We start from the raw sequence: 57,671 nt of genomic DNA on the forward strand, positions 1-57,671 counted from the left end.
TCAGTTTCTGTTTTTTCATCAAAACTTGGAGCCCCCCATCGTGTGTCAATTGAAACAGCTCCAATACCATTGATATCCCATCCTTCTCCCATCCATCCATTGGATTTATTACTATCATAAGAAACATTTATACCTGGCTGTATCCCTCTTCTTCCTGATGGAATCACAATAGGATATGACACATTTGCACCTCCTTTCTGATTAGCACCTGGTGGAGAAATAAAATTCCTTGCTGCAGCCGCATCACCTGCTTTTAATCCACTTATTCCTGTAGGATTGGATGCACTGAGTTGTGGTGATTCCGGAACTGAAATAACACCATTAATATAATCATTATTATCACCACTACTTTCTACGGTTATTGTTTTAGTTTCTGTATTTACTACAGAAGTCGGGTCTGCAACCCATTTTTTTATGTTATAGTCAAAATAGAATGCTTTAATTTCTTTTGCAGATCTGTTTCCAAGCTTTTTCTCATCATAAGGAAATGATAATTTCACTTTTTTGGTAAAATTCCCTGCTTTGATATTTACACGATATGCAGCAGCATTTACAGATAGATTTTTAATCTCTCCCGTAACAGAAGGGTAATCCTTTTTTCTCAATTTTAATATTTCAACCTGCCCGGACTCTGCTACTGAATTCTTTTCAATACTTACAGTAGCATTCTCATACTTTTCATTGTATTCTGAATCTTTTAATACCGTGACAATGAAAGGTGTAAACCTGGCTTCATTTACAACTTTAAAAGAAGACACACTTTGAGAAATCGGATATTGTTTTGTTCCTGCAGAAGAAGAAACAGATATAAATCCTTTTTTCTTATCTTCATCTGAGAGTTTAACAAGTGCTTCAAATTCTCCTTTGGAAGATTCCACCGTCTTTCCATTGATTTTTACAGCCTGAGATCCCCAATGACTACCTGAACCTTTTACATATAAATGGTCTTCGGAAAGAAGTGTAGAAATCCCGTTTTGTGGATTCAGATTTTTTTCTAATACTATTTTTACATTCTTTACCCGATACTTTATTCCATTTAATGAAGTAGTAAAGAGAATAGTATTTCTTCCCTGATGTAATGAATTTAAACTGATCTCTTCTTTTTGTGCGCTCCATTTATTTCCGGGAACAATAATATTTCCTCCAAGTGAAAGATTTCTGTTAATGGATCGGGAAACAGACTGGTAAGAGCTAAGCCCAAACAGATCATACTCCAAATATGCCATAACAGTCTGATCCTTAATCTCAGGAAGAGTTATAGTGAAGAAATTATCTGTAGCATCATCAGATTCATCATCTGAAAACTCACCGATAATACCTTGTTTTTCTATTGATTCAAACACATTAGCAGGTTTTTCAATACGTGTGGATACTATTTCATGGAATCCTTTATTCTGAGCCTTAAGCCCTTCAGCGGGAGAACCAGCTGCCGATATTTTATTCAGCAGAGAAGTCGAATGTGTAATATGATCAGATAAGGAGGATGTTGTAGTACTATCATTTTGATGATAGACATACTTTTTCATGAGCTGAAGTTTAAAAGCCCTCACCTTCTGTCTGTCCTCTTTCGTAAAACTTGCAAAAGTAAATACTGAGGCAAAGAATACTAAGATGAGAAGATGTTTTCTTCTCAACCTAACGGGTAATTTAGTTTTCATATTTTAAGGGAAATAGTATTAATTAATCAACGACCACTTTAAAAGCCTTAATCAGTTTCTTATTTTGAGTAAGTACAACCAGGTATACCCCTTGTATTTTGAGGCTATTCTGATATATTGTAATTTTTGAATCTATTTTTTCAACGGAAAGCATTCTTCCTCCTCCATCATAAATTGAAATCTCCCATCCTTCTGTAGGTGGGAATTTTACAGTAAAATTATTATTCATTTTTACAGGGTTCGGATACAGCATATATTGGAAATCTGAAGTGGCATCGCCTGCCCCTTTTGTATAAGCCGGGTCATGAATATTATTTTTATCCGGTTGCTTTTCTTCAATAATATTGGTGGCAAAAGTAAAAACAGCTGAGTTTTTATCTTCAGGGAATTCTACACCTGAATATTCTACTATTTCATCGTTAGCTTTTCCTTCTATTTTTTTTAAACTACCGTCCTCATTCTTAATAACCATCCAGTAGTTCAGACGTAAATTTTCAGGATTCATCAGCTTTTTGGCGATCTGCAGCACATATCCTTTTTTAGGGATGGTCTTTCCGATAAAATTGATTTCCCAGTTTCTCTTCAGTACCCTTAAACTTTCTTTCTCTTCAAACCCGAGATCGTTATTATCGTCAGACCATATCGCAAATGTATAATTATCTAACGAAGCATTATTTTCAAAGTTAGTTCTTGAAATTTTTTCTCTACCAATACTGATAATCTTATCTTCCTGATTGCTGGACTGTTTCTGATAAAGCTCGTTAGCATCATCCCTGCCAATTCCTGTAGGCCTGTTCTTAAAATCTTTGTGCTTTTCAGGATCCCAGATAACATCTCCTTTACTGTTGAAATATTTTACTCCCTCCAGTGAGATTCCGTATTTGATAGACAAATAGGTATGAACCTTTTCCAGGTCTTTTTTTGAAAGCTTTTTGGGAATAAAAATAGCCTCATAAAGATTTTTATCTTCAAGGCCTATATTCAGATGGTCTTTAGGGCTGGAAATTTGTTTAGGTCCCAGATAAGAAAAAATACTGGGCTTCTTTTTCAGTTCAATAAGCTTATCATTTCCACTGCTTTTGAAAGAGGTATTGCTAAGCTCGGCAATAATATCCTTATTATACCAGATATTTTCATCTTCATCGGAACTGTGAACAACGACAAGAGATTGAGCTTCATTTTTATTATATGTAATGGGCTTTACAAAGTGCTGCCTTATATTACAGTTATAATTAAGCAGCCTGTCATACTCGCATTTTGTGGTCTCCCGCAAAGATTCAGGTTTTGCTTTTTCCCAGATTTTATTTTTCTGATCAACAATTTGTGCTTTACCATAGAAGACACTTAAGTACAATACAAGGCAACAGCACATACTTAAACGGTACTGAGTTTTCATGCTTTCGATTATTAGTTACAGCCAAATTAGTAAAAAAATTAAAACAAGCAGGAAAAAATTTACAAAATTCAATTAATTTAACATAATAATTAAATTAATATCAATAAAAATGGAATTTTATTAACACTAAGAAACCTTACAAACAACTTATAACAGGAGATTTTTAAAATAAAATACCCCGGCTGAATTGCCGGGGTAATCATTATTTCAATTTTAAAATTATTTCACAGGTTTAATAGAAACAGCGAAACCACCACTTCTCACCATTTTAAAATTAATTTTTGATTTGCTTGTAATCTCTTTTTTATAGATATTATAGCTTTGAGGGTTATCAATATAATCTGCATCTTTTCCGTCTTCATAAATTGTTGCCTCATATTTTCTACCTTTATCAAGGAATGAGAAGTCTACGGTATATTCACGTCTGTTTTCGTCAGTAATTCCTCCTACAAACCAGTTTTCCGTTCCTTTGGCTTTTCTGGCTGTAATCACATAGTCTCCAGGTTCTGCTGATAAAATTTTAGTATCATCCCAATCTGCTGCCACATCTTTGATAAACTGGAATGCATCCATATGTTTTTTGTAATTCTCCGGAAGATCGGCTGCCATCTGAAGAGGCATATACATAGTTACATATAAAGCCAGCTGTTTCGCTAATGTGGTTTTTACAAAACGTTTGTCCCCAGGAAAATAGTAATCCAGCTTAGTCTGGAAGATTCCCGGTGTATAATCCATAGAGCCACCCATCCATCTTGTAAACGGAAGAACGGTCTGATGATCCGGCTTGTTTCCTCCAAATGCTTCATACTCAGTTCCACGCGCTGCTTCAGCAGAAATATAGTTCGGGTAGGTACGGCTTTCTCCTGTAGGGCGAACAGATTCGTGAGAGTTCACCATAATCTTATATTCATTTGCTTTTTCTGCAATTCTGTAATAATGATTAATTGTCCATTGAGAATAATGATGTTCTCCTCTTGGAATAATATCACCTACATATCCTGTTTTCACAGCATCATACCCATATTTATTCATGGTCTGGAATGCTTTGTCTGCCCATCTTTCATAATTCGTTGCAGACCCTGATGTTTCATGGTGCATAATCAGCTTAATTCCTTTAGAATGTGCATAGTCATTCAGCATTTTGATGTCAAAATCCGGGTAAGGAGTAATAAAATCGAAAACATATTCTTTGGAATGTCCAAACCAGTCTTCCCAACCAATATTCCAACCTTCGATCAATAACCCCTGAAATCCGTTTTCTGCAGCAAAGTCAATATATTCTTTCACTTTAGTATTGTTAGCAGCATGTTTTCCATTCGGGGTCAGTTTTGTGAAGTCTGTTTTTCCTAAATGAACATTTTCTGCTGTAGAATACGCCCATTGTGATTTACCGATGATCATCTCCCACCATACTCCCATATATTTTGTAGGATGGATATAAGAAGTATCAGTATATTTTGTAGGTTCATTAAGGTTGAAAATCATTTTAGAATCCATCACCTGTTCTGCTTTCGGTGCCACAATAATAGTTCTCCAAGGAGTTACGGACGGAGTCTGAATATATCCTTTTGCACCCTGTCTGTCTGCAGTCAAATGTGTTTTAAACTTAAAATTCTGAGCATCAACTTCTAAATGAGAAGCAGGATAATCCAATACCGCTGCCTCAGCAACGTTAATATATAATGGCTCTTTTCCTTCCCTTTTAAGCATTAAAGGAGATTGTACCGCATTTTTCACCAGGGTCTGTGAAGCATTGGCATCAAATGCCTTATCCCATCTTGCCGGAATTTCAGAAACTTTTGTTTCCTGGTATTGATACTCCTGGGAATCATAGTCTGCTACCATCCACCAGGCTTTCATATCCGTAGGAAAATCGATTTCAGAATCTTCTTCTCTGATTACAAAATAATTAAGATTTTTCTGTTGTGGAAACTCATATCGGAATCCCAACCCATCATTGAACAATCTGAATTTCACTACAATACTTCTGTCTGTAGAAGCCTGGTTTAATGTAATTGCTAATTCATTGTAATGATTAATATAATTTTTCTTTTCTCCAAGAACCGGCTGCCAGGTTTCATTTTTGGAGTCTCTTTTTTCATCTGTCTTTGCAAAGCCATTGTTCAGATCAAATTTTGCATCTTCCGGTTTGGCAATCTCAGAAGCAAATTTTATGGCTGTATCTTTAAATAATCTTAATCCCAATTTAGAATCTTCAACCACTACCGCACCATTATACTTCAGGTTATAGTAAGGTACTCCTTCTTTCAGCTGAAAATTCATTTCAAACTTCCCGTCCGGAGATTTCAGGGATTGTGCATTTACGCCTGCAAACATCATTGAGAGCAGAAGTGCTCCAACTGTAATTTTCTTCATAATGACTATTTAATATCTTTAAAAAATAAATAAGGTGCTGCGCCTGAGCAGCACCTTATCAAATTGTGGGTTTATTTACAACTTTGTAATGGTTAATTTATAATATGCTGAATTATGTAAATCCAGTTCTATTTTATAGTTTCCTGTTTCAGACACCTTGTAGCCCGGATCACCATCTACAGTATCTTCAGCATTAAAATAAGCCTGTACACTTTTTCCTGAAATCAGGGTTTCATCAGTCTTTTTAGGCTGGAATTTCAATGTCCAGCCATCATTTGCCCTGAATTTGAAGAAACCTGAACTGTTCAGCATAATGGAATTAATGACAAAGGTTTTAGTAGCTGGATTATACACAAAATCTGTATCTGAGTTCCATCCTGTAGGTGTAGCATCTCCTATGATACCGAAGTTTGCCGGCACAGAAGAATAGGTGTTTGCAGCCCAGTCAACCTTAATATAATAGGTACCTGCTGCAGGGGCTTTTATGTCTGCTCCATCCAGTTTTAATTTTCCTGAATTGGTACCATCATCTCCTTTATTCCCTGCCCAGTCCTGATTAATAGAAAACTTATATTTTCCATCTTCTGGTCCGCTAACCGTATTGATCCATATGAATCCTCTGTATTTATCATTTTTTTCCGGAGAAAACAAATTCGGTGAATTGGCAGGTGTCCAGTTTGCATATCCAGCTGCTCCTGCATAGCTGCCCGGAACATTAATCTTAGGATACACCAGATCAGGATTGGGTGTATATGGAGTTACTTTAAGCGCTATCACATTGGAATAAAAAGCTGCTGACCCAACGGATGTTTTCAGTCTCGCTTCAATTTCATTCACAACATCTGGTGTTGCTCCAATGCTAAACATCGCAGCATTCATTGCGGCATGCGTAACAGGCCCTGACGTTACATCATTCGGAAAATCAACAGATGCGCTTTTTTTAAAACCGTCTCCTTTAATACCGAATTCGATTTCCTGACTGGGAACCACAGCAATATTGAATGTTGGTTTTGTCCATGTAAAATTAATTACAGCATCGTTAGCCGTAAGTTCATTAAGAACTAGTACTGTTTTATCGGAAGAAATTTTACCTGCAGCAGTTTCATTAATGATTGCCTGATCTTCATCTTTTTCACAAGAAACCATTACCCCCCCGATAAAAGCCATGGTTAGTATTTTAATTAAATTTTTCATTTTCAACAGTATTAAAAGTTAATAACCAGGGTTTTGAATCAGGTTAGGATTAGCTATAATATCTTTATTCGGGATCGGGAAAAGATTTCTGTAACTTTCTACAGCTTTACCATCTTTAATGTTACCTTTCCATGGCCATAGGTAATCTCCTGTAGTATATTTATTAAAACGTATCAGATCACTTCTTCTGGTTGCTTCCCAGGATAATTCCCTCGCTCTTTCGTCCAGAATAAAATTCAGATTTATTGAAGATACATTTCCATTTGTATTACCATATGCACGCTGTCTCAATTGGTTAATGTAACCTATTGCTGTTGCCTGATCACCACCTGCTCCACCTCTCAATACAGCTTCTGCATACATCAGATAAATATCTGCTAAACGATATAAAGGAATATCTGCCTCTACCCAATTGTCATGTGCCCCCGCAGATCCATTACTTTTTATATTCTTATATTTTATGAAAGCATAGCCATCTGTGAAGGAACCCAGGTCATTAATTTCTAAATTTTGTCCGGCAGTATAAAATCTACCTCTATGATCACTCCCGTTGGCAGGGAACAGATTAACAAATGATTTCGTTGTTCTTAATCCGCTCCAGCCACCATTGATTCCAAAATCAGAAGCTGTCATACTTCCTCCTACCGCAGCATGTACCAGATAAGTAGTTCCACCATTGGTCTGTGTATTAATCCCATCAAAATTAACACTAAGAATTTGCTCCGGATTATTAATGTTATTATCTGCAAGAAACAGATCATCATACTTCGGTTTTAAAGAATAACCGGCTGCAATTACTTTATTACAATATGTAATACAATCCGTATTTCTCTGTGTTCCTGTGTATACCTCTGCATTTAGGTATAATTTTGCCAATAATGACCATGCAGCTGCTTTGTCAGCTCTTCCGTATTCATTGGTTTTAGGATCTTTTAATTCTCCTGCTACTGCAAGCAATTCAGATTCAATAAAATTAAATAATGCTTTTCTTTCTATTCTTTGCGGCGGATTTGCAGACCCTGGCATATATGTTTCATCTACAAATGGAACATTTCCAAACATATCTATCGCATGATAATATGACTGGGCCCTTAAAAAACGTGCCTCTGCCCTCATTAATTTTGCCTGGGTAAGGTTATCTCCCGTAATATTATTAGCTGCTAATTTTTCATCTGTTACATTTCTAAGAAACTCGTTGCAAAAAGCGATTTCTGTGTACACTCTATAATACATGGCTGCAATAAATTCATTGGAAGAGTCCCAGGTCATTTTATGAAGGGTATGAAGATTTCCATCATTCCATCCTATGACCGCTTCATCAGTTGTAATTACATTCAAGGTATATAATAATCTTGTATATTGGGAGAACCCTCCATTAATACCATTGATATCACTATCAGGCTGATCTCCGTCACCACTTACCTGTCCTCCCATAGCAAGACCGCCATAGAGCTTTGCTAAAATATTTTTATAATTAGAAAAGTCTTTGTAAATGCTGGCTGAAGTAACATCAGTAATAGGTTCTCTTTCAAGGTCACCCACACATGACGCCGTAGTCAGTAAAAAAGCAGCAGAAAGAGGCAGTACTATATTTTTAAGTTTGATTTTATTAAGTTTCATCGTAATAATTATTTAAAATTGAAAATTAAATCCTAAAGAATATATTTTAGGCATTTGATAATATCCGTTATCTATTCCTCCAAATACTTCAGGGTCTACCCCTGTATATTTTGTGATTACGAAAACGTTTTGTGCCATACCATATATTTTCAGGTTACTTCCTTTAGAGAAAACCTCACCGAAATTATATCCAATGTTGATATTATCCAATCTTAAGAACGATGCGTTTTCAACATAAATATCTGATTTATATTGAGGTACGGAAAATTTATATTCCGGAGCTGTATTGAATACATTTTGAAGATACTCATTGGTAGAGGCAGATTGCAGTGAGCTGTTGGAGGCCATATTGTTATAGACATAGTTTCCTAATACAGCTCTTGCACTAAGAGCAAAATCCCAATTTTTATGTGAAACTTTTGTTGAGAACCCTAAGATAGCATCCGGAGTAGTAGACTTATAGTAATACATATCTTTAGGAGTAATCATTCCATCTCCATTCCGGTCAACAAATGCTCCATCTACAGGTTTTCCGTTATTATCATATACTTGCTGATATACCCAGAAAGAGTTTGGTGCATACCCTACAGCATGTGCCTGAATTCTGTTTCCGGAACCACCTTCAATTCCTCCGACTTCCATATTGAATGATTCATCAGCCCTGTCTTTTAATTTGGTTACAATTGGCTTATAGTGTGTTGCATTAAAGCTTAGTTCCCAGGTAGTCTTTTCATTCTTAACTGGAACTACTGTAATACTTCCTTCAATACCTTCATTCTTCATATCTCCCACATTCTGCCAGCTTGCATTACTTAATCCTCCGGCAGGTTCATCAGCATATACCAACAGATCTTTTGTATCTTTTCTGAAAAGATCGATGGATCCGGTAATCCTATTGGTAGCAAAACCAAAATCCAATCCTATATTTTTTGTCGTTGTAGTCTCCCAGGTAAGGTTTGGATTGTAATTAGCAGGTCTGAACATATAATAATATTCATTTCCAAATTGATAATTAGCACCCGGATAACTTGGATTATACGCAGCAAATGCCGGATAATTGTTAGGTTTATTCCCGTTTAAAGCCGGCAACTCCTGCTGTCCTGTTTTCCCCCATCCGGCTCTCAGCTTCAAAGTACTGATTGAGGATATATTTTTAATAAAATTTTCTTCATTCAGCTTCCATGCCAAAGAAACTCCCGGGAAAACACCCCATACATTATCTCTTGTACCATTAAAAAATCTTGAAGAACCATCTTTACGTACTGAACCGGAAATGATATACTTATTGGCTACAGTAAAAATAGCCCTTCCGTAAAATGATATCAATGTATTTTGGGTTTCAAAATCAAGATCCGGAGGTAATGTCGTTCCATTTCCTCTGTATGTAACAGCTCCGGGGATGATTGTACGGAAATCCTGATAAGCATATCCTGCAGTCACGTCTACCCCTGTATTGATAGCTGTTATATTTTTAACATAGTTAAAGTAGGTTTCAAGAAGTTTATTTTTCTTTTCCATCGAATACAAATTCGAACTTCCTTTATCACCATATCCAGGTCTGTAAATGGCATCCTTAAACTTGTGTCCTTCACTTTTGGTATAATCATATCCGGCATTTACATTAAAATGCAAGTCAGGAAGAAAATGAAACTTATAATCCAACTGAATATTCCCCAATCCTCTTGTTACAGACGAAATATCACGTATTCCGTCAATCATTCCAAGTGGATTTGAATTTGCATTTACGTTATATCCTGTTGCCGATCCTGCATCCAACCATTCATAATAACCGCCATATTTGGTATTTCCTGAATACACCGGCTGGGTGGGATCGAAATAGGTAGCAGCTTTAATTACTCCACCATCCACAAATCGATTATCTGTAAAAGTTCCTTTTGCATTTACATTTACCGATAAATGATTGTCAAAGAATTTTGGATTCAAGTTCAACCCTACTGAAGTTCTCCGGAAAGAATTGGACCTTACAATCCCATTTTGTTCATTATAACCTAAAGACAAGCGGTAAGGAAGCCCTTTAATTCCTCCTGAAAGAGCCACATTATTATCTGTACCCCATGCTGTCTGATAGATAAGGTCTTGCCAGTTAGTATCAGCATTACCTAGCTTGGTTTTATAATTTGCTGGTGCATAGGTATTGACAAAGTCTCTAAATTCCTGGGCATTCAATACATCCACATTTCCCATTTTTGTAGACAATGAAGTTACTGTTGAGAAATTGATTTTAAATTTTCCGGCACTCCCTTTTTTGGTTGTAATCAATATAACCCCATTTGAAGCTCTGTTTCCGTAAATTGCTGTAGCAGAAGCATCTTTCAGTATATCGAATGTTTCAATGTCATTCGGGTTTATTAAAGATAAAGGATCTGATGCCCCGTTAACTCCCACAAAATCCTGAGGAACCCCGTCAATAACAATAAGCGGCGAGTTTTCACCACTTAAAGATGATGTTCCTCTGATTCTGATCTTTGTTCCTGATCCAGGGGCTCCACTGTTATTGGTAATCTGTACTCCGGGGGTTTTACCTTGGATCAGCTGACCCGCAGATGTGGCACCTCCGTTAAAATCTTTCGCTGTAACAGAAGTGATAGATCCTGTAAGATCAGACTTTTTCTGCTTTCCATATCCGATCAGAACAACCTCTTCGATTTTCTTTTCCTGCGGAATAGAGTCTTTGGTCTGTGCATGCACTATTGAGCTGGCCAATAAAAAAGCAGGCGCAATTTTTAATACTGTTGTAAAATTCTTCACAATCTTATTTTTATAGTTTCGTTTATTCGTTTTTGGCATGAAGCCAGTTTTGCAATTTATAAAAAAAATAGAATTATTATAAAATTAATATAATTTAGGATAAAATTATGTATATTACGATACTTATATAAATTAATTATCTAAAATCCAATAATTTAAATGATACTATGTTAAGCATAACACACGTATTTCTTTAACATAAAGTTAAACAATTGTTTAACTTTATTTCATGTTTAGCATGAAAAAAAACTCTACTGAGCCGGAATAACTCCACAAATAAGGGCTATTCAACAGATAATCCTTATCTTTGCATCCAAAACTTTACTATAAATGTCAAACAGAAAGATGATTACGGCAGCTTTGCCTTATGCAAACGGACCGGTTCATATAGGGCATTTGGCAGGTGTTTATATTCCTGCGGATGTTTACGCAAGATTTCAGAGAAGATTAGGAAAGGATGTAGCGTTTATCTGTGGTTCGGATGAGCACGGTATTCCTATTACCATAAGAGCTAAAAAAGAAGGAGTCACTCCACAGGATATCGTGGACAAGTATCACGAAATCATCAAAAAGTCTTTTTCGGATCTGGGAATTTCATTTGATGAGTATTCAAGAACCACCTCTAAAAAGCATTATGAAACCAGCCAGGATTTCTTTAAGGTTTTATATGAGAAAGGAAAATTCACAGAAGAAATTTCGGAACAATATTTTGATGAACAGGCAGAAGAATTCCTTGCAGACCGTTATATTGTAGGAACATGCCCGAACTGTGGTAATGAAAATGCTTATGGAGACCAGTGCGAGAAATGTGGTTCTACCCTTTCTCCTTCTGAACTCATCAATCCAAAATCAATGCTTAGCGGAAATGTCCCGGTACTTAAAGAAACCAAGAACTGGTATCTTCCTTTGAATGAATACGAAGATTTCCTGAATGACTGGATCATTGAAGGCCATAAAGATGATTGGAAACCCAATGTATACGGACAGGTTAAATCATGGCTGAATGATGGTCTTAAACCTCGTGCAATGACCAGAGATCTGAACTGGGGTGTTCCTGTTCCGCTTCCAAATGCAGAAGGAAAAGTACTGTACGTATGGTTTGATGCACCAATCGGGTATATCTCTTTCACCAAAGAATGGGCAGAAAAAAACGGAAAAGACTGGAAAGATTACTGGCAAAGTGAAAACAGTGATCTGATACACTTTATCGGAAAAGATAATATTGTATTCCACTGTATTATTTTTCCTTCGATGATGAAAGCTCACGGAGATTACATTATGCCGGCCAATGTTCCTGCTTTTGAATTCCTGAACCTTGAGAACGATAAGATTTCCACTTCAAGAAACTGGGCAGTATGGGCGCATGAATATGTGGAAGATTTCCCCGGACAACAGGATGTTTTAAGATATGCTCTGCTTTCATCTGCTCCGGAAACAAAGGATAACAACTTTACCTGGAAGGATTTCCAGACTAAGAATAATTCTGAATTGGTAGGGATCTTCGGAAACTTTATCAACAGAGTTGCTGTTCTTATTCATAAATATTACGATGGTGTTGTTCCACAAGGTGATGTAAACAGTCCTGAATTGCAGGAAATAAGTAAATCGGCAAAAGAAATTGCAGGATTCCTTGAAAATTATGAATTCAGAAATTCTTTAACTGCTTTAATGAACCTTGCCCGTTTCGGGAACCAGTATCTTCAGACCGAAGAACCGTGGAAAACCATTAAAGATAATCCGGAAAAAACGGCTCAGTCCTTATTCATTGGAGCACAGATTGCAGTGGCTTTAGCTCAGTTATGTGAACCTTTCATGCCTTTCAGTTCTGAAAAGCTGTTGAATATGTTCAATGTTGAAAAGAAAGACTGGAGTACTGTTGAAAATCAGTCAGTGCTAATTGAAACGGGACATAAAATCAATGAAGCATCTCTTCTTTTCTCAAAAATTGAAGATGATGTCATCGAAGCTCAGATTCAAAAGCTGGAAGACACAAAACAAAACAATAAAAAAACAAATCCTAACGCAAACCCAATGAAAGAAGAGATCACATTTGATGATTTTGCTAAAATAGACCTTAGAACAGCTACTATTTTAGAAGCTGAAAAAGTAGAAAAAGCAGATAAATTATTAAAACTTACTGTAGATACAGGGGTAGATGTAAGAACTGTTGTTTCTGGTATAGCAGAGAGCTTTACTCCTGAAGAAGTAATCGGAAAGCAGGTTATGATTCTTCTGAACCTTGCTCCTAGAAAGATCAGAGGAATTGAATCTCAGGGAATGTTATTGTTAACAACAAAACCAGACGGAAAATTATCTTTCGTAACACCGGATGACAGCAATGTTGAAAACGGTATTGAGATCGGATAATTAAAATCCTTATAAAGATAACAGGCTGTTTCACCAGAAGCAGCCTTTCTTTTTATATACAGTATATGGTTAGTAAAAGTATTTTAAGAAAGCTCTCCAACCGGGAACTGGAGACTTATTTACAGGAAGGCAACCATTTTGTTCCGGAAGCCGTTCAGTTCGCTTTTGAAATTCTGGAAGAAAGAGGACGCGTTTTCAGTGAACAGGAAAAAACAGCTGTTCAGCAATTGATTCAGCATAAAAAAGAGGAAGAGGAAGCAAAACATACAGAAGAGATAGAATTCTGGAAAGATCATATTACGGAAGACCAGGTGGCCATCAGGCTCTATTCACAAATAACTATTTTTATCAGCAGTATTTTCTTCAGCACGATTCCCGGAGCTATACTACTTTCCCTTAATTTAATCAAACTCAGAAAATATCCTGCGGCCGTTTTTACATTGGCATTTGGCTTTATTTTCTTTTTGGTTCAAAGGTACGTTCTGATTTCCCATTTCGGTACAACTTCCAGATATAGCCCGGAAATAGGGGTTATTGCTGTGGGAGCATTGGGGTTAATTGTAATCAGTGTTTTAGCATCACCCCAAAAGCTTCCTTATCGTGCGGCATCCTATGTCTTTCCCGCAATTCTATGCATCATAACCACAATTCTGATGGCTTTTTACTTCCCTGAGTGGTTTTCTTATTATCCATTTGCAAGGAGCATTCATCTGTTGAGGCAATAATAAGGAGCTGATTCCCGCTATCCACTCTTACTCCTCGCCCCAATTTTCCCATTACTAAGGCCTCGATCCCCAGACGCATGCTGTGGGGTAACCGTTTCTATCGGGGCTAGAAAATGGAACAAAAAAGTCATCCCGGTTTACAGAATGACAATATACCAATTGATAAGATTATTGTAATTATTTTTTAGTCAGTTTCGCAAGGTAAGAATCTTCATCCTTCAAAACTCTTTCTATTTTGAAGCCATTATTTGTGGCAGCATTTTCCAAAGTATTAAAATCAAGGTAAAGCCAGGTAATCGGTTCTTCGGATTCTCCTTTATAATGAACCACATAATCCAACTCGCCATAATATCCGCCCGCAGGAATGTATACTCCTCCATCTTTATCCCGGTCAAACATATAAAGAATATCTGTACTGTCGATCAGGATCTGCCCTTTATCACTTAATAAGGTATGCAACTTCTCAAGATACGTATCAATTTTGGCCAGGCTTTCAAAAACTCCGGTACCGTTCATCAACAGTAAGATCGTATCAAAAGTCTCTCCTGAAAAGTCACGCATATTCTCACAAATAGCCTTTTTAATTCCTCTGAGCTTACAAACTTTCACAGATTTAGGTGAAATATCCAATGCTGTTACATCAAGATTTCTTTCATTCTGAAGATATAAAGAATGAGATCCTGCACCCGCTCCGATATCCAGAACTTTTCCATTGGATAACTGCAGTGCTTTCTGCTCTATATCATTCATTTCCTCAAAGTCTCTGAATAAATAATCCACCGGAAGTTCATCCAGCTCAGAAATTGAGGTTTCAGTCTGCAGATCTTCAGGATTGTCATTGTGATAATAATCCCAGATTGCTCTGCCCATTAAATCTTTCATAGATGCAAAGATAAGGCTTCAGGATACAAAGTTCAAAGTTTTTAGTGTAGCAAGAATTTCCTTAATTTCTGATTTCTACCCGTCATTTACTCCATCGAATCCTTCTCCTTATGTCTGTCAGCCTGTGATTCACTTTCTGCAACACCTGCTTTCCAGTAAGAATAAGCATATAATTCCTGAGAAGTCCAGTTTTTTTCTTTTCTCAGATAAGCCCTGATTTCTTTTACACTTGAGAATTCACATGCCACATAACCAAATTTGCCAGTCTCGGGAAGATCAATATTTTTTACAGCTTTGGCAATTTCACTGCTGATGTGGGGGCGGGTATTATACAGCCATTTAAAATCAATTTGCGCTTTGGTTTCAAGCATCTGCTCATCTTCCTTTCCATGAACTTCAATAATACATACTCCTTTTGCTGTTTCAGGCAGAGTTTCCAGAATAGCACTGATCACCGGAATAGCCGTAGCATCACCTACCAAAAGATACCAATCTGCAGCAGGATATAGTTCTTTTCCTTCCAGACGCATCATTATCCCAAGCTTTGAACCCGCTTCGGCTTCTCTTACCCATCTGGAAGCAGGACCACCGTCTCCATGATCTACAAAATCGATGATCAGTTCATTTTTCACCAGATCTATTCCTCTGTGGGTATAGGTTCTGATGGATGGTGCCACCTCTTTCGGAGGGTAAATCCACTGATGACTTTCATCCAGTGTCGGGAAATGAATCTCATTCAGCCCAGCCGGAGGAACTGCAATTTTATTATTGTCTCCCACCATGGTATTTTTGAACAAATGAACCTCCGGTGAGTATAAATACACTCTGATAAAATGGTCAGTAATGTATTCTTTTCTGGTTACTTCGGCAACAATCTGCCCTGTTGAAACTTTAGCCATAACTGATTTTTTTAAAGTTAAAATCCGGTTTCCGATTAATTCAGAAACCGGATTTGAAATACAATAAATTTTCAGATCAAGGCATTTTTACCTTCATCTTATTTTAAAATTCAAAAGTGTAGGACAAGTTGAAAGTCCTTCCTCTTCCCTTATAATTAAACAATTCCGGAAGTCCGTAAGTAGAATATAGAACCTGAGAACGCTTACTCCATATTGTCTGATAATCGGTATTAAATATATTCTGGATTCCTACGTTGAATTTTCCCCAGTTGAATCGGTATCCTATCATCAGGTCTGAAGTATTATAACCTTCCACAACATTATTAAGCTCGTCTTTCTGCTTGAAATTCTGCAAAGACTGGAATCTGAATGACCAGCTTTTAATATTATAACCGATGTATGTCACCAATTTTGAAGGAGAAGCATTATAAATCTCCTGTTTCTGCCATTCCCCTTTATTGTCTACCTCCGATTTTATCAAGAGCCCGCTTGCCCCAAAATAAACCCCATTGGTTAAAGCATAAGAAACCTCAGCTTCAATTCCCATGTTTCTTAGTTTCAGATCATTTACAAGAATCTGGAAAGTCTTTTTATCTACGGTAACCGTTTTATCAGAATTACTCAGAAATCCGGCAACCTGTGCTCTTAAACCACCTTTGTTAACACGGTATCCTACTTCAAACTGGTTTGTTTTGATGGCCTGCAAAGGCTGTTCTTTTACATTAATACTGGATATCACATCCCAGTTTGTCCCAACAAGTTTATACTGGCCAATTCCATAAAACTTGGCAGGATCTGCTAAACTTGCCCCTTGAGAAAATGTTCCCCAAACCTGGTGTTGTTCATTGAATTTATACAATAACCCAGCGTTGACCAACGTAACGTTATAAGAACTTTCACCTCCCGGAATTGCTGAGGCTGAACTTCCGTAGCCCATTGCAATCTGTGTTTGCTGTTCTGAACCTACAAAGTCATCCATTTTTACGTTGATATGCTGATAACGAACGCCCGCATTCAACTGCAGTTTTGGAAAAATATTATATTTTGCCTGAACATACCCTGCATAACTCTGTGAATGATTGGTTGGGTATCTTCCAAGGCTGTATTTTGTTTCGTTGACTAAACCTCCGCTGGACATTGTCTTCGCAATATCATAAACAGATTGTGATCCTTCAAATTTTTCAAAATCGAAATCTGCCCCATAAGTCACGTTCAGCCCCCGCCATGATTTCGATAGTAAAGCTTTAATTCCCGAATAATAAGTATCCTGCTGTGAAGAGGACATATAAGGTACCTTTCCTGTCTGAAGAGTAACATTGCCCGGGAACGGATAAAATCCTAATTTTTCACCCCGGGTGGCCAGCTGTACGTATAAATCCTGTCCTCCTAAAATCCCGTTCCCATTATAGGCTACTGTTGCCATATAGCGCTCTGTTCCTACATTTTTATCGGATGAAAAACCATCTCTCATTTCGAGCAATGAAGCGTTTTTTGTAGTGAAAGCACTCAGGTTTTGACCAAGAAACAAACTCCTGTCCCCGTTAAATTTAGAGTTGTAATACTGAACAGAGGCCGTTATTTTATGTTTATTGTTAAACTGATATCCTCCTGTAGCCAAGATGTCAATCGACTGGTTATATTGTAAGTCTGTCTGAGTAATATCCGTAAAAAGCTGTTTCTGATCTGCACCATACACCCCGCCGTTCTGCTGATAGGCTACTCCCAGTCTTCCGAAAAACTTGTCCCCTTTAGCTGCAATAGACTGGGCAGCGCGGAAATCATGGTCATCTTTTCCCATAAAACCTGTACGCACTCCAAGTTCTGTCTCTCCGCTGATCCCTTTTTTGGAAGGTATCTTGGTAATAATATTGATAATACCACCGGTAGCATTACCTCCATAAATGGAACTTGCCCCTGAAAGTACTTCAATTCTTTCAATATTAAAAGGATCAATCGCATCAAGCTGACGGCTTATGGCACGGATACTGTTCAGAGAAACCCCGTCAATCATCACAAGTGCGGAACGTCCTCTCATATTCTGTCCGTAATTGGTTCTTCCCTGTGGACCGATATCCATAGAAGGAATCAGAATTGACAGCATTTCTTTAATAGGAACCCCGTTTTTAGCCTGTTCCTGAATCTTTTCTTTCTGTACCACCCAAACTGTACCCGGAACTTCAGAGATTTTTGTAGGTTTTCTGGAAGCTACAATTACTACATCTTCAATACCTTTAGAGGCAATAGAATCTTTAACTGTCTGGGAAAATAGAATCCCCGAAGCTAAAAGACCTATGAACGCATACTGCTTTTTCATTCTTTCTATTCAACGTTTTATAATCCACAAAGGTAATTCTTATTTAGAAAGAATAAAAATAATAAGATATGAGATTTTCCCTATATTTCCTAAAACTTGCTTTTAGAAATCAGAGATTACAAAAAGTGTAGAATCCCGGCCTTTACAGATCCGGGATTCTACTGGTGAAAAACAAGGTATTTTTTTTATACTGCAGGACCTGCAGCATCTTTTATTTCTTCCAATAATTTTTTCCTTTCGCGAAGTCTTCTTCTTGCGATGACAGATTTTCCTCCAAGAACTCTCACAAATCTGAAATACTGAAACCGTTTTGCTCCGAAATGATGGGTAGCAATATAAATTAACACCCCAAATCCGACTAAAATAATATATCCGAAAATCTTTTTGGTGGCTATGATAATGGCATTAAGCTGAATAGTTTTCATATTAGCAGCTACATTCTGAGGGCTGACGGTCATTCCATCCATATAAACAGCGAGATCTCCTATTGCCATAACCTGAAAACGATACTGAAACCAGGCATAAAGTGTTGAAAAAATTCCTACGGCCAGGAAAGTTCTCCAAACCAATACAAGTCCGATGGCGGCCAGCATTTCATCCATTTCAAGCTTATCCAGCGTGTAAAACCAGACGGAAATAAACAGTGAACACATTCCATAACCTTTTAAAAACATAGGCAGATACCAGTTGTCATAACTGAACTCCAATACCATCGAAAAATACATGATAATGGCATATCCGACCATTGCCGCAAAACCGGAAAAAATATACATTTTCAAAGGTTTTTCTTTCTTAAACCAGAAAATGGCAATGGCTCCGGCCAGAACAATTCCGGGGATCATCAGTAAACTCAGCCTTGTATTTGTCAATTGATCATACCCCAATACTCCCACTGCAAAAGTATTCTGAATAGAAGCTGTTCCTAAAAACATTCCTAACCAGAAAAGCATAAACAATCCGTGCTGTACATTATTTTTTGTGAAAATTTTAAATGATAGATAAGGACGTTTTAAAGTTAACTGACGGATGGAAAGCAATGCAAAACTCACAAAGGCTGTAATACTTGCATATATAATATTCTTCGAATTGAACCAGTCCTGCTGTCTTCCAAATGAGTAAACATAAGCAGAAAACATAAAAGTTGAAATGAAAAGCAAAATGCTTAACCAGTCAATATAATGTAAAGGAACTTTTAACGCAAAATATTTATCATGCATAAAAATCCAGTGTATCAAACCTAAAATAAAGCACAAAACTGCTGTAAACAGGTAAAACTGCTGCCAGTTATAAAGAAGAGCGAACTCTGCTGCATAATATGTAGCTACCTGGTTCATTACAAGAACAAATGTATAGAAAGCTCCATAAAATATACCACGGTTCCCTATCATAACCATTAATGGCAGGAACAACTCTATGGTGACCATCATCTTCATAAAGCCTATCAATAAAGAAGTAAATATGAAGATCATTGGCTGTAAAGTAGTCCCGTTCACATAACTCAGCAGTCCTAAAAGGATCAAAAGTAAAACCATCTTGTCTCTTACTTTGAATCTCATTTTAATTCTGAGAACCACAGGCATACAGGCTCCCATTCCTATGGTTGTCGCGTAGTTTGCCCACATAAAATATTCTGTCATGGCACCGGTACCGCTTACCAGAGAACTGATATTTCCCGTGTATACCCCACCAATAGGCATTACCACGGCAAGCAGTAATACAATCAGCAGCAGCTGTACGGGTTTCGGTACCCAGTCGCTATATAATCCTTTGTTGTACATGATTTTTTTTAGATAACAGATTTCAGATATCAGCCCCAGCAGACCTCGAACATTTAGCCTTAGCTTTCCATACACATAATGTCTGGTGTCTGATATCTTCCATCTTTAGTCTTTATTAATATTCACATTCATGTTCATTCCTGCACTGAGCTTTTCCAGATCTTCTTTTTTGTTAGAAGCTGTAAACTCAATTCTTACAGGAATTCTCTGCTGTACTTTGATGAAATTTCCTGTAGAGTTATCAGTAGGTACGCTGGAATATTTCGATCCTGTAGCTGCTGAAACAGCTGTAACAACACCTTCAAATTTCTGTCCTCCTAAAGCATCAGCAGTCATTATCATTTTTTCCCCGATTTTAATGTTCGGCATCTGGCTTTCCAGGAAGTTGGCTGTTACCCATTTTTGCCCGTTCAGTACAATAGTAGCCACCTGCTGCCCGGGTTGGATCAATTGTCCCTCAGAAATTGTTCTTCGTCCCATCACTCCATCATACGGAGCTGTAATTACAGTATAAGAAAGATTAATCCTTGCCATATCCAGCGCAGATTTTGTTCTTTTAATCTCTGCATCATTGATGCCTAATCTGCTTTTTACTTCCGTAGTGGAAAGGCTGGCAGACTGTTTTTGATTCACCAGGGTTTCATAAGCTGCTTTTTGAGCGTCATATTCAGTTTTTACCTGATCATACTGTTGTCTGGTAACGGCCTCAGCAGCCAAAAGATTTTTGTATCGGTTTAAATTCTGCTCGGCATTCCATAGTCTTGCTTTTGCTCCTGCAATATTAGACTGCATAACATTAATATTGTTGGAAACCGTATTCACAGAAGAACCTGTTGCCGCTTTTTGCGCCACCGCATTCTGGTAAGCAGCTTCTGCCTGTCCAAGCTGTGTAAGAATTTCACGGTCATCCAGAATAACCAGCGTATCGCCTTTTTTTACGTGCTGATGTTCAATGAACTTAATTTCCTTGATATATGCCGAAACCCTTGTATTGATAGGATTGATAAATTCCTCTACCTGTGCTGCTTCCGTATAGGTTTTGTTTCCGATATGGAAATATTCACGGATTAACCAGAATAATCCGAAACCGATTACCAGAAAAACGATGATATTGGAAATGATGGCTCTTACCTTATTCGTTTTATTTTTCTTTTTCTTATTTTCCGCAGCAGAAGTTGCAGGAGTTGGTGTTGTATTTTGAGTAGTTTGTTCCTTGTTTTCCATTGTGTTATTTTCAGTTTTAAAGATTAAAGTGTTCCTGTAGATTTCAAAAGGTTGTAATACTGATACAAAACATTGATTTCAGCATTGGCATAATCAAGTTCTGACTGCAGTTTCTGGTTCTGGGCATCAATCATTTCTGCCTGCACAGCCAGTTGATTCAGATATTTAGCTTCTGTAATCTTATAGTTTTCTTCCGCCAGTCTTTTAGAATCGTTCAGGATATCAGCTTGTTGAATTGCTTCCTGATATTTTGTATAGGCTGCATTTACTCCCATATCCACATTCTGCTGCACCAGAATCATCGCATCATTCGCCTGATTCTTTTGCAACTCTCCTAATTTTACTTTCTCTTTCGTTTTATAAAGGGTATCAATATTGTAACTCAAAGAAATTCCGGTCTGCCAGCCTCCTGAATACATATCCAGCACAGGATTTCTTGTCGTGATTGGTCTTTGCAGTGTATATCCACCGAATCCGGCGACAGTGGGTGCATTATCCGTTTTGATGATCTCAATATTCTTATCTGCCACAGCGATGTTCTTTTGAGCCGATTTCAGCAGCGGGTGGCTTTCATGAGCAAGATCTGTATAATAATCTATCCCTATTCCGGATTCTTTGTTTTCTAAACTTTCTGTAGGAAGAATCTCGGTGTCAGAAGGTAAACCCAGAGCAATATTCAGATTATAATTAAGGATTTTTTTATTGTTTGAAAGGGTTAAAATTCCCTGATCCAGATTTTTAATGGCTAATTCTCCACGGATTACTTCATTTCTTGTTACCATCCCCTGCTGATAAAACTTCTGGATATTTTTAAGACGTTCCTGGGCCAGTTTTTTGTTATTCTGAAATACTTCTTCCTGATTTTGAATTTTATAGATATCCAGATAATTGGAAATCACTAAAAATTTTACATCCTGTTTGTTTTTCTCAAGATCCAGCTCGGAAAGCTGCTCACGAAGTCCTGCCATTTCAATAGACTTATTTACCAATCCTCCTTTGAAGATCAGCTGGGTTGCCTGTACTGCATATGAACTTCCATAATGAGGCATGGGAACATTTGTAGAATTTGAAAAGTCCTTATCGATTGCTACGGCATCTCCTAAATAGAACTGGCTTGTAGAAGCCGTGATTGCAGGAAGTTTCTGAAGTTTGGCAACATGTATATTCTGCTTTGCAATATCAATATTCTGTGCAGAAACCTTAAGCTGCTGATGATTCCGAACAGCGAGTTCCGCCACCTCACCTGCGGTCATCTGCCTGATCTGTTGTGAAAAAAACAGCGCAGGAAAAGCTGCTATCACAAGTGATAGTGCTGTTTTTATTTTCTTTGTCATTGTACCTTGTTTTTACAGTGGCAAAGTTAGGTCAACAACAAAATCAATCAAATGTTTGATTTTTGGAAAAAGATGTTCAAATGTAAGATTTTAGTTTTCGAACTGATGTCTGTACTGTGTAGGGCTTACCTCAAGATGCTTCTTAAAAAAATGAGAAAATGAGTATTGATCGCTGAATCCGAGAATAGAGGAAATCTCCGAAACCGGTTTATTGGAAGAGTTTAAGAGCACTTTCGCTTCATTAATCACAATTAAAGCAATGATCTGACTTGCAGATTTTCCCGTGATGGTCTTTACTACAGAAGAAAGATGTCTGGTTGTAATTGACTGCCGTTCGGCGTAAAACTCAACAGTTCTTTCAGTAAGATGATGCTCTGCAAGGTCTGTAAGAAAGACAAATACAATTTCTTCCTGTCTGGACATCTGGTTCATAGAGCTGTTATCCTCCTTGGAAATAATTCCTGCCATCTGATAGCAGAAAACAGAAAAAAGGTGCTCTACCATTTCCTTCTTATAAAGCATTTCGGTATCAGAATCCAGGATATATTTCAGGAAATTGACACTTTTCCATACGACTTCCATTTCATCTTCAGGAAAAGGAACTCCTTTATTCATCTGCTGTCTGAAATACCGATAGGTAATCAAACGGTTAAATTTTAAGGATAAAGCAGAAATAAATTCTCTTTTATAAGAAACCATTCTCGACTGAAAATCATCAGTTACTCCCACCACTTCATAAATAGTTTGCGGATCGGTTACCATAAACATGTTGGCAGAAACTTCCAGATCACTGAAATGCTGGCGAAGCTTTATAGTTCCTGATTTAATAAATATAAATGCAGGATTTTCGGGACGAAACGGTTTACCCACAGCTATTCGCTCGAAAATATTCCGTTCCGTAAAAATATCAACGCCAAATTTTTCCAGGGCAGACATAAGACAAATGTAAGCAATCTTATCACTGATGACAAAATTTTATTATTTTAGCGATTATCCAATTCCTTATTTATATTGATATGAGAAAGGTTGACTTATTATTTGCAGAATACAGTAAGAGCCATAGAAACGCAACCAACAAACTTATTCACTGGATCTGCGTTCCTTTCATCTTCTGGACAATCCTCGGCTTTATATCTCTTATTCCCTCCCCTCATTTTTGTATTTACTATTTTGGATGTATCAGCATCACCAGCCTTATTATAGTTTCACTGATCACCTTATTTTATGTAAGACTTTCTTTACTGATCAGTATTATAATGGTTTTTGCAATGCTTGTTATGGAACATTTTATTTACCTGACCAATGTCAGTATGGAAAAACAGTCATGGATTATCTACCTTTCGATCTTTATTATCACCTGGATATTACAGTTTATCGGACATAAAATCGAAAGACAAAAGCCTTCTTTTCTGAAGGATCTGCAATTTTTGCTTATTGGTCCTATCTGGTTATTAAGCTTTATCCTTAAGAAAACAGGGATCAGATATTAATCTTCCAGTGCATAAACCGCAAAACTGGCCAGCCAATGATCTCCTCCGTAATTTCCCTGGAAAAGCAGCGGCAAACCGTTAGCCAGGAATACATCTGCCTTCTTCCTGAAGCTTTTCTTCAGCGGATGATTGGCAGGAAGGGCATTTGAAATCCCTTTCATACACCATGCCTTGGAAAAAGACAATCCCACCAGGTGAACCGTCTGATAATCGCTCAGATCACTTACCACCGGAATTTTTTCAATATTCTCCAGACTTCTTTTTTCGTAGAAAGCATTCAGCCATTGCACAAATTCTTTCTGAGGAAGGACTCTACGCATCAGATCTGCAATTTCAAGGCTTGGCGAAAAGAAATCCGATCCGTCCGGCTCCAGATATGCAGGTGTTTTCTGGTCCTTTAAGTAAAAATATTTAGCTTTTTCTATCAGTTGATTTTCGAACTCTTTATCTTTATTAGCTCTTGCCCAATCTATAGCAAAAGCCATAGCAAATGCGGTATTCGGATGAACTCCGGTTCTGTTGGGATAGGTTTGTTTTGGAAGATACGTTTTCCAGGATTTGAGGATCTGATCTGTTAATGGTTTCAGACTCTGGTGCCATGTTTTAGCTTTCGGATGATCCCAGTTGGTGAGTTCTTCATCCAGTTTTAATATCCACGCCCAGCCGTAAGTTCTTTCGAAAGTTCCTGTCAGCTGATATTTTGTAAAATAGTCTGCCTCTGTCTGCAGCTTATCTTTCTGAAATGATTCATCCAGAATTTTTTCAATCTCCTTAGCATTGGAGAGATTGGGTTTTGTTTTCAAAAGTCTTGTCAGCATCCAATGTCCGTGAACGGAGCTATGCCAGTCGAAACATCCATAAAAACTGGGATGGAGATCTTTCGGTGTCAAAGGAACTTCGCCTGCATTATTGATGATATGCGCCGTTTTATTAGGATATTCCTGATTGATGCAGTGAAGGGGTTTATCGGAAAGCTTCATTGCCATTTCGTCTGTAAGTTTCGGAGCTTCCTGGGCATACATCAGCAATGGAGAAAACACAAATGCTAAAAGACTTTTTTTCATGTATTAAAAATAAAGATAATTCAAACTCCATACAACTTTTAGAGAGATTAATGCATCTTTAAGGTATATAAGCCTTACTTCCAAATTTTAAAACATTTCAAGCATACTTTTTGCTAATACTTAAAAAAACTATTCATGGGAAAATTAATTTTACCTCTATTCTTTCTTGTTTTTATTAATTGCAGTAACCCGGGAGCTGATAAACAACCGCTAAATGCTGACCTGATGGAAGCTATTGCATCTAAAAATGAGTTACCTCCACCTCCGGCCGAAGTTTCAAAAATATCTTCAACATCAGCTATAAGGGCACAAAAAAATACCGATACCATTTCCAGAAAAATAATTAAAAACGGGGAAATGCGAATTCAGGTGGGAGAAATCAAAAAAGCACAGAATCAGGTCAATGATATCATAAAAAAGAATCAGGCTTACATTGAGAAAGAACAATTTCAAAATACAGATATGGATGATAATCTGAATCTGACAATCCGGGTTCCGCATAAAAATTTTGATGCGCTCATTAATTCATTTTCAGATGGGATTGGGTCGGTTCTTTCAAAAAACATTTCATCCAATGATGTCACTGAAGAATATACTGATGTTTCCATAAAACTGGCCAATAAAAAAATTTATCTGGAAAAATATCGTGATATGCTTAAGAGTGCCGCCACTACAAAAGACATTTTAGAAATCCAGGAGAATATCCGTGAACTGGAAGATGAGATTGACGTTGCTGAAGGCAGGCTCCGCTTTATTGATGACCGGGTAAATTACAGTACATTACAATTAAGCTTATACAAAGAAAAAATAAGAAGTTCAGCAACTTCCAAAATAGGCTTTGGAAGCAGATTTATTGATTCCCTCACAGAAGGCTGGAACAGCTTTGTAAGCTTTTTACTTGGTATGATCTCCCTGTGGCCTTTCTTTTTGTTAATTCCATTTATTGTTTTTCTATGGAGGAAATGGAAGTCGCACAAAAAGAAAGCTTAAACATAAAACAGACTTCAAATAATTTTATATAAAAATCCGGGCATTTGCGGATGTCCGGATTCTTACTGCATTATCATTCATTTAAATCTTAAAATGATCTTTAATGGTTTCCAAAACTTTTTCCTCAGACATTTGCTGAGAGGTTCCTAGTGTAACTTTCAGATCTCTGAACTGTGCCGTATCGTGAAGAAAATGTTTTAGTTCTTCCTGTGTAACACCAGGACCTGTAATGTAGAGTTCCTGGGTATTGGTCAATAAATGTTCAACTTCTTTAAAAAACTTATTCCTGTTTGTGATTTCAGCATTGTTTCCTGCATTTTCACTGGAATTACCATGCTGTATTTCAGCTTTTACAGGTTTACACAGATAAAATTCAGAAACATTTTGTGCATCATGATTTTTTGCAACAATAGCTTTCTCCGTATCAATCCATATTCCTGCTAATTTTTTATCAGACATGATTTATTTTTTTAAGGTTATGTACTGTAAAAAACAAGAATGGTGCAAATAGCACGTTAACAGGTGTTAAATGTATTTTTAAACAAATACTGTTATTTATTTTCCAAGTACGAATACTGCAGGAATTTTATGAAGTTCAGGCTTTTGCTTCTGCCACTCCTTTATTGTTTTGGTTTTAATAAACTCATGTTCCGGATCATTGATATTGGCAGCAATACATAATCTGGTATTGGGTGATAAAAATTTCACCAGATCATCAAATAGTTGGTTATTTCTGTAAGGGGTTTCCATAAATATCTGGGAATAGCCCGTTTTCTGGACAAGGCTTTCCAGATATAGAATCTGCTTCTTTTTTTCACCTTTATCAATAGGAAGATATCCGTGAAAAGTAAATTCCTGTCCGTTAAATCCACTGGAAATCAAAGCTAAAATAATAGAAGAAGGCCCTGAAACCGGAATCACCCTGATATTTTTTTCATGGCACCATTTTACGATCAGGTTTCCGGGATCGGCAATACAGGGAAGACCTGCTTCTGATAACAGCCCGAAGTCCTGTCCTTTAAGCATCAGTTCCTGAGCCTCTTTGATATCTGCACTTTCCGTGTATTTATCTAACAGAAATAACTTCAGATCGGCCTGCTTTTTGTCAGGAGCAAAAAATTTAACAACCTTTCTTGCTGTTTTTTCATTCTCTACAAAAAAATAATCCGTCTGCATAATATAATCCCTCAGGACAGGCGAAAAATGAGTTACAGGGGTGTTTTCTGATAAATAAGCGGGTAGTAAAAAAAGCATGGATAAGGATTATAATGGGTTAAGTTATAAATTATGGGTCTTTAAACGGTCAGCAATGACTTCACAGCCTTTTTCCAATAATTGGAAAACTTTCTCAAAGTCTTTCATATCACCCCAATAGGGGTCGGGAACCTCTGCATTTCTATGATCTCCGGAAGCTTCTAAAAACAATGATATCTTCTGACGTTGCTGCTCATTTTCAGCTTTGGAAATAACATCTTCATATACATCAATATCCATACAATAAATCTTATCAAATGTTTCAAAATCATTTCTGGTGATTGGTCTGGATCTTTGTTGGGAGATATCTATATCATGGTTTGCAGCAGTTCTCACTGCTCTCTTATCAGGATGCTCACCTTCATGCAGAGAAATTGTTCCGGCTGAATCTACAACAAAATCATCAGGGACTTTGGTTTTCATAATGTCTTCGGCTAACGGGCTCCTGCATATATTCCCCAAACAAACCATTAATATTTTCATATGCTCTTTGATCAGTCTTATATTAACAAATCTAAATAAAAAATGAAGAATAAAGCTATTCTCCATTTTTATTATTTCAACTAAATTATTATTTTCTATTGTTTAATTCTTTCTGTAAGATCCTTCACGTACTTTTTAACTTCTTTGTCTATTTTTGACACGTCTTTAATAGTATCGCAGGCATACATTACAGTAGAATGGTCTTTACCTCCCATTTCTTCCCCAATTTTGCTAAAGGTAGAATTGGTGAATTCTTTTGAGAAATACATTGCCAGCTGTCTCGGAAGGGCAATTTCTCTTTTTCTTGTTTTGGATAAAAGCTGTTCTTTTTTGATTCCGAAATAATCGCAAACCACTTCCTGAATGTAAGGGATATTGATCACTTTCTTCTGGTTGGCAGCAATCCTGTTGATCGTTTCTTTTAACAACTCTAAGCTCAGATCCGTTTTATAAATTGTAGAATAAGCAATTACGGAGTTAATAATCCCGATCAGCTCCCTAACATTGGTTTTAGCTTCAGAAGCAAGGAATTCCAGCATATCGTCAGGAAGAACAATTCCGTCTCTGCTTAATTTATTTTCAATAATTCTCTTACGGGTTGTTAAATCCGGAGATTTAATTTCGGCAGACAGTCCCCATTTGAAACGGGAAACAATTCTGTCCTGAATATCCATAATATCAGCCGGAGCTTTATCAGAAGTCAGGATAATCTGCTTTCCGTTCTGATGCAGATGATCAAAAATATGGAAGAAGCTATCCTGTGTCGCTGACTTTCCTGATAAGAACTGAATATCATCAATGATCAATACATCTACCATCTGGTAGAAATTGGCAAATTCAGTCTGCTTATGAGCTTTTGCCGCAGAAATAAATTGCTGGATAAATTTCTCTGATGACAGGTAAAGAACAACTTTATCAGGAAACTGGTTTTTTACTTCAAGTCCTACCGCCTGTCCCAGGTGTGTCTTTCCTACTCCATAGCCTCCATAAAGGAACAAAGGATTGAAAGCTGTTGCTCCCGGTCTTTTGGCAATTGATCTGGCTACAGTAGCCGCAAATTTGTTACTCTCTCCCTCCACATAATTATCAAAAGAGAAATCTGCCTTAAGATTGGAATCTATATTTACCTTTTTAATTCCGGGAACCACAAAAGGGTTTACAATATTTGAAGAAAATCCTTGTGGCATCGTTTCCTGCACTTTTGGAGTCGGAACACTTTTCCCCTTCATATTCATGGTAACAGGTTTCTCTACACCACTGGGTCTGTTTTCCATTACTGAATACCATAATTTCACTCCTTTTCCGATATTTTTTTTCAGGGCTGCAGAAAGAAGTGATAAATAATTATCTTCTATATATTCTTTATAGAAGTCACTGGGCACAATTAATGTAAGGTTGTTATCAACCAGCGAAAGCGGTTGAACTTTATCAAATAACAGGTCGAAAGATTTCTCAAGCTTTTTCAAATCAGAATCATCCTCAGCCGCGTTTAAATTGTCACGCATAAACTGAAGACACCTCTGCCATATCATCATTAAATTTTCATCCATATTTGGGCCCCGATTAGTTGTTTGTTAGTAATGTTTTTTAGAAGGACGACAAAGGTCCAATATTTTCTTTTTAAAAAAAAATATTGCAGGTATTGATTATTTAAAAATATATTTGTATGTATAATTTAACACATAAAATGATACATACAACACACTCAATACGAGTACGTTACGGAGAAACAGACCCTATGAAATATGTTTACTACGGCAACTATGCCGAGTACTTCGAAATAGGAAGGGTTGAACTCTTCAGAAGCATCGGAATGTCATACAATGAAATTGAAAACCAAGGAATTTGGCTACCTGTTTCGGAGTATAAAATCAAGTACATCAGACCTGCCTTATATGATCAAAAATTAGAAATTCATACCTATATAAAAAAAATTCCGGGAGTGAGAATTGAATTCGAATATGAAATTTACAATGAAGAACATATTAAAATAACTGAAGCCTCTACCACACTCTTCTTTTTAGATGCCAAAACCAATAAAATAATCAAATGTCCGGATGTACTGATGAAACTAATTCTGGCAAACTGGGAAGAATAAGGCCTGAAGACTATTTTTACTTTATTTTCAGTTGTTAAACCTCAATCCCAAAGGTGTTTTATATCTGAATAATTTGCACCTTTGCAGTTCAGTTCAACAATATTTTTATCTCAACATTTATGAAGATTGCATTTTTGGGGCCTCATGCCAGTTTTACCCAGCTTGCGGCTGCTCAGCTTTTTCCGGAAGATGAGCTTTTACCACAAGCCAGTATTTTAGATTGTTTTAATGCAGTAGAAACCGGAGAAACTATCAAAGCTGTGGTACCTCTTGAAAATTCTATAGAAGGGACCGTTTCAATGACGCTGGATTATTTGTATAAAACTCCATCTATTAAAATAGAAGCAGAAGCAGTAATGCCTATTGCACATCACCTGATGATTCATCCGGAAAGCACAATAGAAAATATTGAAAAAATATATTCGCACCCACAGGCGTTAGCCCAGAGTTTCCATTTTTTGGATAATCATTATAAAACAATTGCTAAACAGGATTTTTCGTCTACTGCAGCTGCTGCAAAATATGTTTCTGAAAATAAAGAGCTACCGATTGCAGCCGTTGCAAATCAGTTTGCAGCCAATTTATATGGCTTAAAGATTATTAACCGCAATATTCAGGATTTTGAGCAGAATCACACCCGGTTTATTGTTATATCTAAAGAACAGAACACCTATCATAATAACGGGCTTGATGTTTTAGGTGAAAAATCCGGAATGCTGATTACTCTTCCTGAAGATCATCCGGGAGGATTACATCAGGTACTGTCAGTTTTTGCATGGAGAAAGATGAATCTTAGCAAGATAGAATCCAGAACGTTAAAAACAGGATTGGGAAATTACTTCTTCTTCATCAATGTGGTAGGTGAATGGCAGGAAATTTTACATGGAAATGCACTGAAGGAACTTGAATCCATCAATGCTGAAGTAGATTTCTTAGGTACTTACAAAGAATTTCTTTTGGAAAGTTAGCAATTTTATCAGATATCCGACAAAAACACTGCCTTTATGGCAGTGTTTTTTTATTTTACAAAATTTATAAAACATTGATTTACAGAATATAAACACTTAAAATATGATAAAATTGTTAATATTTAAAAATTTAACAATTCAAAACGAGGAGATTTAACATAATTTTTATTAAATTTGATTCATCAATTAAAAAATCACAAAACGTAACCAAATTATGAAACAATGTACAAAAAAATACAAACATATGTTTAATAAATAAACAACCATTTAATATTAAACTTATGTAATTCACAAACCGGCAATTCTCATTGCTTTGTCCCTCAAAACAAGAAACTAATTAAAAAAATTCGATCATGAAAACTAAAATCTACAGCTTACTTTTAGCTTGTGCAACCCTACCCTTATTTTCCCAAGTTGGGATCAATACGGCAACCCCAAGTGCAACTTTAGACGTAAACGGAAATACAAAAATCCGTACTACCCCTGCAGCCCCGGCATTAACTGGCTACCAGGTTCTTGGTATCAATAGTGCCAACTCAGAAGTATCTACAATTGATCCACTGCTAATTTATGCAGCTGCCAATACCAATTCATCAGTATATGCTGCAAAGAAGACTGCTGGAATCAGCCTTTTGAGCCTTGGGCTTTTTCCTTCTGGATTCAGAGCTGTTAACTTCTTAGCAGCAGAAAGAACTATAGGGTCTGCCAGTTTATTCAGCGACACAGATAATACCTACATAATTCCATCCACAGGCGTTTATGCTGTAGGCTTTACATTCCGTTACGGAACCGGTCTCCAGGCTTCATTGTTAGCCAATAATCCGGGAGTTGGTATTGTAAGAACAAGAGCTGGTGTAGCTACTACTATAGACAGCCGTCCGTTCAGTGGAGCGAACCTGATCCTATTAAGTTTAACGATTTCCGAAAGTTCTCTTAATTCAGTCTATTCCTTCCAGGCAGGAGACAAAGTTTCATTTGGACTTGTCGGATCAACAGCATTGGACGTAGGTTTATTAGGATCCAGTGTTGCTTCATTCTACATTTACAAGATATCTAATTAGTAAAAACATATTGTTAGTTATTTATACGGTTGATCCATCACTGAATTGTGATGGATTAATTTTTGGCTATATTTGATAAAAACTATGAAATGAATGAGTATCTCGTTATCATATTGATCATTGTCATTGTTCTTATTTTCAATAATCTGAATGCTAAAATCAGAAAACTTGAAAAAGAAGTATCAGATCTGAATGCTAAAATCGGAAAGATTACAGATACAGAAACTTTCAGGGGGAAAACACAGTCTGATAAAAACAGCCTGCCATCACAAACACCGATTGATACACCTTACAACAAAGAGGAACAGATTCCCGTATCTCATGAAACTCTTCCTGCATCTGATCAGAAAGAATGGATGAGTCCTGTTTTTGATTTTTTAAAACAAAATGTGCTTACTATTATTGGAATTTTCACTCTTGTTCTCGGAATCGGATACTTTGTCAAGTATGCTATTGATAAAAACTGGATAGGAGAAACAGCCAGAGCCGGGATAGGGCTTTGTACCGGAGCCGGGATTATTCTTACCGGACACTTTTTACGAAAAAATTATGCTGTCTTTGCTTCAATTATTACAGGAGGAGGAATTGCTGTTTTATATTTCACTGCTACTATTGCCTTCAGAGAATATCATCTTTTTACACAGAACACAGCCTTTCTCATCACTTCTGTAATTACTGCGGTTTCCATTATCCTTTCTTATTATTACAAAAGCGAAGTGCTGATGATTTTCTCATTATTAGGAGGATTTGCCGCTCCTTTAATGATCAGTACAGGACAAAGCAATTATCCTTTTCTTTTTATTTATCTCAGTCTGTTAAATACAGGAATGCTCGTTGCAGCATACCTGCGGAATTGGAAAAACATCGGATGGACCGCTTTTATTCTCACGAGCCTTTATTTATTTTACTGGAGTACAGAAAAGCCTGAGCTTTTAACCATTGTATTTTACATGATCAGCTATATAATATTTTACATTTTTGCACTTCAGGATTATTTCAAAAAAAATACACTCGCAGTCTTTAGTATTTTAATGCTTGCAATGATCAATTTCTCAGGTATTGTTGGTCCTGTATATATATTTAATGAACTAGAGCATGAACCTGTTATTATTTTCCCGATCATTTTTGCCTTGGTTAATGCCATCTTTTTTTTCAGAGAAAACATGGAGAAAAACTTTGGAATCCCCTATTCTGTTTTTACCGGAATAACTGTAAGCTTAATTACAATAGCTTTTGCCATTCAGTTTAAAGCCCATCTGATTACCAGTGTATGGGCCATAGAAGCCACATTACTTCTTTTTATATGGAAAAAGACCGGTCATACTATCTTTAAGAACTGCTTTTACCTTCTCTTTCCACTGTTAATAACAGCACAGATTATTACATGGACTGAATATTTCAATGAGAAAAAACTGAATATTATATTTAATCCTGTATTTTTAACAAGCCTGGTCACAGTTATTTCAACAATTACCAATTTATTTTTACTGAAGAGCACACATAGAGAATCAAGACAAAACAATAATTTTGCAGAAGGATCTATCACAATTGCCAGCTATGGCATTATTTATATCGCATTACTTTCTGAGCTGACTTACCATATTTCCGGCATGCCGTGGGAAGCGCTCATACATGTAGGACTGATGTTTAGCATCTATTACATTTTTATTCTTTTATTATTAAGAAAAAAGATGGATCTACCTCCTGTATTTCAGAACATTTTTATTTACTTTTTTCTTTTTCTACTGGGCATCAATTCCTCTGTTTCAGTGTTATCAGTAGTAACCGCTATTTTAGCAAAAAAGCTTCATACTGGTTTTTATCTGCTTCATTTTTTTCAGTGGATCCCTTTTATTTATTTATATGTCCGGGTAATCCCGTCTTCGGATTTTCATAGAACAAAAATTTCCTATTGGGTACTTGCATTGACCGGCGTCATCGTGGTTAGCTGTGGATTACATCATTCATATCTTTTGGTTTTTGCTCAGGACACTCCACATTCATATAAAATCAGAGAACATTTTAATATTCTGTATTTACCGATTATCTGGACGATACTGGCCAGTATTTTCATGTATACAGGTTTAAAAAAGAATATTACAGAATACAGTAAAACCGGCTTTGCACTTATTGGCATTATGGTTCTGAAACTTTATGCTCATGATGTATGGCAAATGGATAATATTTCAAGGGTTATTGCATTTATTATATTAGGGGTTATTTTATTATTGAGTTCATTTACCTTTCAACGCCTTAAAAATATTATCAAAAATATGGTTGACAAAAAGGATCAAAACGATGGGGAAACACAAACACCTCCTGACTAAACACTTTATTTATAAATAAAATGTAAAACATTTTGAATTTTCATTCACATTTTACAAAAAATAACTATATTTATCACGTTTTTAATAGTTACATATTCTGATTATGAAAAAAATATTCTACTCTTTTTTACTCCTGTCATCCGCAACATTATTTGCACAAAAAAATTCAGCCATAAAGTTTGCTGTTGCCAATGATATTATCGGGACAGTAGATATGTTTAATATGAGAAAAAGCATTGTACAGAGTTCAAAATCATATACTTCAGCGAATCTTCCGCAGAACTTAAAAAAATACAGTTCTGTATTGACAAATGGTATCACTGAGTATAAGATCAAAAACGGCAATGATCTGGATAAGATATCTTTAGCATCGCTAAATGCACAGCATGATATCCCAAAGGACACTCCGGTATTGATTGAAGGCTACGAATTTCCTGATACCAGCATAGTAGTATTCGGAGACATTCTGGTAAGAACTGAAGTAAAAGATTATAATGGTAGGAAGACACTCTATATCTCAACTACCAGATAAAATATAACCTGATAAAAAAAGATACTGCAGCAGTATCTTTTTTTATTTTAATATTTATTATTCCACTTTTTTTTAAGCTCTTCATAAATTTTCTTTTCTGTAGAATTATTACCTGGTTCATACAGCTTCACATCTTTGATTTCTTCCGGTAAAAAATCCTGATCAATAAAGTTCCCTTCATACGAATGAGCATATTTATATTCTTTACCATAATCCAGATCTTTCATCAACTTGGTTGGAGCATTCCTAAGATGAAGCGGAACCGGTAAATTTCCTGTTTTCTTTACTAAAGCCAACGCTTCATTAATAGCCATATAGGTAGAGTTACTCTTAGGAGACACTGCAAGATACACCGCCGTTTCACTCAATATAATTCTTGCTTCGGGATTCCCTATCACATTCACTGCCTGAAAGCAATTATTAGCTATTACCAATGCATTGGGATTGGCCAGCCCGATATCTTCTGCTGCAAGAATAAGCATCCTTCTGGCAATGAATTTAATATCTTCACCACCTGCAATCATTCTTGCCAGCCAATAAACGGCCCCATTAGGATCACTTCCACGCATGGATTTAATAAAAGCAGAAATGATATCATAATGCTGCTCCCCGTTTTTATCATAAAGAGCCATTGTTTCCTGTAGAATCTCAAGCACATTAGCATTAGTAATTTCTTTGACTGCCGAGTTTTTATATTGATTTAAAACCAGCTCAACAGAGTTTATCAGCTTCCTTGCATCTCCACCCGAATACTGAATCAGAGCTTCTTTTTCATTAATTTTAAAATCTGTTCCTTCATCTTTATTATACCTTTCGGAAGCAATATCAATAAGTTCTTCCAGCTTTTCATAGCTCAATGCTTTCAAAATATAAACCTGACTTCTTGAAAGCAGAGCTGACACTACCTCAAAACTTGGATTTTCGGTTGTAGCACCTATCAAAACAATCCATCCTTTTTCTACAGCATGCAATAATGAATCTTGTTGGGATTTATTGAAACGGTGAATCTCATCAATAAATAAAATGGGTGATTTACCTGAAAACAAATTCTGTTTCTTGGCATCTTCAATTACATCACGTACATCCTTTACTCCTGAAGAAACGGCCGATAATTTATAAAACTTTCTGCCCGATTTTTCAGAAATTATTTCTGCCAGGGTTGTTTTTCCTGTTCCCGGAGGCCCCCAAAAAATCAGGGAATTCAGGGTATTATTTTCGATCATTTTCCGGATCGTTCCTTTGTCACCTGTAAGATGTTCCTGCCCCAGAACTTCGTCCAGGTTTTTGGGTCTTAATTTTTCGGCTAATGGAATATTCTGGTTCAAGGTAATTCTATTTTTAAGGTCAATACTTCTGGTTTCAGATCACTGAAACTTCTAACAAAATTAAACTAATTTTAATTTTTTTACCCTATTTTTGCATTGTTTTGAGACCTACATTCAATAAAATCATTACATTTCCATTGGTAATTTTGATAAAATTTTACCAGTGGTTCATCTCGCCGTTACTTCCTAAAAACTGCCGTTATGAACCTACCTGCTCTCATTATATGGTAGAGGCCCTGCAGGTTCATGGGATTTTCAAGGGACTTTGGATGGGATTTAAAAGAATTTTAAGATGTCACCCCTGGGGAGGAAACGGATATGACCCTGTTCCTCCTAAACATAAAAATCACTAACAAACTATTAAATCAATACACATGAGTAATATCTTTTTCCGAATTTACCTCGTAATGTTTGCGTTTGTCGCACAATGCCTTTTTGCACAGGAGTACCCCGGAGGTTTATCTGACGGAACTTTAGAGGTCAACGGAAACAATGTTCCTGTAAAAATTTATTCCACCACAGAAATCGGGGATCTTAATGCATTTCCGGATCGGGGCATCAAGGATAATGTTCTGGTTATTCTTAATGAATCAAATTTTGAACCTGCTTACTACAATTACAGTATAGCCACTTTAGCCCGGTTCAAAGAGTTTAAATATCAGTTTTTCGATAAAGATTTTAAATTAATCGATTCGCCTGCTACCAGAGACAATATTTCACAGTTCAAATATGCTGTAAAATCTGACAAACCTATTGCGTCTTCTGACAAAGTAGAACTTGAAACTCCTTTTAAAATCTGGGATCCTTCCAAAGGGATCAAGTTAGGCCCAGTTACATTACATTTCTATAGCTTAATGTTTGTATTTGCATTTGGTTTCGGATATATTTTAATGACCAGAATTTTCAAAATCGACAATGTAAATCAAAAATACCTTGAGCCTCTTTTCACATGGACATTAATAGGTACAATCCTTGGTGCCAGACTGGGACACGTCATATTTTACCAACCGGAACTTTTTAAAGAAGATTTCTGGAGTGTATTTTTACCGATCAGCACAAAAAATGGTTTAAAATTCACAGGGTTTTCAGGATTGGCCAGCCACGGAGCAACGATTGCATTGATCCTTACAACACTTTATTATTCATTCAGGATCATTAAAAAAAATCCATTCTGGGTGTATGACAGATTGGGTATTGTTGTTGCTTTAGGGGGAGCTTTTGTAAGAATGGGAAATTTTTTCAATTCTGAAATTGTAGGGAAACCTGCAGACTCCAACTCTCCGTTTGCTTTACTTTTCCCGCAGCAAAGCAGCGAATATGGTCTTACTGTTCCGCGTTACCCAAGTCAGCTTTTTGAAGCTGTAGGATATGTTGCATTATTCATTCTGCTTTGGATTCTATATAGAAAAACAAATAAAAAATACCAGCAAGGATGGTTATTTGGTTTATTTTTCATTATTCTCTGGGCAATCAGGTTCTTTGTTGAATTCCTGAAAGAGCCTCAGGGGGATGAGTTTATTCAAATCGGCAGCTTAAATACCGGACAGGTATTGTCTATTCCATTTATGATTGCAGGGGTTATCATTATGATCATCTCTAAAAAATTCAAAATTACCGAAGCTGAAAATGGTAAACCTGAATAGAAACAGATGAAAATACTGACAAAAAAAGAGGTGATCTCGTTTTGAGATCACCTCTTTTTTGTTACATCAAGCTTAGAGTATTATTTATACTAGAAACTTTTCACTTCTTTATTTAATTCTTTAAAAACATTACCCAGCTCATCAATCACATCTGTAGGAAGCATAGATTCTTTTGAATGCTTCCGGGCGGCAAAATCAGCAGCTTTTCCATGAAGCCACACTCCTAAAAGACATGTTTCCTCTTCTGTATATCGCTGTGCCAGCAATGAGGCCAGTATTCCGGTCAGGATATCTCCACTCCCTCCTTTGGCAAGACCGGCATTTCCATTTACATTATAGAATACGTTTCCCTCTGGGGTAACAATTTGGCTGTGATGATCTTTCAGAACAATATAAATATGAAAAAGCTTTGCTTTTTCTTTTGCCAGCTCTAATCTTTCAAATGAGTTTCCGGTACGTCCAAATAACCGTTCAAATTCTTTGGGATGCGGAGTAATGATTGATTTTTCCGGAATCCTTTCAATATTTTTTTTATTTTTTGAAATGATATTGAGAGCATCAGCATCCAGGACTACCGGACCGGAATAACTTTTCAGAAATTCCAGCAATTTTTTTTCTGTATCGGGATGGGTCCCCAGACCAGGACCAATTCCACAAATCAGGTCTTTATCTATTCCGAAATTGTTTACATACTCCGTTCCTCCTTTAATAAACATCGCTTCCGGACAAGTGGTCTGTATTATTTCATAACCACATGCAGGAGCCAATGTAAAAGTAAGCCCGGCTCCGGTCTTTAGTGCTGATCTGGTGGCAAGAACAATAGCTCCGATCTTTCCATAGCTGCCACCTATCATACCAACTTTCCCATAATCTCCTTTATGAGAAAATTCCTGTCTGGGCCTGAAAATACCTTCAACAACCTCATCATCAATCACAAAATACCGGGTAGGAGTTTCTTCAAGATATCCATGATGCAAGCTGATATCAAGAACTTCCACCTTCCCGGTATATTTACCGGCTTCGGAATGTAAAAAACTTCTTTTCCAGCACTGAAAACTCAAAGTATAATCTGCTTTCAGAATAACAGCATCACTTTCCGGAAGCCTATCTGCAAACATACCGGAAGGAATATCTATCGAAATTTTTATATTTTTTGTGGCATTTATCTGTTCAACAAGCAACCTGTATTCACCTTCCAGAGGTTTTGACAAGCCGGTACCGAAAAGAGCATCGAGGATAACAGTTTTATCATCAAAGTTATATTCAGCGATATCATTAAATCTTCTGACAGAGATTCCTGAAATATCACGCAGTCTTTTCAAATTTACTGCTGCATCGGCTGAAAACTTGCCTTTTGGATCTGATATAAAAACGTCAACATCAAAACCTTTCAGATACAGAATTCTTGCAATGGCAAGACCATCACCTCCATTATTACCATTCCCGCAAACTACAACCAGTCTTTTATAATTTTTACAGTTTTCAGAAATCCAGCCGGCCACTGCCGAAGCCGCTCTTTCCATCAACTGAATAGAAGAAACCGGTTCATGGGAAATTGTAAACCGGTCCCAGTTCTTTATTTGTTCCGCAGTGAAAATTTTCATAGATCGATTAACTTTTTAAGGCAAATTACAAAAGATTTCCCATTCATAAAGTACTCTTTTATAAATAAACATGATGTCAGTCAGATAGAAAGAAAGTACTTTTTACCTAAAAATGTAAAGTGAAAAATTAATTCTTAGTGGAATAAAAACAATTAAAAGTAGTGTTTTTTACATTTTTTAATTATATTTTTGTGTAAATACTTTAAAAAAATATAAATTATGGGATTTGTTAAAGAATTTAAAGAGTTTGCCTTCAAAGGTAACGTTCTTGATCTGGCTGTTGGTGTAATCATTGGCGCAGCTTTTGGTAAAATTGTTTCCTCATTGGTTGAAGATGTCATTACTCCTCTGATTTTAAACCCGGCATTGAAAGCAGCCGGAGCAGAAAATATCGCAAAACTTACCTGGAATGGTGTTGCCTATGGGAACTTTCTTTCAGCTGTCATCAGCTTCCTGTGTATTGCTATGGTTTTATTCTGGATCATTAAAGGAGCCAACAGAATTAACAAAAAAGAAGATCCGGCTCCTGCAGGTCCTACAGAAGATCAGAAATTATTAGCTGAAATCCGAGATCTGTTGAAAAACAAAAATAATTTGTAACAAAATAATCATTTTAAATAAAAAAAGCACCTTCAGCAGGTGCTTTTTGTTGTTATTTTCATTTTGGTTACTGAATCTGTAAAATGCTTGAAATCTGTTCAGCCAAAGAAAGCCCGATACGATCCTGCGCTTCCAAGGTTGAAGCTCCTGTATGAGGAGTAAGGGATATTTTAGAATGGTTAAGGATTTCTCTGGAAGGAGTCGGTTCGTTAATGAAAACATCCAAACCTGCGAACTTCACTTTTCCTGAGTCCAAAGCATCTATTAAAGCTGCTTCATCAATAACTCCACCTCTGGAGCAGTTAACGATTGCAACCCCATCCTTCATTATATCAAACTCATTCTTACCAATCATATATCCGTCTTTTTGAGCCGGTACGTGAAGAGTAATGAAATCCGAATGTTTTAAAACATCCTGTAATGGTTCGGTTTCAATATCAACATTGATAAATTGATTGTTATAAAATTTAACTTTAATACTGGCTCTCCCCACATTATTATCGGCAGCTATTACTCTCATACCGAGACCAAGTGCTATTCTTGCAACTTCCTGACCTATTCTTCCCATACCAATGATCCCGATTGTTTTTCCTCTCAATTCGATACCTGCTGCATAGGCTTTTTTAAGATTTGCAAATTCTGTATCTCCTTTTAAAGGCATTTTTCTATTGGAATCCTGAAGAAATCTTGCGCCTGAAAATAAATGGGCAAAAACAAGCTCAGCAACTGATTCTGAGGAAGCCGAAGGTGTATTGATTACATGTATTCCTTTTTCCCTTGCATAATCTACATCAATATTATCCATACCAACTCCTCCTCTTCCAATAATTTCAAGGGACGGGCAATGATCAATAATATCTTTCCTTACCTGTGTGGCACTCCTCACCAGCAAGGTCCGGATTTTATGTTCATTAATGTAATCCACCAAAAATTCCTGCGGAACTTTTGTTGTAATAACTTCAAAGCCTTTTTCTGTTAATGCATCAATTCCGGATTGATCCAGGCCGTCGTTTGCTAAAACTTTCATAAATACAACTATATTAAAAAATGAAAGATTTAAAAATTAAGGGAGTTAACATTCCGTTTAATCTTTAAATCTTTAGATTATATCTTTATTCTTCGTCTTTGAATACTTCAATCGTTACCTGCTTCTCTACCAGATCAGTGAATTTACCTTTATATCTGGTAGCTCTTACCAAGTGGTTATCTATCCAGTGATAGTTTCCTCCCCTTGGCTTTCCGCAGAGTACACTATGGTACTTGAAGCCATGCTTATCCAGCCAGTCGATTGTAATTTGTTTCAGGTTTTCGGTCCTTGAAGTAAAAAAACAAATCTGATGTCCTTCATCATACCATTTATTAATGGTTTCCAATGCATCAGGATATGGCTCACAGGTAACCATTCTTTCAGGCTCTTCATTAGGAACGTCCTCTGTAATGGTTCCGTCTATATCAATTAAGTAATTTTTTACTCCATCCTTAAGAACAGGACTTATGTGTTCAATGTATTCTAATTCCATCAGTAATCATTAAGCAGCAAAGTTAGCGTTTTTACAACTATCAGACCTATTAATCTTCATTTATATTAAAATTTTACTACAAAAACATGTATTTAATGAATAACATAAATAATTCGTTTGCTTTTTTGTGGTTAAAGGTTAAAAAAATTCGTTTTTAACTTATTGATGCCTAACGATTTTATCACAGCATCTAAACCATGTTTCCTGCTAATTTTGCGGTAAATACATGATGTTTATCTAAAAATTTCCAAAATACATTTATTACACTTACATTTGTAGAAATGGAAGAATTAGTAGTTTTAGTAAATCCTGAAGATGAAGTTTTAGGTCTGATGGAAAAACAGCAGGCACACATCAATGGTTTGCTGCATCGTGCTTTTTCTGTATTTCTGTTCAATAATAAGGGAGAAATGCTTCTTCAGAAAAGAGCTTCAGGAAAATATCATTCTCCAAACCAGTGGACCAATGCCGTATGTTCTCACCCCAGAGAAGGGGAAACCTACATGGAGGGCGCAAAACGCAGATTGAAAGAAGAACTTGGTATAGAAGCTGAACTTTCAGAAAAATTCAGCTTTATTTATAAGGCAGATGTTGGCGGAGGGCTTTGGGAACACGAGCTTGATCATGTATTCATCGGATTCCATGAATCGGATTTCAACTTAAATCCGGAAGAAGTGGAAGAAGTAAGATTCATATCTCCTGAGAATCTTGACAAAGAAATAGCTGAATCTCCTGAAAATTTTACAAAATGGTTCAAAATCATTCTTGAGGAATATAAACATCATTTTTAAAGATGAAAAAAGTAGTGCTTGTTCTGGCAATTTTTTCCGGGATCTTCTTTTTTGCCCAGAAAGCCAAAGCTTATGACAGTCCGAACTATTCAATTAACATTCCGGAAAACTGGAGATCTACTAATGATAGTGAGATTATCAATATTTTTCCAACCAATGAGATCGGCGCCATTACGATTTCAGAATACCATGATCTGAATCTTCCAAAAGGAGAAATGAAAAAATTCATCCTGGCCCTTTACAAGTCGGATGATCCTGAGAACAAGGTCAAAGAAAATAAAGGTAAAAAAGGATATACCGAATATTTTTACGAATATTTTGATGAAAAAGAAAAGCTGTTCTGGATTACCAGAGCTTTTCAGAAGGAAAAAGATCTGTATCTGGTTACCATCAATTGTGGTCAGAAGTTCTGGAATGGAAACTATATGACCCTTTTTAAAGAGACTTTCAACAGTTTTAAAATAAAGAAATAAAAATTAAATATGAAGAAAACAGCCTTGTACGACAAACATGTTTCTTTAGGAGCGAAAATCGTACCTTTTGCAGGTTTTGAAATGCCTGTACAATATTCAGGAGTAACTGAAGAGCATTTTGCAGTAAGAGAAAAAGCAGGATTGTTCGATGTTTCCCACATGGGACAATTTTTTATCGAAGGTCCCGGTTCAAAAGATCTTCTACAATTCGTAACTACCAATAATGTAGACACCCTTGAAAACGGAAAAGCACAATACTCATGCCTTCCGAATGAAAATGGAGGGATTGTGGATGACCTTATTGTTTACAAAATGGATGATGATAAGTATTTTGTAGTTGTAAATGCTTCAAATATTGAAAAAGACTGGAACCATATTTCAAAATATAACAGTTTCGGGGCTAAAATGACTAATGCTTCTGATGAAATGTCGTTATTGGCAGTTCAGGGGCCTAAAGCAACAGAAATTCTTCAGAAACTTACTGATGTTAATCTTTCTGAAATTCCATACTATCATTTTACAGTAGGAAGCGTTGCCGGAGTGGATGATGTGATCATTTCCAATACAGGATACACAGGAAGCGGAGGTTTTGAGATTTATTTCAGAAACGAGAGTGCGGAAAAACTGTGGGATGAAGTAATGAAAGCTGGTGAAGCCGAAGGAATCATTCCTTGCGGGCTGGCTGCCAGAGATACTTTAAGGCTGGAAAAGGGATTCTGCCTGTACGGAAATGATATTGATGATACTACTTCTCCAATCGAAGCCGGTTTAGGATGGATTACAAAGTTTGATAAAGATTTTGTTTCCAAAGAAGTCTTCGCAAAACAAAAAGAAGAAGGTGTCAACAGAAAACTGGTAGGTTTTGAACTTCAGGATAAAGGAGTTCCAAGACATGATTACCCGGTTGTAGATGCTGAGGGTAATGTAATTGGAAAAGTAACTTCAGGAACACAGTCTCCGATGAAAAAAATCGGTCTGGGACTTGCCTATGTAGACAAGCCTCATTTTAAATTAGGTTCTGAAATTTTTATTCAGGTCAGAAACAAAAATATTCCTGCAAAAGTAGTTAAAGCTCCTTTTGTATAATGATTCAAAAATATCTGAAAACGGATGTCTTACTCAGGCATCCGTTTTTTCATTTATTTCAATCTGTCTGGAAGCCGGATGCATGAAAAATAAATCCAGCCAATAAAAAATAGCTGCAGAGGAATTCTGTACCATAAATACCAGGGACCATTTCCCGTAAAATCAGCAGTTTTCATATTGATATGTTCAACAGCAGCATGAATATTGGCAGGAAGTATCAGAATAAAAAACAAAATCAGTAACCATCCGGCAGTTTTTTGCCATCCCGGTATCAGTAAAACAATTGCTCCTGTGATTTCCAGAATCCCTGTAATATAAACAATCTCTTTTCTAACGGGTATAAATTTAGGGATCATCAGGGTCATTCCCTGAGCATATACAAAGTGGGCAATTCCGGCGGCTACAAGCATCACCGCCATAGCAATCCGTGCTGAAAGAGCATACTCGTACTTTTTACGTAACAGCTTAAAAGTGACCATAGAGATGATCAGGACAATGGGTAAAATAGCTTCAGGCATTTCTTTTTTTTACAAAATTCTGCCATTAACTTTTACAAAACAATGAACCCGGGTTAAGAAATTCTGCGTCTTATCCTGCTGAGAGCTTGTGGGGTAATGCCAATATAGGAAGCTATATATTTCAAAGGAATATTTTTTAAAAGATCCGGCTGTTCTGAAAATAAGGCAAGGTATCGTTCTTCAGCCGTTTGGGTCAGCAAAGATAGTTCTCTTCTGAAATTACTAAGATAAAGTTTTTCGCTGGCTAATCTTCCGATCCTGTCTCCTATTTCCGTTTCATCATAAATTATGTTAAGATCCTGATGCGAAATGCGCCAAAGTACAGTATCTTCAAGAGCCTGAATCTGATAATTGCATGGGTTTCTGGTAAGAAAAGAATCGTAGGCACTCACAAACTCACCGGCAAAAGAAAATGAAAATGTAAAATCTTCTTCTCCGGGGATATAAAACCTTACACTTCCCTTTTCAATAAAGGAAAGATAATTTTCTTTTTGCCCGGTGTTAATAAGATATTGTTTCTTTGAAAACTTCTGCTGTTCGAGTTTCGAAGAAAACCTTTCCCAATCCCGATCAGACATAACTACAGATTTTTCAAAATAATTCCGGATCTCTTCCATAAAGAATTTATATAATTGAAAGATAACAAAAAAGAGACTGTCTCCCAGTCTCTTCAAGGGTTTAAGAAAGCAAGTCCTCCATTAATTTTTTTCAATGTTGTTCTGTTCAGATTTTTCGTTTTTAAAAAGTTTGTTTTCATATTATTCTTTTTTTGGTTAAAACAAAGATAAAGAGAAAAATAAATTTTTAAAAACCAATCTATTATAAATCAGCTAATTAATTCCAAAAAATTGTTTAAGTTCTTCTACATTCTTTTTATCATTTCCTACAAATATTTCCTTATCCGTAAGAAAAACAGGTCTCTTTAAGAAAGTATAATGATCCAGCAACAAGGCCTTGAAATCTTTTTCTGTCAGGGATTTTACATCCAGCCCTCTTAATTTGATCTGGGTAGATTTCTTACTGAATAATGCCTCATAAGACTTTGTTTTTTTATACATCTCTGACAACTCCTCTTTGGTAACAGGCTCTTTTTTTATTTCTCTGAGCTCCCAACCGGTAAGATCAAATTGTGCTAAGATTTTTCTGCAGGTATCACATGTGTTAAGATAAAAGACTTTCTTCATTATTATTTTTTAATCTGTTATTATTAAAATTTTTTTCCATTTCAATTTCGTTTCAAAAGTAGGATTTAATCTAAAACTTTGGAAATTATTAAATAACTTTATTCAAATTTTATAAAGATGCAGAACAAACCTATTACCTTTCAGTTTATTTCAGAACCTTCAGATGTTAATTATGGAGGAAATGTACATGGCGGAAGTGTTATGAAATGGATTGACCAGGCCGGCTATGCATGTGCTACTACCTGGAGTGGAAACTATTCTGTAACAGTGTACGTCGGTGGCATTCGTTTTTACGATCCTATAAAAATAGGAGAAGTGGTAAAAGTAGACGCACAGGTTATCTATACGGGAACTTCAAGTATGCACATTGCAATCAATGTCTTTTCAAGAAACCTGAAACAGCCAAACTTTGATAAAAAAACACACTGCATTATTGTTTTTGTAGCTGTAGACGAAAACGGAAAAAAATTACCGGTTCCAAAATGGACTCCTACCACAGAAGAAGAAAAACAACTTGAACAGTATGCCAAACGCCTGATGGAACTGAGAACACAGATTGAAGATGAAATGAAACCTTTTTTATAATATAGGATTTTAAAATTGAAAGCTTAAAAGGTGAGATCAATCTTTGTAATCAAAACCGTTTTGTATTGATAAAATGAAGTATTGTCAACAGGAAATCAAGATTATAACACCATCCATAAATCATGAAAATTATTCTGACCATTTCTGCGTTACTGATGATCCATCTGATTCAGGCGCAAACGCACCGCTTTATTTATGCTCTACAGTATAAAATGGATTCTACAGAGAACCATTATGAGAAACAAAACATGATTCTGGATATTACCCCAACAGAAGTAAAATTCTATGGACAGGATCTGGCGGTCACCGATTCTTTAAACCAAAAGTTCGGAATGAATTCCAGTTATACAGATATGTCCGGACAAGTGGTAAAGAGAAAGATCAATTCTTCTGAAAATGAAAATTTTATTAATATCAAAAACGGATATTATTCAATTAAAACAACAGATAAAATAAACTGGACCATTTCTGATGAAACAAAAAAAATTGAGAATTATACTGTACAAAAAGCCTCTGCCAAATTTGGCGGCCGGAGCTGGACTGCATGGTTCTCAAAAGAAATTCCTTTTAATGAAGGGCCTTTTAAGTTCCGTGGCCTTCCAGGACTGATTTTTGAATTGTCTGATGCTAAAAACAATTTTATTTACCATCTCATAAAAAGCAGGGAACTGCCTGAAGTTTACTCTACTGAAAATTTTGTTGAATCCAGCTTTGGAAATAAAGCAATTCCCATTAATGAAAAACAAAAGTATAAACTAATCATGGAGTTCTATAATGACCCGTTTGCCTTTGAAAGAAATAATTTCAGTAAAGCAAATACTAATTTAAGGATCAATATCAACGGAAAAGAAATCCAGAATGTAGAGGAATTGAATACACAGACTAAAAGCATGCAGGAAGTGATCAGAAAATACAATAATCCTGTGGAAATTGACAAGGCTATTCGCTATCCAAAGTAGCACATAATAATGGGAATTAACCTATAATTGTAAATAATATCTCTGTAGATGAAGCAGAACTCAACCTTGTCAATTTTTTTGAAAAACAAATTCTTATTTTTATATTTGCAATATCAAAGGAAATGGTGTTCTTCCTTACCCAACCGCTTTAAAAAGCTGATGACGCCTGATTAACAGATTATTAACCAATAACTAATCAGGATTATCATGTCAAAAAGCCAACGGACTCTTAGTAAAAAAGCAACTTTTCACATCCATTTTTTCTTCAGAAGATTTCCGGCTCTGCCCTATATTTTTAAATGGCTTTTTATCAGCATTATTATTGGGCTACTGGCAGGAACAGCTTCAGCAGGCTTTCTGGTATCCCTGGAATGGGTCACTCAATTCAGGGAAAGTCATATCTGGATGATCACATTGCTTCCCGTTGCAGGTTTCCTTATCGGGCTTTTATATCATTATTGGGGAAAAGATGTTGAAGCAGGTAATAATCTTTTGATTGATAACATCCATAATCCTAACGAAATCATTCCTTTGAAAATGGCTCCTTTTGTTTATCTGGGTACCGTTGCTACCCATCTTTTTGGAGGATCAGCAGGACGTGAGGGAACAGCTCTTCAGATGGCAGGGGCAATTGCAGATCAACTAACCAGGCCTTTTAAACTTACCCGGAATGATAGAAAGGTACTGATCATAGCCGCTATTGCTGCAGGCTTTGGTTCTGTTTTCGGTACTCCCCTGGCAGGCGCTGTTTTTGGATTAGAAGTATTTCTTATCGGAAGAATCCGATATAATGCTATTTTTCCGGCTTTTGCTTCAGCGATATTTGCGGATTTGACCACTAACATCTGGAATGTGAAGCATACGCATTATCATATTGATTTTATTCCCAAATTAGACTTTTTACCCATTTTATACAGTATTTCAGCAGGAATTATTTTTGGAATATGCGCAGCCACATTCAGCAGAATTATTCATTGGGCTGGTTCTGTCTTTAAATCCAGAATCAAATATCCGCCTTTCCGCCCTGTTGCCGGAGGAATTATTATTGCCATTGCTGTTCTTATCTTGGACACGACCCGTTATATCGGTTTGGGAATTCCTGTTATTGCAGAATCTTTTGAAAGCCAACTTCCGTTTTATGATTTTGCATTAAAAATGATTTTTACAATCATTACACTTTCTGCAGGATTTAAAGGAGGGGAAGTAACTCCTTTATTCTTTATCGGAGCTACACTGGGAAGTGCCTTATCCCTGTTTATTCCTCTTCCTTTCGGATTACTGGCAGGGATGGGATTTGTTGCGGTCTTCGCCGGAGCAACCAATACTCCTTTAGCCTGCATATTGATGGGGATCGAATTGTTCGGAGCCGAATGTGGTGTATATGTCGCCATTGCCTGTGTTATTTCTTATCTTCTTTCCGGTCATAACAGTATTTACAGCAAACAAAGAATTGGGGAACCCAAAAACAGCAGATTTCAGAATCAGCAGGATCATTCTGTTTCTGATTTTTTATAGCATGCTGAAATCAAATCCTTCAGTCAGATATCAGAAGTACAAACCTGATCTTATTTGAACAAACAATCACCTTTCTATCACACAAACTATAACTATAATTTGTATTTTTGTCCCATGTTCGATTACAGGTTAAAAGTTTTTCATACAGTGGCTTCCCGATTAAGTTTCACCAAAGCTTCGGAAGAACTCCATATTTCTCAGCCGGCCGTCACAAAACATATAAAAGAAATTGAAAGTCAACTAAGTACAAAATTATTTGATCGTAAAGGGACTTCTATTCAGTTAACTCAAAGCGGAAAAATTTTATATGAATATGCTGAAAAAATCAGAAACCTGTACCGTGACCTGGAATTTGAGATCAGCCAGATCAATCATCAGCATAAAGGAAAATTAATCATCGGTGCCAGTACTACGATTGCTCAATATATTCTTCCTGAAATGCTGGCTAAATTCAACAACTACTATAAGGATATTAAAATTGAGCTTCTTACCGGAAATACAGAAAGTATTTCTGCACTTTTAAAAGAAGAAAAAATAGATCTTGGTATCATTGAAGGAGAATCTCAGTCTTCTTATTTTGAATATAAACCTTTTAAGCCTGATGAAATTGTTCTTGCCGCCCGGGCAGACCATCCACTTGCCCATAAGAGCATATACATCAAAGACCTTTACCATCTGAGTCTTATATTTCGTGAACAGGGTTCCGGAACCCTGGAGTTTATTCAGAACCGGTTAAAAGAAAAGGGAATCAATATTAACGAGCTGAATACTGTTATACAACTGGGAAGTAGTGAGAGTATTAAAAACTATCTCATCCATTCAGATTGCATGGCTTTTCTTTCCATCAGTACTATTCTGGCCGAGCTGAAGAATAATAGTCTTACCATTATAGATCTTAAAAACTTCAGTATTGAAAGAAACTTTCATTTTATTCTTCCTAAAGGTGGACAGTCTGAATTAATAAAGCTTTTTCTGAGATTTGCAGAATAGGTTTTACCTTATTATAACTTATAGTTATTTAAGATAACAAAATACGATTTACTTTGTAATACTATATTGTCGAATTTTGAACCAGTTTTTAAAGTTCACATTATGAAAGATTTCATTCAGTATGAAACAATACGCAAAGTAATTTTTATTGCATTAGCCCTTCTGTGCTTCACTCCATTAATATCCTCCCCCATTGCCCTGGCATTAGGTTTTGCCCTGGTTGTTTTTATTGGGAATCCATTTGAAAAGCATTTACATCAATATATTCATCTTTTACTGCAAATTTCAATTGTTGGGTTAGGATTTGGACTAAAACTGGATGAAGCCTTACATGCCGGAAAAACCGGCTTGATACTTACTGTTGTCAGTATTGTATCGGTTATGACTCTTGGATATTTCCTGGGTAGAATATTTAGGCTTGACAAGCCGCTTTCTTATCTCCTTTCTGCAGGAACAGCAATCTGTGGGGGAAGTGCCATTGCTGCTGTTTCTCCTATTATCAGACCGAGTACGAAACAAATTTCGCTGGCTCTGGCTATTGTTTTTACGCTCAACTCTATTGCCTTGTTTGCTTATCCTGCAATAGGTCATCTGCTGAATCTCTCGCAGGAGCAGTTTGGTTTATGGTGTGCTGTGGGAATTCATGATACAAGCTCCGTAGTTGGAGCCGCTAGTAAATATGGAGATGAAGCTTTAAAAATTGCCACTACTGTAAAGCTTGCACGGGCACTCTGGATCATTCCGGTTTCCCTGATTACCATGTTTATTTTTAAAAATAAGACGTCAAAAATAAAAATTCCATGGTTTATAGGATATTTCATCCTTGCCATTCTTTTAAATACATATTTTCCTGTTCTTAATACTTTCAGTAATTCAATAACGGCTTTAGCAAAATCTGGATTAAATCTGACCTTATTTTTTATTGGATCTACTCTTTCTGTACAGACCTTGAAAACAATAGGTTTTAAACCTTTAATTACTGCTGTACTCTTATGGATTACAATCAGTGCAGGAAGCCTTCTTTATATCATTCGTTAAAAAATAGCAGAACCCTTTCGGAAAAAACCAAAAGGGTTCTGCATATTAAATGTGGAAATGTTTGTTTATCAGACTGCCGCCTGATCACAGGTATAAACCTGCGGGCAGGCAATATATTCAATACAATATTTAGGACCCGTTACAGCTCCTGAACAACTGCATCCGCATTGCGAAAGGTCTATCTCAATATTTGCCCAGCTATCAAGACCTCCTGTAATATTTTTCAATTCTTGTTTTCTTAGTTTTTTAGCATTCTTAATAATGTTCATGTGATTTAGTTTTTGATTAAACAATATAGTTTTAGTTACTTCCCAAAGTTAAACAAATATTAAACATACACAATAAAAATTAATAAAAATTTCAATAATATACTGATTATAACCTTATTAATATTCCGTAAAAACAGAAATCGTTATTAAACAAAATACCAGGCCTCAAAAAAATAAGCAGTTAAACTATCCGTTTCCTGCAGGTCAGTCCGCCGGTTAAATCAGTACGGATACTAAATATATCATACCTTGCCTATCTCTATAAAAAAACCTTCTGATCTCTCAAAAGGTTCTTATTTTAATACATATTGTTTTCAATTAACAAGTCATTACCTGTGGACATGAAATAAGGTTAACACAATAATCAGGCCCAGTAACAGCACCAGTGCAACTGCATCCGCAAAGGGATGAGTTTGGAATTCCAATACTTCCGGAACCTCCGATTCCTCCCACAATAGTCTTCAGATCTTCTTTTCTTAATTTTTTAGCATTTTTCATAATGTGATTCAGTTTAGTTAAACAATATAGTTTAGTTACCTTTCAAAGTTAAACAAATATTAATCACTCGCAACATAATTTAATATAAAATAAATAATTTGCTGATTACAACCCAATTATATCGTGATAATACAGAAAAACAATCTATCAATTATTAAACAAAATTAATTATTCAGTAAATTCCAGATCTTTGTCATGTGTTTCTGAAATAGTGAGGGAAGAATAAAAGGCAAGCCCGAATACAACTGCCCCCACAATAGCTGCACTTTCTACTACCGAAAAGTTAGTCTTGAAAGAATCAAAAGCTAAGATCATCACAGGAACCAGCCCTCTTACCATATTGGGAACGGTAGTTGTGGCTGTATTTCTGATATTGGTACCGAACTGTTCTGCAGCCAATGTTACAAACATAGCCCAATATCCAGTCCCTAATCCGAGCCATCCGCAGAAAAAATAATACCTGGTTTCCGTATTTGTATTTCCAAACAGCATAATGGCTGCCCCGATAAGAGTAAATACAAGCATATAAAATATAGCCATTTTGCGGGATTTTAAGGCATGAGAAATAAAACCGCTCATCAGATCACCAACAGAAACTCCTACATATGCCCACATAATTGCTTTTCCGGGGCTTATATCCTGTATTCCGAATTCAGGAGCAAACTGGTTGGCTAAAACGGCGAGAATCCCGATACAATACCAGGTAGGCAGTCCTACAGCAATACATTTCAGGTATCGGATCAAACGGTCTCTGTTCGTAAAAAAAGACAGAAAGTTTCCTCTGGAGACATTTTTATGTTCAAGATTTTTGAAAATTCCGGATTCAGAAACACTTACCCTTAATATCAGCAGCAGAATTCCCATAACTCCTCCGATGATGTAGGAGATATTCCATCCTCCTGCTAATTCTACGGTCAGCTGAGCCACTACAGCTCCCATCAATCCAAAGCCTGCTACAACAGATGTTCCTATCGCCCTTAAATTCTTTGGCAGGCTTTCAGAAACCAACGTAATTCCGGCTCCAAGCTCCCCGGCCAGACCAATTCCTGCTATAAAGCGTAAAGCAGCATATTGGTATACCAGATGTTCTTTAGGGAAATACGGCAGAAAACCACAAGCTATGTTGGCAAGTGAATAAACTAAAATAGAGCCAAAAAGAACTGAAAGACGTCCTTTCTTGTCACCAAAGATTCCCCAGAAAATTCCGCCCAGCAAAAGGCCAGTCATCTGACAGTTCAGAATAAAGGTTCCATCTGTGTCCGGGTTGAGCCCTAATGCCTTTAAACTGGGAATTCTTACAATTCCGAACAGAAGAAGATCATAAATATCAACAAAATAACCTAAGGCAGAAATAATAACGGGAATAGAGAAAATGTGCTTCAGTTTTGAAGACAGGGTCAGTTCTTGCATTTTTAAGTTTTGATAAAAATAAAAAACCTTTCAATTTCTTGAAAGGTTTTTATAAAATATCTTGGTTCAATTATTATCTTGCAATATTCACCGCTCTTGTTTCTCTGATTACGGTTACTTTAACCTGTCCGGGATAAGTAAGTTCATTCTGGATCTTTTCTGAGATATCATATGATAACTGAGAGGCTACTTCATCATTTACTTTTCCACTTTCAACCATTACCCTTAATTCTCTTCCCGCCTGAATAGCATAAGCACTTGATACACCATCAAAGCTTAAAGCTGCAGATTCCAGGTCTTTTAATCTCTGGATATAAGATTCCAGCACCTGTCTTCTTGCTCCCGGCCTTGCACCTGATATAGCATCAGCAACCTGAATGATCGGAGATAATAATGATTTCATTTCAATTTCATCATGGTGAGCTCCGATAGCATTTACTACTTCAGGGTTTTCACCGTATTTCTCAGCCCACTGCATACCTAAAAGGGCATGCGGTAATTCTGATTCCTGCTCAGGAACTTTACCGATATCGTGTAAAAGACCTGCTCTTTTTGCTAATTTTACGTTTAATCCTAATTCAGCAGCCATAGTTGCAGCGATGTTTGCCACTTCTCTTGAGTGCTGTAGTAAGTTTTGTCCGTAAGAAGAACGGTATTTCATTCTACCTACGATTTTGATCAATTCAGGGTGTAATCCGTGAATTCCTAAATCAATGATGGTCCTTTTACCAACTTCAATGATTTCCTCCTCGATCTGTTTTCTTGTTTTTTCTACTACTTCTTCGATTCTTGCCGGGTGAATTCTACCATCGGTTACCAATCTGTGAAGAGATAATCTTGCAATTTCTCTTCTTACCGGATCAAAGCATGAAAGAAGAATTGCTTCGGGAGTATCATCTACGATAATCTCAACTCCGGTAACCGCTTCCAATGCACGAATGTTCCTACCCTCTCTTCCGATAATCCTACCTTTTACTTCATCGGATTCAATGTTGAAAACCGATACTGAATTTTCAATAGCCTGCTCAGTTCCGATTCGCTGAATAGTCTGAATAACGATTTTTCTCGCTTCATTCTTAGCATTCATCTGAGCTTCTTCCATAATCCCCTGAACATGAGCCTGCGCCCTTGTTTTGGCTTCTGCTTTCATAGTTTCTACCAGTTCAGCTTTAGCTTCTTCAGCAGTATAATTAGAAATTTTTTCAAGAATTTCAACTTTTTTAGCAGTTGCTGTATCCAGTTCCTGCTGTTTTCGTTCAAGAATTTCATTTTTCTTGGAATAATCAGCAATCTGCTTATCCAGGTCTTTTTCAAGTTTTCCTACTTTGCTTAGCTCATCATTCAGCTTATGCTCCTTATCCTTGATTCTTTTTTCAACTTCCTGCATTTTCTTTTCACGGGACTGTATATCAGCATCATGCTGTGATTTCAGTTCCAGGAATTTTTCTTTAGCCTGAAGGTTCTTTTCTTTCTTTATGGATTCGGCTTGTACGTTAGCTTTTTCTATAAGGTTTTCGGCATTTTTCTTTGCATCATCTATAATAAATTTTGCTTTAGTATTGAGTGAGCTCCTGGAGAAAAAGATCCCTATTACTACTCCAATAACTAAACAAATAACGCCGACTATAATGGCTGTTGTCATAATATATATTGAGTTTTAATTGTCTTCATATTCAAAATAAAAAAGCCTACAACAATTCAGCGATTGAGAGTAAACTCCTAATCAACACGATTTGAACTGATTTCCACTGTCTGTAATCCGGAAAGCCGGCACGCCATTCAATGGACATTTGTTCGGTAATTGTTTAGCGTTGAGTTTACCTTTAATGTGTTAGAATTATTGTAGGCAGTCTTTTCCGGGAAAAAATCTATTTCCCGATTTCATTCAACGTCTGATTAATTCTGGTTAATCTTTCGTTGGTAGAATTAATATTTTTTTCGTAGTTAAGAGAAACTACTTCTGCATTGGTTCCCAGTTTAAGGGCACACATGGCCAAAGCATCCTGTTTATCTCTTACATCGAAGTTCTGTTCAAAATCTTTAATCATATTCTCGATCTGCTTCCCGACTTTACGCAGAGTCTCTTCCTCTGCTGCCGGTACGTTCAGCGGATATACCCTTCCTGCAATGTTTATGGTTATTCTCCTTACCTCCATTATAGTCCACTGTTTTGAAGCTGAGCAATACAGAAATCAATTTCTTTTACCAATCTGTTGATATGATTTTTCATTAACCTATTGTGTTCAGGATTTCCTGATATTGCTGAATAAAGTTTTATATTTTTTTGCTCTTCTGCTAATACCTGATTCTTTCTTCTTTCCTCGTCATATTTCACTTTCAGTTCTTCATGCTCAATACTTAATTCGGATAACCTTTCAGTAAGATTTTTATAATTCTTTTGCAGAGCCAAAATTTTTTTCTCTAATTCTGAAAAATTGTTTTCTAAATCTTGAAGCATTTCAGGTTTGTATATTCTAACTAGAAGCAAAAATAAAAAAATATTAACACTAACAAAAATAAAACTTCCTATATTTTGGCATGCCAATAAAAAAGGAGGTGCAAATGCCCCCCTTTGTATTTTTCTGACAGGTTCTTTTTATTCAAATTTCAGTACGAACATGACCGCTCTTGTCTGTAAAGTAGAGATTGCAGAAGCCCAGTAAGGAGGCGTGGTTGCATTGTCAGCTACTTTTTCGTTATTCATGAAAAATGTTCCTCTGATTGCCGGAGTTAATTTAAATTTATTGAAATAAAACTGAATTCCCATTTCTGCAGACCACGCAAAATTGTGAGTCGTTGATCTGAAGATCTGTTGCATATTATCATCGGATGAGCCGGAGTTCGACTGCAGATTGACCACGTAGTTAACCCCTGCTGCAACATATGGTCTTGAGTTATACCATCTCTGCCCATGAAGCTCTAATAAAACAGGAATATCCACCAACGTAGATTTTATCTCCCTTACTTTATCCTTCTCCTGTAAAGGGAATGGAGTAAATGGAGGGTTGGTTAAAGATCCACCTGCATAAATATCATTAGATTGTGTATTAAAAGTCAACTGTCTTTGTGCAAACTGTAAACCTGGTTCTATTCTTACATCCAGATAGTCATTCAGTCTCCATTTTGCGATAAGCCCAGCACCGAAACTGTAACTTTCCTTAGAGGTAACAAGATTTTGATTATCATTCATACCATACCTCGGGTGCAGTACAATGCGGTAGTCCAGTCTGTTGCCGTTCAAATAAAAACCCCAACTGAATTTCTGTTCGTCGAAATCTTCCAACTTATCCATTCTGTTTCGGGTTCTAAATTGCGCGTCTGCGAAAACGGCAATATTTACTGAGGCTAAAACCAGTGCTCTTAATAAAAATTTATTCATAGGTTACTTTGTTGCTTTATAAATTGTGGCTATACCTAAACTTAGTTTTTTATATTCAACTTTCTTAAATCCCGTATCTAAAAGAATTTGCTTCATCTTCTCCCCGAAAGGAAAAGCATTTACAGAATCCGGAAGGTATGTATATGCCCTATTATCTTTGGAAACCAGTCTGCCTATGGCAGGCAATATATTTTTGAAATAAAACATATAAAGCGGTCCCATGAAACCCTCAACCTTTGAAAACTCCAGTATATAAACACTCTTGTTATCTTTAACTACTCTTCTTAACTCTGCTAAACCTTTGGTAAGGTTCTCAAAATTCCTTACTCCAAATGCAACGGAAACAGCGTCAAATCTATTGTCCTCGAAAGGTAAATTTTCTGCATCGCCCTTTTGCATGGAAATTTTGCCGTCTAATTTAAGTTTTTTTATTTTAATAACGCCAACATTTAGCATTTGTTGTGATAAATCTAAACCAACTACTTTGGAACCCGTCCCTTTTTCAATAGTGATTGCCAGATCTCCCGTTCCTGTAGCCACATCCAGCACTTCCTGCGGATTGTCATTTTTCATCCATTTTACCAATTTATTTCTCCATAAAACATCAATTTTCATGGATAAAACATGGTTCAGAAGGTCATACTTCGGTGCAATATTGTCGAACATATCCTCTACCTGGCTCTTCTTTGTAGCCTCTGAATCGTAGGGAGTAATTTTAGTGATATCTTTTGTCAAAACTTAAAACTTATAATATTCTTTATAATAATTCAGGTAATCCTGTTTTCTGAAGATCTTGGACCTTGATTCCACTTTCTGGATATTTTTGATTACCTTGTCATAATCTTCATCTACATTGTAGTAAAAATCTTCTGTGTAAAGCTTATTGAAATGCTTTGCCCCTCCGAGGTATTCCTTTCCGTCAATAATAGTTTTATCAAGGGCCATCAGCAATGAATCTTTTTTAAGATTATATCCGTAATACTGATCATTCACATAATAGTCCTGATGGGCAATATTGAGCAAACCACGAAGTTTATTCACTTCAAATGCCGAATCGTAAAGCATTTTTTTATTCTGATCGAAAACCTGAATAGAGTTTTTTCCTTTATTCAGATCCACATGCACATACTGGCCCGCCGAAATGATCCCCTCTGAACCATTATTGATTTTAAAGTAATAGGTGTTTGCGGTAGGGTTATCCACTACATAATAATTCTTCTTGGCTAAAAAAAGGAAGTAGATCCCAAAGGCAACGATAAATGCCACAGCTGCAATAAGTAAGCCTTTTAAGGACGGATTGTTTTTCATAGATTGTAAAGTACAATTTTTGCAAATTTAATAATATTTTTAATTCTCCGTTATTAATATTAATTATTAACTTTGCATCTTTAAAAAAATCATATAAACGAATGCCGAATACGATCATTATTGGCTCTGGGTGTTATATTCCGAACAGAGTTATTGGTAGAGATTACTTCATG

Annotated in this window: 55 protein-coding genes and 1 riboswitch (2 of these 56 cut by a window edge); of the genes, 21 read left to right on the top strand and 34 right to left on the bottom strand. The window is 36.4% G+C overall.

All coding sequences use genetic code 11. The features are described from left to right. From DRF59_RS01755 to DRF59_RS01780, 6 genes are all read right to left on the bottom strand, one after another. Positions 1 to 1,658: the start of an RHS repeat-associated core domain-containing protein gene (locus DRF59_RS01755; RefSeq protein WP_115956569.1), read on the bottom strand. It extends 8,671 nt beyond the left edge of the window; 1,658 of the gene's 10,329 nt are visible here — the first part of the coding sequence; its start codon is at positions 1,656 to 1,658; its stop codon lies beyond the left edge, outside the window. A 22-nt stretch (positions 1,659 to 1,680) separates the two neighbouring features. Then, a complete protein-coding gene (locus DRF59_RS01760; RefSeq protein ID WP_115956570.1) occupies positions 1,681 to 3,054 on the bottom strand; it encodes a T9SS type A sorting domain-containing protein in 1,374 nt (457 codons plus the stop codon). A gap of 219 nt (positions 3,055 to 3,273) precedes the next feature. Continuing rightward, on the bottom strand, positions 3,274 to 5,430 hold the full coding sequence (locus DRF59_RS01765; protein ID WP_115956571.1) for a glycoside hydrolase family 97 protein: 2,157 nt from the start codon (positions 5,428 to 5,430) through the stop codon (positions 3,274 to 3,276). Between the two features lie 75 nt (positions 5,431 to 5,505). After that, complete coding sequence (locus DRF59_RS01770; protein ID WP_115956572.1) at positions 5,506 to 6,624, bottom strand: SusE domain-containing protein; 1,119 nt, start codon at positions 6,622 to 6,624, stop codon at positions 5,506 to 5,508. An 18-nt stretch (positions 6,625 to 6,642) separates the two neighbouring features. Beyond that, positions 6,643 to 8,244, bottom strand: coding sequence for a RagB/SusD family nutrient uptake outer membrane protein (locus DRF59_RS01775; protein ID WP_115956573.1), 1,602 nt, complete (start codon positions 8,242 to 8,244; stop codon positions 6,643 to 6,645). A 12-nt stretch (positions 8,245 to 8,256) separates the two neighbouring features. Further along, complete coding sequence (locus DRF59_RS01780; protein ID WP_115956656.1) at positions 8,257 to 11,013, bottom strand: SusC/RagA family TonB-linked outer membrane protein; 2,757 nt, start codon at positions 11,011 to 11,013, stop codon at positions 8,257 to 8,259. A 330-nt stretch (positions 11,014 to 11,343) separates the two neighbouring features. Between DRF59_RS01780 and metG the strand changes: the two genes are divergently transcribed. Together metG and DRF59_RS01790 are read left to right on the top strand one after the other, a co-directional pair. After that, positions 11,344 to 13,380: a methionine--tRNA ligase gene (gene metG / locus DRF59_RS01785; RefSeq protein ID WP_115956574.1), complete on the top strand. Its 2,037-nt coding sequence runs from the start codon at positions 11,344 to 11,346 to the stop codon at positions 13,378 to 13,380. A 65-nt stretch (positions 13,381 to 13,445) separates the two neighbouring features. Continuing rightward, positions 13,446 to 14,105: a hypothetical protein gene (locus tag DRF59_RS01790; protein WP_115956575.1), complete on the top strand. Its 660-nt coding sequence runs from the start codon at positions 13,446 to 13,448 to the stop codon at positions 14,103 to 14,105. Positions 14,106 to 14,282: 177 nt separating this feature from the next. Here DRF59_RS01790 and DRF59_RS01795 read toward each other — a convergent pair whose 3' ends face one another. The 7 genes from DRF59_RS01795 to DRF59_RS01825 form a co-directional block, all read right to left on the bottom strand. After that, positions 14,283 to 14,987: a class I SAM-dependent methyltransferase gene (locus DRF59_RS01795; protein ID WP_115956576.1), complete on the bottom strand. Its 705-nt coding sequence runs from the start codon at positions 14,985 to 14,987 to the stop codon at positions 14,283 to 14,285. Between the two features lie 86 nt (positions 14,988 to 15,073). Beyond that, a complete protein-coding gene (locus DRF59_RS01800) occupies positions 15,074 to 15,886 on the bottom strand; it encodes a siderophore-interacting protein (protein WP_115956577.1) in 813 nt (270 codons plus the stop codon). A 103-nt stretch (positions 15,887 to 15,989) separates the two neighbouring features. Then, a complete protein-coding gene (locus DRF59_RS01805; protein ID WP_115956578.1) occupies positions 15,990 to 18,200 on the bottom strand; it encodes a TonB-dependent receptor in 2,211 nt (736 codons plus the stop codon). A 185-nt stretch (positions 18,201 to 18,385) separates the two neighbouring features. Continuing rightward, positions 18,386 to 19,978 (bottom strand): MFS transporter, encoded by a 1,593-nt coding sequence (locus tag DRF59_RS01810; protein WP_115956579.1) that lies wholly within the window; start codon positions 19,976 to 19,978, stop codon positions 18,386 to 18,388. A 105-nt stretch (positions 19,979 to 20,083) separates the two neighbouring features. Further along, complete coding sequence (locus DRF59_RS01815) at positions 20,084 to 21,202, bottom strand: HlyD family secretion protein (RefSeq protein ID WP_115956580.1); 1,119 nt, start codon at positions 21,200 to 21,202, stop codon at positions 20,084 to 20,086. 23 nt (positions 21,203 to 21,225) lie between these two features. Next, entirely contained in the window at positions 21,226 to 22,536 is a 1,311-nt protein-coding gene (locus DRF59_RS01820; protein WP_115956581.1) for a TolC family protein, read from the bottom strand. Positions 22,537 to 22,626: 90 nt separating this feature from the next. After that, entirely contained in the window at positions 22,627 to 23,472 is an 846-nt protein-coding gene (locus tag DRF59_RS01825; RefSeq protein ID WP_115956582.1) for a helix-turn-helix domain-containing protein, read from the bottom strand. 80 nt (positions 23,473 to 23,552) lie between these two features. Here DRF59_RS01825 and DRF59_RS01830 point away from each other — a divergent pair, with 80 nt between their 5' ends. Continuing rightward, complete coding sequence (locus DRF59_RS01830) at positions 23,553 to 24,026, top strand: Mpo1 family 2-hydroxy fatty acid dioxygenase (RefSeq protein ID WP_115956583.1); 474 nt, start codon at positions 23,553 to 23,555, stop codon at positions 24,024 to 24,026. Here the strand turns inward: DRF59_RS01830 and DRF59_RS01835 are convergent. After that, positions 24,023 to 25,090, bottom strand: a complete 1,068-nt coding sequence (locus tag DRF59_RS01835; protein ID WP_115956584.1) for a DUF2891 domain-containing protein — start codon at positions 25,088 to 25,090, stop codon at positions 24,023 to 24,025. The two genes, DRF59_RS01830 and DRF59_RS01835, sit on opposite strands and share 4 nt — an antisense overlap. A gap of 135 nt (positions 25,091 to 25,225) precedes the next feature. Between DRF59_RS01835 and DRF59_RS01840 the strand changes: the two genes are divergently transcribed. Further along, positions 25,226 to 26,080, top strand: coding sequence for a DUF4349 domain-containing protein (locus tag DRF59_RS01840; protein WP_115956585.1), 855 nt, complete (start codon positions 25,226 to 25,228; stop codon positions 26,078 to 26,080). Between the two features lie 81 nt (positions 26,081 to 26,161). On the opposite strand, the gene DRF59_RS01845 is transcribed toward DRF59_RS01840, so the two are convergent. The 4 genes from DRF59_RS01845 to dnaA all read right to left on the bottom strand — a co-directional run bounded on the left by DRF59_RS01845 (position 26,162) and on the right by dnaA (position 29,367). Then, positions 26,162 to 26,539: a hypothetical protein gene (locus DRF59_RS01845; protein WP_115956586.1), complete on the bottom strand. Its 378-nt coding sequence runs from the start codon at positions 26,537 to 26,539 to the stop codon at positions 26,162 to 26,164. 96 nt (positions 26,540 to 26,635) lie between these two features. Beyond that, positions 26,636 to 27,334 carry an SAM-dependent methyltransferase gene (locus DRF59_RS01850; RefSeq protein ID WP_115956587.1) on the bottom strand — a complete coding sequence of 233 codons (699 nt, stop codon included), beginning with the start codon at positions 27,332 to 27,334 and terminating at the stop codon, positions 26,636 to 26,638. A gap of 24 nt (positions 27,335 to 27,358) precedes the next feature. Next, positions 27,359 to 27,817 carry a low molecular weight protein-tyrosine-phosphatase gene (locus DRF59_RS01855; RefSeq protein WP_115956588.1) on the bottom strand — a complete coding sequence of 153 codons (459 nt, stop codon included), beginning with the start codon at positions 27,815 to 27,817 and terminating at the stop codon, positions 27,359 to 27,361. A gap of 95 nt (positions 27,818 to 27,912) precedes the next feature. After that, positions 27,913 to 29,367: a chromosomal replication initiator protein DnaA gene (gene dnaA, locus DRF59_RS01860; RefSeq protein ID WP_115956589.1), complete on the bottom strand. Its 1,455-nt coding sequence runs from the start codon at positions 29,365 to 29,367 to the stop codon at positions 27,913 to 27,915. Between the two features lie 137 nt (positions 29,368 to 29,504). Between dnaA and DRF59_RS01865 the strand changes: the two genes are divergently transcribed. From DRF59_RS01865 to DRF59_RS01885, 5 genes are all read left to right on the top strand, one after another. Beyond that, positions 29,505 to 29,915: an acyl-CoA thioesterase gene (locus DRF59_RS01865; protein WP_115956590.1), complete on the top strand. Its 411-nt coding sequence runs from the start codon at positions 29,505 to 29,507 to the stop codon at positions 29,913 to 29,915. A 119-nt stretch (positions 29,916 to 30,034) separates the two neighbouring features. Continuing rightward, entirely contained in the window at positions 30,035 to 30,883 is an 849-nt protein-coding gene (pheA, locus tag DRF59_RS01870) for a prephenate dehydratase (protein ID WP_115956591.1), read from the top strand. A 353-nt stretch (positions 30,884 to 31,236) separates the two neighbouring features. Further along, entirely contained in the window at positions 31,237 to 31,944 is a 708-nt protein-coding gene (locus tag DRF59_RS01875; RefSeq protein ID WP_115956592.1) for a hypothetical protein, read from the top strand. An 89-nt stretch (positions 31,945 to 32,033) separates the two neighbouring features. Next, positions 32,034 to 34,271 (top strand): DUF2339 domain-containing protein, encoded by a 2,238-nt coding sequence (locus DRF59_RS01880; protein WP_115956593.1) that lies wholly within the window; start codon positions 32,034 to 32,036, stop codon positions 34,269 to 34,271. A 103-nt stretch (positions 34,272 to 34,374) separates the two neighbouring features. Then, a complete protein-coding gene (locus DRF59_RS01885; protein WP_115956594.1) occupies positions 34,375 to 34,803 on the top strand; it encodes a hypothetical protein in 429 nt (142 codons plus the stop codon). Between the two features lie 47 nt (positions 34,804 to 34,850). Here DRF59_RS01885 and DRF59_RS01890 read toward each other — a convergent pair whose 3' ends face one another. Further along, positions 34,851 to 36,128, bottom strand: coding sequence for a replication-associated recombination protein A (locus DRF59_RS01890; protein ID WP_115956595.1), 1,278 nt, complete (start codon positions 36,126 to 36,128; stop codon positions 34,851 to 34,853). A gap of 101 nt (positions 36,129 to 36,229) precedes the next feature. Between DRF59_RS01890 and yidD the strand changes: the two genes are divergently transcribed. Continuing rightward, positions 36,230 to 36,481 carry a membrane protein insertion efficiency factor YidD gene (gene yidD / locus DRF59_RS01895; RefSeq protein WP_115956596.1) on the top strand — a complete coding sequence of 84 codons (252 nt, stop codon included), beginning with the start codon at positions 36,230 to 36,232 and terminating at the stop codon, positions 36,479 to 36,481. A 441-nt stretch (positions 36,482 to 36,922) separates the two neighbouring features. Next, entirely contained in the window at positions 36,923 to 37,771 is an 849-nt protein-coding gene (gene lgt, locus DRF59_RS21065) for a prolipoprotein diacylglyceryl transferase (RefSeq protein WP_262510598.1), read from the top strand. 89 nt (positions 37,772 to 37,860) lie between these two features. Here the strand turns inward: lgt and DRF59_RS01905 are convergent, their stop codons facing one another. Beyond that, positions 37,861 to 39,375, bottom strand: coding sequence for an NAD(P)H-hydrate dehydratase (locus DRF59_RS01905; RefSeq protein ID WP_115956598.1), 1,515 nt, complete (start codon positions 39,373 to 39,375; stop codon positions 37,861 to 37,863). 219 nt (positions 39,376 to 39,594) lie between these two features. Here DRF59_RS01905 and mscL point away from each other — a divergent pair, with 219 nt between their 5' ends. After that, positions 39,595 to 39,975 carry a large conductance mechanosensitive channel protein MscL gene (gene mscL, locus DRF59_RS01910; protein ID WP_115956599.1) on the top strand — a complete coding sequence of 127 codons (381 nt, stop codon included), beginning with the start codon at positions 39,595 to 39,597 and terminating at the stop codon, positions 39,973 to 39,975. 67 nt (positions 39,976 to 40,042) lie between these two features. Here mscL and DRF59_RS01915 read toward each other — a convergent pair whose 3' ends face one another. Together DRF59_RS01915 and DRF59_RS01920 are read right to left on the bottom strand one after the other, a co-directional pair. Next, positions 40,043 to 41,002 carry a D-2-hydroxyacid dehydrogenase gene (locus DRF59_RS01915; protein WP_115956600.1) on the bottom strand — a complete coding sequence of 320 codons (960 nt, stop codon included), beginning with the start codon at positions 41,000 to 41,002 and terminating at the stop codon, positions 40,043 to 40,045. 85 nt (positions 41,003 to 41,087) lie between these two features. Then, positions 41,088 to 41,495, bottom strand: a complete 408-nt coding sequence (locus DRF59_RS01920; protein ID WP_115956601.1) for an LNS2 domain-containing protein — start codon at positions 41,493 to 41,495, stop codon at positions 41,088 to 41,090. A 281-nt stretch (positions 41,496 to 41,776) separates the two neighbouring features. Here DRF59_RS01920 and idi point away from each other — a divergent pair, with 281 nt between their 5' ends. The 3 genes from idi to gcvT are packed head-to-tail and all read left to right on the top strand — an operon-like array spanning position 41,777 to position 43,845. Next, positions 41,777 to 42,286 carry an isopentenyl-diphosphate Delta-isomerase gene (gene idi, locus DRF59_RS01925; protein ID WP_115956602.1) on the top strand — a complete coding sequence of 170 codons (510 nt, stop codon included), beginning with the start codon at positions 41,777 to 41,779 and terminating at the stop codon, positions 42,284 to 42,286. Positions 42,287 to 42,288: 2 nt separating this feature from the next. Further along, entirely contained in the window at positions 42,289 to 42,759 is a 471-nt protein-coding gene (locus tag DRF59_RS01930) for a hypothetical protein (protein ID WP_115956603.1), read from the top strand. Between the two features lie 9 nt (positions 42,760 to 42,768). Continuing rightward, entirely contained in the window at positions 42,769 to 43,845 is a 1,077-nt protein-coding gene (gene gcvT / locus DRF59_RS01935; protein WP_115956604.1) for a glycine cleavage system aminomethyltransferase GcvT, read from the top strand. A 53-nt stretch (positions 43,846 to 43,898) separates the two neighbouring features. Here gcvT and DRF59_RS01940 read toward each other — a convergent pair whose 3' ends face one another. The 3 genes from DRF59_RS01940 to DRF59_RS01950 all read right to left on the bottom strand — a co-directional run bounded on the left by DRF59_RS01940 (position 43,899) and on the right by DRF59_RS01950 (position 45,547). Beyond that, positions 43,899 to 44,363, bottom strand: coding sequence for a DoxX family protein (locus tag DRF59_RS01940; RefSeq protein WP_115956605.1), 465 nt, complete (start codon positions 44,361 to 44,363; stop codon positions 43,899 to 43,901). Between the two features lie 53 nt (positions 44,364 to 44,416). Continuing rightward, positions 44,417 to 44,980, bottom strand: a complete 564-nt coding sequence (locus DRF59_RS01945; RefSeq protein ID WP_115956606.1) for a Crp/Fnr family transcriptional regulator — start codon at positions 44,978 to 44,980, stop codon at positions 44,417 to 44,419. Between the two features lie 213 nt (positions 44,981 to 45,193). Next, the gene (locus DRF59_RS01950; RefSeq protein ID WP_115956607.1) at positions 45,194 to 45,547 is read right to left on the bottom strand and encodes an arsenate reductase family protein; all 354 of its coding nucleotides are present in this window, start codon (positions 45,545 to 45,547) and stop codon (positions 45,194 to 45,196) included. 117 nt (positions 45,548 to 45,664) lie between these two features. Between DRF59_RS01950 and DRF59_RS01955 the strand changes: the two genes are divergently transcribed. From DRF59_RS01955 to DRF59_RS01975, 5 genes are all read left to right on the top strand, one after another. Beyond that, the gene (locus tag DRF59_RS01955) at positions 45,665 to 46,132 is read left to right on the top strand and encodes an acyl-CoA thioesterase (RefSeq protein ID WP_115956608.1); all 468 of its coding nucleotides are present in this window, start codon (positions 45,665 to 45,667) and stop codon (positions 46,130 to 46,132) included. 122 nt (positions 46,133 to 46,254) lie between these two features. After that, on the top strand, positions 46,255 to 47,091 hold the full coding sequence (locus tag DRF59_RS01960; RefSeq protein WP_115956609.1) for a GLPGLI family protein: 837 nt from the start codon (positions 46,255 to 46,257) through the stop codon (positions 47,089 to 47,091). Positions 47,092 to 47,200: 109 nt separating this feature from the next. Then, positions 47,201 to 47,267: riboswitch (Fluoride riboswitch) on the top strand. Positions 47,268 to 47,298: 31 nt separating this feature from the next. Further along, positions 47,299 to 48,606, top strand: a complete 1,308-nt coding sequence (locus DRF59_RS01965) for a voltage-gated chloride channel family protein (protein ID WP_185144893.1) — start codon at positions 47,299 to 47,301, stop codon at positions 48,604 to 48,606. A 114-nt stretch (positions 48,607 to 48,720) separates the two neighbouring features. Beyond that, on the top strand, positions 48,721 to 49,596 hold the full coding sequence (locus DRF59_RS01970) for a LysR substrate-binding domain-containing protein (protein ID WP_115956610.1): 876 nt from the start codon (positions 48,721 to 48,723) through the stop codon (positions 49,594 to 49,596). 102 nt (positions 49,597 to 49,698) lie between these two features. Further along, the gene (locus tag DRF59_RS01975; RefSeq protein WP_115956611.1) at positions 49,699 to 50,634 is read left to right on the top strand and encodes a YeiH family protein; all 936 of its coding nucleotides are present in this window, start codon (positions 49,699 to 49,701) and stop codon (positions 50,632 to 50,634) included. Between the two features lie 68 nt (positions 50,635 to 50,702). Here the strand turns inward: DRF59_RS01975 and DRF59_RS01980 are convergent, their stop codons facing one another. The 9 genes from DRF59_RS01980 to DRF59_RS02020 form a co-directional block, all read right to left on the bottom strand. Beyond that, positions 50,703 to 50,903, bottom strand: coding sequence for a hypothetical protein (locus tag DRF59_RS01980; protein WP_115956612.1), 201 nt, complete (start codon positions 50,901 to 50,903; stop codon positions 50,703 to 50,705). A 318-nt stretch (positions 50,904 to 51,221) separates the two neighbouring features. Further along, a complete protein-coding gene (locus DRF59_RS01985; RefSeq protein ID WP_115956613.1) occupies positions 51,222 to 51,401 on the bottom strand; it encodes a hypothetical protein in 180 nt (59 codons plus the stop codon). 168 nt (positions 51,402 to 51,569) lie between these two features. Beyond that, positions 51,570 to 52,811: an MFS transporter gene (locus DRF59_RS01990; protein WP_115956614.1), complete on the bottom strand. Its 1,242-nt coding sequence runs from the start codon at positions 52,809 to 52,811 to the stop codon at positions 51,570 to 51,572. A 73-nt stretch (positions 52,812 to 52,884) separates the two neighbouring features. Further along, a complete protein-coding gene (gene rny, locus DRF59_RS01995) occupies positions 52,885 to 54,453 on the bottom strand; it encodes a ribonuclease Y (RefSeq protein WP_115956615.1) in 1,569 nt (522 codons plus the stop codon). A gap of 226 nt (positions 54,454 to 54,679) precedes the next feature. Continuing rightward, the gene (locus tag DRF59_RS02000; protein WP_115956616.1) at positions 54,680 to 54,967 is read right to left on the bottom strand and encodes a cell division protein ZapA; all 288 of its coding nucleotides are present in this window, start codon (positions 54,965 to 54,967) and stop codon (positions 54,680 to 54,682) included. Continuing rightward, positions 54,967 to 55,269, bottom strand: coding sequence for a hypothetical protein (locus DRF59_RS02005; protein WP_050022677.1), 303 nt, complete (start codon positions 55,267 to 55,269; stop codon positions 54,967 to 54,969). The genes DRF59_RS02000 and DRF59_RS02005 overlap by 1 nt, the downstream gene beginning before the upstream one ends. Before the next feature lie 138 nt (positions 55,270 to 55,407). Further along, positions 55,408 to 56,190 carry a type IX secretion/gliding motility protein PorT/SprT gene (porT, locus tag DRF59_RS02010; RefSeq protein ID WP_115956617.1) on the bottom strand — a complete coding sequence of 261 codons (783 nt, stop codon included), beginning with the start codon at positions 56,188 to 56,190 and terminating at the stop codon, positions 55,408 to 55,410. A gap of 3 nt (positions 56,191 to 56,193) precedes the next feature. Further along, complete coding sequence (gene ubiE, locus DRF59_RS02015; protein WP_115956618.1) at positions 56,194 to 56,925, bottom strand: bifunctional demethylmenaquinone methyltransferase/2-methoxy-6-polyprenyl-1,4-benzoquinol methylase UbiE; 732 nt, start codon at positions 56,923 to 56,925, stop codon at positions 56,194 to 56,196. Positions 56,926 to 56,928: 3 nt separating this feature from the next. Further along, complete coding sequence (locus DRF59_RS02020; protein WP_115956619.1) at positions 56,929 to 57,498, bottom strand: hypothetical protein; 570 nt, start codon at positions 57,496 to 57,498, stop codon at positions 56,929 to 56,931. A 101-nt stretch (positions 57,499 to 57,599) separates the two neighbouring features. On the opposite strand from DRF59_RS02020, the gene DRF59_RS02025 reads away from it, so the two are divergent. Beyond that, positions 57,600 to 57,671, top strand: partial view of a 3-oxoacyl-ACP synthase III family protein gene (locus DRF59_RS02025; RefSeq protein WP_115956620.1) — the 5' portion only. It continues 996 nt past the right edge of the window; 72 of the gene's 1,068 nt are visible here — the first part of the coding sequence; it begins with the start codon at positions 57,600 to 57,602; its stop codon lies off the right edge, out of view.

This window comes from Chryseobacterium flavum (assembly GCF_003385595.1).
Classification (GTDB): domain Bacteria; phylum Bacteroidota; class Bacteroidia; order Flavobacteriales; family Weeksellaceae; genus Chryseobacterium; species Chryseobacterium flavum.

Excerpts from the sequence above, each read along its gene's own strand:
- idi (WP_115956602.1), top strand. The coding sequence starts at position 41,777 with ATGGAAGAATTAGTAGTTTTAGTAAATCCTGAAGATGAAGTTTTAGGT.
- DRF59_RS01850 (WP_115956587.1), bottom strand. The coding sequence starts at position 27,334 with ATGCTTTTTTTACTACCCGCTTATTTATCAGAAAACACCCCTGTAACT.
- DRF59_RS01770 (WP_115956572.1), bottom strand. The coding sequence starts at position 6,624 with ATGAAAAATTTAATTAAAATACTAACCATGGCTTTTATCGGGGGGGTA.
- DRF59_RS01825 (WP_115956582.1), bottom strand. The coding sequence starts at position 23,472 with ATGTCTGCCCTGGAAAAATTTGGCGTTGATATTTTTACGGAACGGAAT.
- DRF59_RS01905 (WP_115956598.1), bottom strand. The coding sequence starts at position 39,375 with ATGAAAATTTTCACTGCGGAACAAATAAAGAACTGGGACCGGTTTACA.
- DRF59_RS02020 (WP_115956619.1), bottom strand. The coding sequence starts at position 57,498 with ATGAAAAACAATCCGTCCTTAAAAGGCTTACTTATTGCAGCTGTGGCA.
- DRF59_RS01840 (WP_115956585.1), top strand. The coding sequence starts at position 25,226 with ATGGGAAAATTAATTTTACCTCTATTCTTTCTTGTTTTTATTAATTGC.
- DRF59_RS01865 (WP_115956590.1), top strand. The coding sequence starts at position 29,505 with ATGATACATACAACACACTCAATACGAGTACGTTACGGAGAAACAGAC.
- DRF59_RS01930 (WP_115956603.1), top strand. The coding sequence starts at position 42,289 with ATGAAAAAAGTAGTGCTTGTTCTGGCAATTTTTTCCGGGATCTTCTTT.
- DRF59_RS01950 (WP_115956607.1), bottom strand. The coding sequence starts at position 45,547 with ATGAAGAAAGTCTTTTATCTTAACACATGTGATACCTGCAGAAAAATC.
- DRF59_RS01835 (WP_115956584.1), bottom strand. The coding sequence starts at position 25,090 with ATGAAAAAAAGTCTTTTAGCATTTGTGTTTTCTCCATTGCTGATGTAT.
- gcvT (WP_115956604.1), top strand. The coding sequence starts at position 42,769 with ATGAAGAAAACAGCCTTGTACGACAAACATGTTTCTTTAGGAGCGAAA.
- DRF59_RS01845 (WP_115956586.1), bottom strand. The coding sequence starts at position 26,539 with ATGTCTGATAAAAAATTAGCAGGAATATGGATTGATACGGAGAAAGCT.
- DRF59_RS01805 (WP_115956578.1), bottom strand. The coding sequence starts at position 18,200 with ATGAAAAAGCAGTATGCGTTCATAGGTCTTTTAGCTTCGGGGATTCTA.
- DRF59_RS02000 (WP_115956616.1), bottom strand. The coding sequence starts at position 54,967 with ATGGAGGTAAGGAGAATAACCATAAACATTGCAGGAAGGGTATATCCG.
- DRF59_RS01800 (WP_115956577.1), bottom strand. The coding sequence starts at position 15,886 with ATGGCTAAAGTTTCAACAGGGCAGATTGTTGCCGAAGTAACCAGAAAA.
- DRF59_RS01790 (WP_115956575.1), top strand. The coding sequence starts at position 13,446 with ATGGTTAGTAAAAGTATTTTAAGAAAGCTCTCCAACCGGGAACTGGAG.
- dnaA (WP_115956589.1), bottom strand. The coding sequence starts at position 29,367 with ATGGATGAAAATTTAATGATGATATGGCAGAGGTGTCTTCAGTTTATG.
- DRF59_RS01810 (WP_115956579.1), bottom strand. The coding sequence starts at position 19,978 with ATGTACAACAAAGGATTATATAGCGACTGGGTACCGAAACCCGTACAG.
- DRF59_RS01920 (WP_115956601.1), bottom strand. The coding sequence starts at position 41,495 with ATGGAATTAGAATACATTGAACACATAAGTCCTGTTCTTAAGGATGGA.
- DRF59_RS01830 (WP_115956583.1), top strand. The coding sequence starts at position 23,553 with ATGAGAAAGGTTGACTTATTATTTGCAGAATACAGTAAGAGCCATAGA.
- DRF59_RS01970 (WP_115956610.1), top strand. The coding sequence starts at position 48,721 with ATGTTCGATTACAGGTTAAAAGTTTTTCATACAGTGGCTTCCCGATTA.
- DRF59_RS01965 (WP_185144893.1), top strand. The coding sequence starts at position 47,299 with ATGTCAAAAAGCCAACGGACTCTTAGTAAAAAAGCAACTTTTCACATC.
- pheA (WP_115956591.1), top strand. The coding sequence starts at position 30,035 with ATGAAGATTGCATTTTTGGGGCCTCATGCCAGTTTTACCCAGCTTGCG.
- DRF59_RS01940 (WP_115956605.1), bottom strand. The coding sequence starts at position 44,363 with ATGCCTGAAGCTATTTTACCCATTGTCCTGATCATCTCTATGGTCACT.
- DRF59_RS01855 (WP_115956588.1), bottom strand. The coding sequence starts at position 27,817 with ATGAAAATATTAATGGTTTGTTTGGGGAATATATGCAGGAGCCCGTTA.
- DRF59_RS01765 (WP_115956571.1), bottom strand. The coding sequence starts at position 5,430 with ATGAAGAAAATTACAGTTGGAGCACTTCTGCTCTCAATGATGTTTGCA.
- DRF59_RS01795 (WP_115956576.1), bottom strand. The coding sequence starts at position 14,987 with ATGAAAGATTTAATGGGCAGAGCAATCTGGGATTATTATCACAATGAC.
- metG (WP_115956574.1), top strand. The coding sequence starts at position 11,344 with ATGTCAAACAGAAAGATGATTACGGCAGCTTTGCCTTATGCAAACGGA.
- DRF59_RS01820 (WP_115956581.1), bottom strand. The coding sequence starts at position 22,536 with ATGACAAAGAAAATAAAAACAGCACTATCACTTGTGATAGCAGCTTTT.
- DRF59_RS01990 (WP_115956614.1), bottom strand. The coding sequence starts at position 52,811 with ATGCAAGAACTGACCCTGTCTTCAAAACTGAAGCACATTTTCTCTATT.
- DRF59_RS01760 (WP_115956570.1), bottom strand. The coding sequence starts at position 3,054 with ATGAAAACTCAGTACCGTTTAAGTATGTGCTGTTGCCTTGTATTGTAC.
- DRF59_RS01775 (WP_115956573.1), bottom strand. The coding sequence starts at position 8,244 with ATGAAACTTAATAAAATCAAACTTAAAAATATAGTACTGCCTCTTTCT.
- DRF59_RS01880 (WP_115956593.1), top strand. The coding sequence starts at position 32,034 with ATGAATGAGTATCTCGTTATCATATTGATCATTGTCATTGTTCTTATT.
- DRF59_RS01980 (WP_115956612.1), bottom strand. The coding sequence starts at position 50,903 with ATGAACATTATTAAGAATGCTAAAAAACTAAGAAAACAAGAATTGAAA.
- DRF59_RS01875 (WP_115956592.1), top strand. The coding sequence starts at position 31,237 with ATGAAAACTAAAATCTACAGCTTACTTTTAGCTTGTGCAACCCTACCC.
- DRF59_RS01945 (WP_115956606.1), bottom strand. The coding sequence starts at position 44,980 with ATGGAAGAGATCCGGAATTATTTTGAAAAATCTGTAGTTATGTCTGAT.
- DRF59_RS01960 (WP_115956609.1), top strand. The coding sequence starts at position 46,255 with ATGAAAATTATTCTGACCATTTCTGCGTTACTGATGATCCATCTGATT.
- DRF59_RS01885 (WP_115956594.1), top strand. The coding sequence starts at position 34,375 with ATGAAAAAAATATTCTACTCTTTTTTACTCCTGTCATCCGCAACATTA.
- DRF59_RS01975 (WP_115956611.1), top strand. The coding sequence starts at position 49,699 with ATGAAAGATTTCATTCAGTATGAAACAATACGCAAAGTAATTTTTATT.
- DRF59_RS01955 (WP_115956608.1), top strand. The coding sequence starts at position 45,665 with ATGCAGAACAAACCTATTACCTTTCAGTTTATTTCAGAACCTTCAGAT.
- porT (WP_115956617.1), bottom strand. The coding sequence starts at position 56,190 with ATGAATAAATTTTTATTAAGAGCACTGGTTTTAGCCTCAGTAAATATT.
- DRF59_RS02005 (WP_050022677.1), bottom strand. The coding sequence starts at position 55,269 with ATGCTTCAAGATTTAGAAAACAATTTTTCAGAATTAGAGAAAAAAATT.
- DRF59_RS01985 (WP_115956613.1), bottom strand. The coding sequence starts at position 51,401 with ATGAAAAATGCTAAAAAATTAAGAAAAGAAGATCTGAAGACTATTGTG.
- mscL (WP_115956599.1), top strand. The coding sequence starts at position 39,595 with ATGGGATTTGTTAAAGAATTTAAAGAGTTTGCCTTCAAAGGTAACGTT.
- DRF59_RS01815 (WP_115956580.1), bottom strand. The coding sequence starts at position 21,202 with ATGGAAAACAAGGAACAAACTACTCAAAATACAACACCAACTCCTGCA.
- rny (WP_115956615.1), bottom strand. The coding sequence starts at position 54,453 with ATGACAACAGCCATTATAGTCGGCGTTATTTGTTTAGTTATTGGAGTA.
- DRF59_RS01915 (WP_115956600.1), bottom strand. The coding sequence starts at position 41,002 with ATGAAAGTTTTAGCAAACGACGGCCTGGATCAATCCGGAATTGATGCA.